The organism is Mesoflavibacter sp. CH_XMU1404-2 (assembly GCF_037029465.1).
GTDB lineage: Bacteria > Bacteroidota > Bacteroidia > Flavobacteriales > Flavobacteriaceae > Mesoflavibacter.
The window spans coordinates 57672-115342 of the sequence record NZ_JAYMEM010000001.1; the positions used below are offsets into that span (position 1 = coordinate 57672).

A 57671-nucleotide genomic window follows, 5' to 3' on the forward strand; every position below is an offset into this window, starting at 1 on the left:
TTCTCATGTCTTCTTCTTAAAGTTTTAAATTACTTCTTAGGGCGTTTTGCACCATACTTAGATCTACGTTGTGTTCTACCTGCAACACCTGCTGTGTCTAAGGCACCACGAACGATGTGATATCTAACTCCTGGTAAATCTTTTACCCTTCCACCTCTAACCAATACTATCGAGTGCTCTTGTAAGTTGTGACCTTCACCACCGATGTATGCGTTAACCTCGTTACCGTTTGTTAAACGAACCCTTGCTACCTTACGCATTGCTGAGTTAGGTTTTTTAGGTGTTGTTGTATAAACACGAGTACATACACCACGTCTTTGAGGACACGAATCTAAAGCAGCCGATTTACTCTTCTTAGTTATTTTGGCTCTTCCTTTTCGTACTAATTGTGAAATTGTTGGCATATAATTTATATATAATTTTTTCGTTACCTCTTCTTAGAGGGCTGCAAAGGTAGAAATTAAAATTAATAATTCAAATCTTAAACCATTAATTTTCAACAGAATTTACTTTTTTATAAAATTCAGTTATAATTGGTTAAGTTTTTAGGTTAGTTTTACCCATCAAACAAAACACCTTAATAATTTGCGTTTAAAAGTTATTTTCTTAATTATCACTTTTCTTGTGATTTCAAAAAATCACTCACAAGACAAACAACTCAATATTATTGGTGTTGATAGTATTGAAACTTCGATTATTAATAATATTGAATACAATAAAGATCATATTGATGTTATTTCAATAGAAAAAGAAATCTCTAATCTCAAAATCAAACTTATTAATGACGGTTATATCAACTTAAGGTTAATTGGCTTGGATTCTGTTTCTAATAATCTATTCGTTGCAAAATTTCATCTTAAAAATAAAATTGAAACTACTCATATATATATTGGTAGTCTTTTAAGTGAAAACTTAAAAAAAAGCTTAAAAGAAAAAATATCAAATGACACACTTACAATAAAATATAAAGACACAGAAAAAACATTAGAAATCCTAACAGAAAAATTATCCTCTGAAGGCTATCCGTTTTTATCGATAAGCCTTAATAATATTTCGCAACTAGAAAAAAATAGCTTAAAAGCAGATTTAGTAATAAGCAATAAAAACAACAAAAGATTATTAAATAAAATATTAGTTAAAGGCTATGATAAATTCCCCAAGTCCTATTTAAAACATTATTTAAAACTTAAAACTAATAAGGATTTTAACATCACAGAAATAAAGAAGAAAACTAAAGCTTTAAATAACCTTAGTTTTGCCAACCAAAGTAAAGAACCTGAAATTCTATTTAGTAAAGACTCTACTCAACTATATTTATATATTGAAAAAGTAAAAAGCAATACTTTTGATGGATTTATTGGCTTTACAACTAATGAAGAATCAAATAAGATCGAGTTTAATGGATACTTAGATATAAACTTGACCAATAATCTAAATTACGGTGAAAGCTTACTTATTAATTACAAAAGTGACGAGTCAGATCAAACCAACTTCAATATAGAAGCAAACCTTCCTTATTTATTCAAGTCGCCAGTAGGATTAAATACAGCATTAAGAATAGTTAGAGTTGACTCTACATTTTCAAACACATCCCAGAAAGCAAACATCACATATCAACTTAATAGTGAAAACTTATTTTTTGGCGGTATTGAAGCTAACACATCCACCAACCTTTCTTCTTCAAACAATTTATTAATTGAAAACTATAACTCAAGCTTTACAAATTTTGGCTACCAATATTTAAAAAGACAAGTTTCAAATGTATTGTTTCCAATAAAAACGAAAATTGATTTACAATTTGGATTTGGTTCCAGAGAAAATGAAAGCAAAACAAAGCAGAATAAAATAAGTTTAGATGCAAATCATATCTTCAACCTAAATCAAAGAAATAGCTTTTACATAAGAGGGAAAACCGAAATACTAACCTCAAGCACTTATTTAGATAATGAACTTTATAGGTTTGGCGGGATAAACACAGTAAGAGGCTTTTCAGAAAACAGTATAATTGCTTCAAATTATCTTCTTTTGAACACAGAATACAGATACAACCTTAGTCCTAGTATATATATAAAAAGTGTCATCGATTTTGCAACATTTAAAAATGAAGTTCTAAATCAAGATCAAAACCTATACGGATTTGGGTTTGGATTTGGGATATTAACTAAATCTGGTATATTAAGTTTTGTGTATGCAAATGGCAAAAATGAAGATTTACCATTTAAAATAAATAATTCGAAGATACACCTTAAATTATCCGCAATATTCTAATTGAATATTAAGATTTTGAGAAATATTTATAAAAAATTTAAAATTTTAACCCATAATTATTGTTTAATTAAGTTTTTATTATGATTTTTGGCGTAGACTAATTCAAATAAATTATAAAATGAAAACAAAGTTTAGTGGAATTTTAACGCTATTCCTAGCGTTTGTTGTGCAACTTTCTTTTGCACAAGACAAAACAGTTTCAGGAGTTGTTTCTGACGAAAATGGCTTGCCGTTACCATCGGCAACCGTAGCTGTCAAAGGAACGTCAAATGGAACAACAACAGATTTTGATGGTAATTACTCTATTAGCACAAGTGCTGGAGATGTATTAACATTTAGTTATGTTGGTTACAGTACTAAAGAAGTTACTGTTGGTGCTAGTAATAGCATAAATATTTCTTTAGTACCAGACAACACTCTTGATGAGGTTGTAATAACTGGTTTTGGCAGTAAAAGTAGAGATAAACTTACATCTGCTGTAACCACATTGTCTTCTGACGATATTAAAAAATTGTCTCCAACAACTAGTGTAGATAATATGTTACAAGGTAATGCTCCTGGTGTACAAGTTGTAGGTGGAAATGGTAAACCAGGTCAAACTGCATTTGTTAGAGTTCGTGGTGTAGGTTCTATTAATGCATCAAGTGCTCCTCTTTATGTTATAGATGGAGTTGTTGCTCCTAATCTTAACTCTATAAATCCAAATGACATAGAATCTATGTCTATCCTTAAAGATGCAGCAACAGCATCTCTTTATGGTTCTAGAGCTGCAAATGGTGTTATTGTAATAACAACTAAAAGTGGTAAAAAGGATAGAGATGCAAGAGTTACGATATCTTCTAGAGTAGGTTATGGACAGAGAATCAAAGATAACTTTGAAATGATGGATGCAGCTCAAAAAATACAATATGAAAGAGAATTGGCTTCTCTTGGCGTTTCTAATGCGCAATCATTACCTGGAGCTCAAATAACAAATCAAGATGAATATAATTTCTTAATAGCCAGAAACACAGATTGGATGGATGAATTACTTAGAAAAGCATATATCCAAAATAATTCAATCTCTGTTGATGGTGGTACTGAAAAGACTTCTTACTTTTTTGGACTAGGTCATGACAGAAACACAGGTATAATTCAAGAAGTTAACGGTTTTGAAAGACTTAATGGTAGAATGAACTTAAACTTTCAAGCTAAAGAATGGCTTAACATTTCAACTAACTTTAGTGTAACAACAACTAAAAGTGATGAGCCAAGAGATAGAAATAATGCTCAAAACCCTTTCAGAGCTATGTATGATTACAACCCATACGAAACTAAGTATATCTTAGATGATGATAATAATTTTGTTTTAGATGCAAACGGTGAACGACAATTTAACTTGACAAGAGCTGGATTTTCAATTACTGAGGCATTAATAAACAATCCAGAAATACAAAATACAACATTTTTAATCGGAGGTTTTAGTGCTAAAGCTGATATTACTGACCATATTTCAAATACATTCAGAATTGGTGCTACAAACACATCATATAGAAGAGAGTATTTCATAGCTCCTGGTTCTGTTCTTGATGGTTATGTTGGTGACGCCCAAAACCCTGGTATAAAAACAGATAATGGGTCTAATGAGTTAGATTACACTATTACTAATTTACTTTCTTACTCTAACACATTTGCAGAGAAGCATAATGTTAAGCTAACTGGTCTTTTTGAGTTCAACAAAAGAACATTAAGAAATTATAGTTTGTCTAGTAATGGATTTAGTAATGATTTCTTAAGTGTTCAAGCTGTAGCAACAGTACCTACTGCTGCTTCTACAAACTATTTTGAAAGAGCTTTACTTGCTTATGGTGCTTTTCTAGATTATGACTATGATGGTAAATACTTAGCGACTGCATCTATCAGAAGAGATGGATCTTCTACTTTTGGTCAAAATAACAGATATGGAGTTTTTTATTCTGGTAGTTTAGCTTGGAACATATCAAAAGAAAACTTTTTATCAGGTAACTCAACAATCAATGATCTTAAATTAAGAGCATCTGTAGGTACATCAGGTAACAGTAATGGTTTAGCTTCATATGGAGCTGTACCTACTCTTGGCTTTGGTAGTTTAAACGGTGCAGCTACAGCAATACCTACTGATAATGGTAATGCTGATTTAGGATTTGAGAAAAACTTTATATTTGATGTAGGGGTTGAATTCTCTTTACTAAACAGAAGATTAAGTGGTGTAATTGATTATTATGAAAGAACTACATCTGACTTATTATTAAATGCTCCTTTATCAAGCTTAGGCGGTGAACCTGATGGTGTAATATTTAGCAACATAGGAGAAATGGTTAATAAAGGGCTTGAAATCAAACTTACTGGCGATATTATTAGAGGAGATAATCCAGGTGATTTTAACCTTACGTTAGGAGGAAACATTGCGTTCTTAGATAATGAAGTTACTAAATTAGTATCAACACAAGAATCTCCTGATGGAGAAGATATTATAGTAGGTGATAACATTATACGTGTTGGAGAAGAAATTTACACATACAACTTAGTACGTTGGGCTGGTGTAAACCCTGCAAACGGAGAACCTCTTTGGTATGATGCAGATGGAAATATAACTAATCAATATAACGCTGATGACTTACAAGTATTAAGTGGTAAATCACCATTAGCTAAATTTGATGGTGGTGTTAACTTATTCATGAGTTATAAAGGTTTTGACTTAGCTGCAGATTTCTACTACAAAGTAGGTAATTACGTACAAAACTTCATGGAATCAAATATGTTAAGTGATGGGCAATCAGTTGATGCTAACCAAAGAGTAGACGCTTTTAATTATTGGAGAAACCCTGGTGATACGAATGTATTACCTAGTCCATTATATGGTAATGAAGCTCAAAATTCATCTGATAGATGGTTACAGAAAGGAGATTATGTTAGATTAAGAAACTTAACATTAGGGTATAACCTACCTACTAGTTTTACACAAAAAATGAAAATTGAAAGATTAAGACTATTTTTACAAGGTCAAAATTTATGGACTTATGCTCCTTATTTTAATGGAGATCCTGAAGTAGGTATTGGTTCTGGAGAAACAGCTAATGGTGTTGGTTTTGGTAACTACAATTTATACAGTTATCCTCAAGTTCAATCAATTCAAATGGGTGTAGAATTAACATTTTAAAAAAAAAATTATGAAAAATATATTTAAAACAGTAATACTAGTTTTTGGTGTACTACTTTTTAATTCGTGTGAAGATGAATTAGAAAAGTTACCTAATGACTCGGTAACACCTGAAACTTTTTATCAAACTCAAGCTGATTTTGAATCAGCTATGAGAGGTGTATATTCAGGGTTCCTAAACGGATCTTATTATGGGGGCTCTTTTTTAAGCTTACCAGATATTATGACAAGTAATGTTATAATATCTCCTCAAGGTAGATTAAGTAATCAAGTTTTCTTTGAGTGGAGGCATGCTCCAAATTTATCTTGGAATTTTATGTACCCTCCATATGTAGTTATTAATAGAAGTAATTTAATTTTAGAGAATATTAATAATCTGCCTGATGGTCCAGACAAGACAAACATTATTGGAGAAGCAAAAGCGGCTAGAGCTTTAGCTATGTTTGATTTAGTAAGAGTTTTTTCTGAGATACCTACACAGTCTTCTGGGGCTTCACAATCATTAGGTATGCCAATAATTACAACAACTGACCCAACCGTTCAAATACCTAGACCTAGTGTGGATGAGTGTTACACTTTCATTATCAATGAATTAGAAGAAGCGAAAGGACTTGTTAACTCAGATAACGGTAGTGGTAGAATAAATAAAAACACTGTAAGAGCACTTTTATCTAGAGCTTACTTATACAATGGTAATGACTTAGAGGCTATTAACGCTGCCAATGAAGTAACTGCTTCTATAGCTTCACTATCAACATTCCCTGGTGTTTGGACAGACTCAAGTGAAGATGGAGTAATATTTAAAATTAATCAAGATAGAATTTTAGACGGTGTTAGCATAGGTGTTCAATGGAGTCAATCTAATGCAGGTAATGTAGTACCTGAGTATGTTATGTCTTATGAGTTATTTAATTTATATGGTAATGACGATATAAGAAAGACATCAGGAGCTTACACACAAATTCAATCTGATCAAGCTGGTAACCTATACAATACTATAACAAAAATGTTTGGTGAACCAGGTCAAAACAACGGTGTTGTAGATGCTAAAATAATCAGAGCTGCAGAAGTTTATTTAAACAAAGCAGAAGCACATGCTAATAGAAGTGAGTGGGTTGAAGCATTACAAGCTTTAGATATGGTTAGAAGTAATCGTTATACTGGATTTGTTAGTGGAGGAGAAACTGGTCCTGCATTATTAGAAGCTATTAAATTAGAAAGAAGGTTAGAATTATTTGCTGAAGGTCATAGATTTTTTGATTTAAAAAGATGGAATGAACCTGTTGTTAGAAGTGCAACAGATGGTGATTTCTTTGATGGTAGTGGTACTCCAGCTCCAGCAAACTACTTAACATTACCTGCTGGTAATTACAAATTTCAGATGCCAATTCCACAATCTGAAATAAATGTATATCCAGGATTAGAACAAAACCCTGGTTATTAATCTAAAATTTTAAAAAAATGAAAAATAATTTAATTATATTAAGTCTATCTTTATTAGTATTCATTTTTTCATGTAGCGAAAAAGATATGGAATACAGTAACGTAGACTTTGACTCAGAAACATTTGTTGCGTTTACTAATGAGCAACTATCTGTTAACGAATTGGTAAATAATCCTATCGAAGTTGAGGCATTATATGCTGCTAGCAGAAGTAGTGCTATGAATATTTCAGTACCTTTTACAATATCTGGAGACGCTGTAGAAGGAGTAGATTATACAATAGTTGATAACAAATCATCTTATAATTTTTCACCAGATCAATTATCAGATTCTATATTCATAATGCCAATAGACAATTCTGAATCTGACGGAGATAAAGAAATAGTAATCACTTTAAATTCTAATGGTGTTTATTTAGGTTATCCAGGACCTGACAACAACAACAAAACTATTACAATTACAATAGTAGATGATGACTGTCCTTATACTTTAGAAGAGTTAGGAGCAGCTTCTTGGTCTGGATCAGATAACGCTGGAGGAAGCGAAGGACCAAACGATAGTCAAATAACTACAAGTTATGATGTTTCAAGCTCGACATTTACAATGGAAGGAATAGCTTATGGGTGGTTAACTAACACAAACTATTGGGATGAAGTTGTTGTAGATAGCTATCCTGTAGTAGTTGACTTTAATACAACTACTGGTGAATTAACTATTGCTACACAACCTTTATGTAATACTACATGGGTAGGAGCACCACAACCTGCTTACAGCATACAAGCTACAGGAACTTATGAATCTTGCTCAGAAACTATGACTATTAACTGGGATTTAATCCAAGGTGGTGGTATTTTAAGATCATATACAGAAACAATAACTAAAAACTAAAAAAATGAAATATTTTAAAAGTATATTTTATCTCTTAACAATTAGTTTGGCTCTTACGTCATGTGATAGAGATTTAATTGAAACAGATATAGATAGTATTCCTAACACTCTTTTCTTTTTAGATGATGGAGGAATTCTTCAAGTAGAAGAAGGTGAGCTTAATCAATTTGATATAGATATCAATGCAACTGCACTACCTAGTACAAATGTTCCTTATTCTATTACAATAGACGAAGACAATTCTACTGCTATTGAAGGTGTAGATTTTGATATTGTAACTAATAATCTTGTTTTACCTTCAGGTCAAATAGCTACTCAATATTCAATAGTAGGTGATTTTAACAATGCTTCTACAAATGGTAAAATGGTTGTTTTCAATCTTTCTAGCGCAGAAGCTAAAATTGGTAATACAAATCAATTTACTCTTCAGTTATTTAAATCTTGTCCTTTTGAAGGTTTAAATACAACTTCTTATGACGTAGATGTGTTTGCTTTTGACGATCAAGCGCCAAGCCATTCTGTTACATTAGTACCTGTAGCTGGCACAGATAATCAATGGACTGTAACATCAAGTTGGGGACCAGATTTTGTTGCTTGGGCTACGGGTGATCCAAGTTACAGTGGGGCGTTCCTTTATTCAGGCACTATTGTTCTAAATGATGATTATACTGTTGATTTTATCGGTAATGATGCATGGGCTACAGGTGGATCAGGTAATTATTCTCCTTGCACACAAGTATTTGATATAACGTTAACGCAGGGATTATTTACAACTTCATTTACTACTCAGGTTGTAATGAGTCCTAATTAAATAGAATTCATAAAATTTTAAAAAAGTCAGAGATTTAAATCTCTGACTTTTTTTTTATCTAATAGTTATAAATAATTATATTTGTAATAAAAAGTACACAATGAAAAAAATATTATTACCAATTATTTTTTTAGTAAACTTTAGCCTTTTTTCACAAACAGATTCTGAAAAAGATAAAATTATACAATCAAACGATGTTAAATCTTTGACTAATCTTAAGTTGATAATAGACAAAAGAAATAAAAAAATAAATCAAGAAATCAATGAGTTTATTAAAATAAATAACTCTATCAGTAAAAGTTTTAAAACTGAAACTAATTTTTTTAAAATAAAATACATAATTGATAATAAACCTGTATATATTTCAACAGAGAATGCCTCAGAAGCAATTGCAACAAGAACAAACTTTCTTCATAATGGTGGGGCTTTAGGATTAAATTTAGAAGGGCAAAATATGCATATAGCAATTTGGGATCAAGGTTCTGCTCTATCTTCTCACCAAGAATTTGCTGATGATAATGTAATACCTAACTCAAGAGTAAACACTCCTGATTATTCCCCTTCAAATTCTGAAAATTTCCATGCTACTCATGTAGCTGGTACAATTGTAGCAAAAGGAATAGTTTCTAATGCTAAAGGTATGGCTCCTCAAGCAACATTAACATCATACGATTGGGATTTTGATGATTCAGAAGCTCTAAATCAAGCTTCAAATAACGGACTTTTGATATCTAATCACTCTTACGGAGTTCCGGTTAGTGTTAATGGAACTCAAAATGCTCCTACTTGGATGATGGGTTGTTATAATACAGATGCTGCTATATGGGACAATGTAGCATACAATGCTCCTTATTATCTAATGGTTGCTTCAGCTGGAAATAATGGTTCTGATACATATAGTGGCGGATTAGCAAATAATTATGATAAACTAACTACTAATAAAAACAGTAAAAATAATTTGGTAGTAGCAAACGCAAATAATCCTCTTATAAACCCAGATGGTAGTGGTCAAATGTTAAATCTTTTTATTAATACTAGTAGTAGTCAGGGTCCATCTGATGATGGAAGGGTTAAACCTGATATCACTGGTGATGGCACAAATGTACTTTCTACCTTAGACTCTAACACCTCTGCTTATGGCAGTCTAACAGGAACTTCTATGTCTTCTCCAAACGTTGCTGGTTCACTTTTACTTTTACAACAATATTACAACCAACTATACGGTAATTACATGAGAGCTTCTACCCTAAAAGGATTAGTATGTCATACCGCAGATGATAATGGTTCTAGTCCTGGTCCTGATCCCATATTTGGATGGGGCTTACTTAATACTAAAGTAGCTGCAGAAACAATTCAAAAGTCAAGTAATTCTCAAGCTATAGTGCAAGAATTAGTGTTGAACAACAATGATATATTTTCATTTCAAATTAATGTGGACTCAGGAACTCCGCTAATTGCAACTTTATGTTGGACAGATCCTCCAGGTACTCCTCAAGACGGTCAGTTAAATAGTAGCACACCTGCACTAGTTAACGATTTAGATATAAGAATAATTGACGATTCTAACACTACATATTTTCCTTGGAAATTACAACTTAGTAACGTTGCAGGCCTAGCGGTTAAGGGAGATAATATTGTTGACAACGTGGAAAGAATAAACATAGATACCCCACAATCAGGTTCTTATACAGTAGTAATATCTCACAAGGGTAATCTTACAGATAATCTACAAAATTACTCACTTATAGTTACAGGATCAAATTTATCAAGTTCTTTAAGTGTTGAAGAAGTAAATAATAATGACTTTGTTGTATGGCCTAACCCGGCAACGAATAAAATTAACTATAAATTTAATAAACCAGCTAAAACTGAAATAACAATGTTTGACATGTTAGGAAGATCTGTTTATAATTCTTCTATTGATATTCAATCAAGTTTAAATAGTGGTCAAATAGATACTTCTAATCTTGAAAGAGGTGTTTATTTACTGAAGTTTATTCAAGGAAATAACGAAGTCACAAAAAGAATAATAATTGAATAAAAAATTAAAGCTACTTTTTTTAAGTAGCTTTTTTTATACCTTTACCCCATGCAAAACACTACTCAGATATTTGGTTTAAGAGCAATTATAGAAGCTATAAATGCGGGTAAAGATATAGACAAGGTCTTTTTACAAAAAGGATTAAAAGGTGAACTATTTAAAGAACTAGAATCTTTAATTAATCAAAACAGAATTAATGCCTCTTACGTTCCTGTTGAAAAACTAAATAGATTAACACAAAACAATCATCAAGGTGCAGTTGCTCAAATTTCGCCTATAAAGTTTTATGATATTGAAGAGTTGTATGAAAAAATTTTAGAAAAGACTTCTACTCCACTCTATTTACTTCTAGATCAATTAAGTGATGTACGTAATTTTGGCGCAATTATAAGAACAGCAGAATGTACAGGTGTAAATGGTATTATCATCCAATCTAAAGGATCTGCTCCTGTTAACGGAGATACTATTAAAACAAGTGCTGGAGCTGTATTTAAAGTTCCTATTTGTCGTGTTTCACATATTAAAGATGCTGTTTTCTTTTTACAAGCATCTGGAGTTAAAGTTATTGCTGCTACCGAAAAAACAGATGATACTCTTTACGATGTCGACTTTAAAGACGCTTGTGCTATAATTATGGGATCTGAAGGTAGAGGTATTAATCCTTCTGTCATCAAAGTTGCAGATTACAAAGCTAAATTACCTTTACTTGGTGAAATAGAATCGTTAAATGTTTCTGTTGCTTGTGGTGCCTTTTTGTATGAAGCTGTAAGACAAAGACGCTAATCCTTTTTATTTTCTTTAAAAGTATATTTTATTTCTATTGAATTTTGAACTGAAGGATCCTCTTCTACTTCAACGTCTTCTTCTTTAGTTTCAATAAAATTACCGTTTTCATCAAAGTGCTTTAAAAAATCATCATCTTCTTCATTGTAGTTAGGCTGTTCCCAAACGTATCTTTTTGGCTTTGCTATTTGCTTTCTAAAAATTAAAGCAAAAAACAAACCTGTTATTAATCCAGATAGATGTCCTTCCCAAGAAATACCTTCCTTTAATGGTAGCACATCCCAAACCATACTTCCGTAGAGAAAAACAACGAGCATAGATAAAGCTACTAGCCTATAATGTTTTGCAAAAACACCTTTAAAGAAGATAAAACTAGCTAAAACATAAATTAATCCGCTGGCGCCAATATGATATGACGGACGACCAATACACCATGTTAAAAAACCCGAAAGTAATATACCGTATCCTAAAACTTTAAATGCTATCGGTCTGTAAAAATAGAATAAAGCTGCTGAAAGAATAAATAACGGTATTGTGTTATGGTACAAATGACTAATCCCGCCATGTATAAAAGGACTAAACAAAATACCTTTTAAACCTGAAAGTTTTTGAGGATAAATACCTAATTTATTTAAACTGAAACCAAAACGAATTTCGATAGCAAAAATAAGCCAAATTAGCATTACAAATCCTAACGGATAAAGTAATACTTCTGGACTGTATTTAAATTGTTCTTTTTGTTTCATTATAGTGAATATAGCAAATAGTTAACCAACTTTGAAGTGTTGTAAAATTGTCAGCTAGTAAGTGCGTGAGGGATTAAGCAATTGTTGGAGCACATCTTTGATTGCGACTTGCGAAAGCCCGACTTTTTTTGAACTTTTCTCAAAAAAAGGCACGCCATAACAAAGTTAATAAGTTGTTTGATTGTAATTATTGTTTTAAAAAAGTTTGATTTAATTTTACAAGATGAACACGCCTTTAGCCGAAAGATTAAGACCACAAACGTTGGATGATTACATTAGTCAGCAACATTTAGTGGGCAAAAACGGAACGTTAACCAAACACATCCAACAAGGGTTAATCCCATCGATGATACTTTGGGGACCACCAGGAATTGGAAAAACTACATTGGCAAACATCATTGCTAACACGTCTAATCGTCCGTTTTATCAATTAAGCGCCATTGCTTCTGGAGTGAAAGACGTTAGAGATGTTATTAATAAAGCAAAGGAAAGCGGCGGATTATTTACGGCTAAAAACCCAATTTTGTTTATTGATGAGATTCATCGTTTTAGCAAATCGCAACAAGATAGTTTACTACAAGCGGTAGAAAAAGGTTGGGTAACTTTAATTGGTGCTACTACAGAAAACCCAAGTTTTGAAGTTATCTCGGCATTATTGTCACGTTGTCAGGTTTATATTTTAAAAGAATTTGAAAAAACCGATTTAGAGGCGCTTTTAAACCGTGCAATTGAAAAAGATGAGATCTTATCCAGAAAAAACATAAAACTTAAAGAAACTAGTGCTTTATTACGTCTTTCTGGCGGTGATGCTAGAAAATTACTTAACATTTTTGAACTTATCATTAACGCAGAAGATAGCGACAAGATTGTTGTTACCGATAAAATGGTGATGGATAAAGTAGAAAGTAATACCGTACGATACGATAAAACTGGCGAGCAGCATTATGATATTATTTCTGCATTTATAAAATCTATACGTGGTAGTGATCCCAATGCTGCTGTTTACTATTTAGCACGTATGGTTGAAGGCGGCGAAGATGTAAAATTTATAGCAAGACGTATGTTAATTTTAGCTAGTGAAGATATTGGTAATGCCAATCCAACTGCTTTGGTTATTGCCAATAGTACATTTCAAGCAGTATCAACAATTGGTTATCCAGAATCTAGGATTATTCTTAGCCAATGTGCTACTTATTTAGCGTGTTCGCCAAAAAGTAATGCGGCGTATATGGCAATAAATAATGCGCAACAATTAGTCAAACAAACCGGAGATTTAAGTATACCTCTTAACATACGTAATGCGCCAACAAAACTAATGAAAGACATTGGTTATGGCGAAGACTACAAATACAGTCACAATTACGCTAATAATTTTGCTGCACAAGAGTTTTTACCCAAAGAAATTGCAAATACACCATTATACCAACCTAGTAATAATGCTAGAGAAAATGCGCAACGTGAATTTTTAAAACAGCGCTGGAAAGATAAATATGGGTATTAAAATGTTTTGGGCGTTACCCACTTTTGCTTTTTATAGCAAAAGTGCGTCGGGCTTTCGGTAGTCGCAATCAAAGATGTGCTCCAACAATACCTTAATCCCTAACGCGAAATAAACTAAGTAATAATCAATTAAAAGATTAATACATTAAAACTTAATATCAATAGATTTAATCTGTAAAGTACCATTGTCGTTGGTTGCAATAACCCAGCTACCATTTATTTTATAAATAACAGCATCTTTACCTTTTACAATATAAAAGTCTTCTTTACCAGAATATAATATAGTGTATACCGTTTGACCTTGACTATTTTTTAATTTATAATTAATGACTCCAAATGCTTCGGCGGTAAGCGTATTATTAGAAATGTTTTGACCTACTTCTTCTACGGGTACTTCAATTTCTTCATCTAGTTCTTTTTCATCAACTTCTTCAATCATTGGTGCTTCTGTTACTTTAGGTAATGGAGTAACAATAACTTCTTCTACTTCATTTTCAGTTTCTTTTACTTCATGCTTATGAGTGAAATTAGATAAACTACTAAAAGCTTCTCTTACAGCTTCATTGTATGCAACTATATATTTTTTCTCCCTAGATTCGCCTTCTTCTGTGGTATAAACCACTTTACCTTGACAATCTTTAAACTGAAATTTTATTTTAGTTTTAAACATAGAAGAATCGTCTATTGCTGTAGTTTTTAAAACTAAACAGTTATTTTGTATCGCATCTTCTGGTAAGGTATCTTCTTCTAATAAAACAGTAAAATTTTGTTTTTCTAACAAAAACTTAGTTAAACCATTTACACGGTATTGACCTGGTTCTTTTTGAAATTTAAACTGATTTGGAACAACAATATATTTAAAGTTATTTAATTGGTCTTGGGCTGATAATGAGATGCTAAATAGCACTGCGAAAATGAATAATATTTTTGAAAATTTCATCTTTATAAATATTTTTTAATGTCTAATAAATGGTCAATAATTTTTATATCTGGCGCTATAGTTTCTTTATGATAATTAAAGCAAATAGCATCTAAACCAATATTTAATGCGCCTAAAATATCAGCTTCATAATTATCGCCAATCATAATGCTGTTTTTAGTCGTTGCATTAGCTAAGCCTAAAGCATGGTTAAATATTTTAGGGTTTGGTTTTTTTACGCCAACCATTTCTGAATTTGTTATGGTTTGAAAATAATGAAAAATGTTTGATTTTTTCATTTTATGATGTTGCACTTCTTCAAAACCATTAGTAATAATATGTAATTGGTATTTTGGTTTGAGGTAATCTAAAATTTCAAAAGTACCGTCAAACACATGATTTTGATTAGACAAGTTATTTATGTAATCATCAGATAGTTGATTAATTACTTCTGCTTCAACTTCTATATTCAAAGCATCAAATGTGTCTTTTAATCTATAAAATCTTAAATATTCTTTGTTTACTTTTTCTTCTCTATAAAGCTTCCAATATTGCATGTTTAAAGGCTCGTAAACTTCTAAAAATTGTGGCAAATTAACCTGTAAATCATTCTTCTTAAAAATGAAATCAAAAGTTAATGCCGAGTTCTTATCAAAATCCCAAAGTGTGTGATCTAAATCAAAAAAAATATGCTCTATATTATTGTTCATCTACTGAGTCTAAAATTGTATTAAATAGTGTTTTAAAATGTTGCCAACGTGGTATATTACTAAATGTATAATTATGAAAAACAGGTACAAAAGTACCATTAACTATTTTAACTTGCTGCATTAATTTTTGCAAAGCTTCTTGTTTATCTAATAACGAATTATACTTTAAAAACGCAAAGTCTAAAGCATGATAAGGTACAATTTTTAGTGGTGTTTGTACCTCGTAATCTAAATCATAAAACAAAAATGGTGTACATGTTCCTGCTCTAAATCCTAAATGATTGACATATCCCATGGTGTAATCTTCTGGTATTTCTAACTCCACCAAATTACGATAAGATTCGGGTAAATTTACTTTAGAAAAAGACTGTCTAGAACCTGCTATATTGGTATTAATAATAGCTTCCATCCTACTCTTTTCTACTTTTAATAGTTCGATATCATTAAGAGCAAAAAATGAAGATTTTATACCAACTTGACAATAATCTGCAACGTGCTTAATTAAAGACACAAACTTTTGCTTTTGACTGTTTATGTTTTTATCGTAGGTAGAAAAATCGCCAACCAAAAAGAAAAACATAAATTTAAAATTTCGTTTTTTCTGTCGGTTAATGATGTATTTATACGTGTCATAAGGATCTTTTCTTGCGCCTAATAACACGCCAAAACGCTCATAAACATCTTTAAACCTAAACGCAAAAAAATCTTTAATTGTTCCTCCAAACGTACGCATAACACCTACTAATTTATATTTGTAAGCTGTTGGCACATCTATAATTGGTGTAACGCTATAGGTTTTTTTAGGAAAATCAAAATCTGGAAACTGCTCTTGTAAAACAGCCTTAAACTTATATGCCCAAATATCTACTACGGGTTGCGTTAAAAACTGATTGTTGTAAGCTAAACTTTCTTCAGCTGGAAAACGTCCATAATTATCTTTTACGTGTGGTAAATACTCTTCGTATCTACTAATTAAGTAAAACGTTGCTGCAAAAATATCGTAAGGTAAAGCACTTTTTTCTCCAGCAAGGAAAAAACATTTAGTGTCTTCCCAATCGTAAATATTTATATCTATATCTGATAAACCTTGCTCAAATAACAAATCGTTAGACCTGATAAAAACCTCGCTACTTAAAGGTTGTTTTGTATAAGACATTTTAAGGCTATCGTGTGCAATAAAATCTTCAATAGTAGTTGTAAATTCTACAGGAATCCCGAGTATTCTAGTACACACTTGCTTAAAAGTGTATTTAACGCGTGGCGTAATTTTGTGTGTGTAAACTAGTAACATTAACGATTAAATTATAAGGTTTAAAAGTACCAAATTCCTGATTTAAAAAAGCATTATTTTAACATCAGTTTTAAAGAAATTAACATCAAATTACAGCAAAGCTTCGTCTGCAAAACTAAAATATGCACGTTCTGTTATTATCAAATGATCCAAAACTCTTATATCCAAACTTTGGGCTGCAACCTTTAGTTTTTGGGTAATATCTTTATCGGCTTGACTTGGTTTTAATGTTCCGGAAGGATGATTATGCGCCATAATTATAGCAACTGCACCAACTTGTAGCGCTTGTTTTAAGACCAAACGCGTGTCTACTAAAGTGCCTGTAATTCCGCCTTTACTAAGCTGTAATTTATCAATTACTTTGTTAGAATTATTAAGATAAATAATCCAAAATTCTTCATGAGGTAACTCACCAATCATGGGTTGCATTAACTCAAAAACCGATTTACTAGATGTAATTTTAAATTGCTGTAAGGCTTCTTCAGCTCGTCTGCGTCTTCCTAATTCTAATGCAGCTGCAATGCTTATGGCTTTAGCTTCGCCAATACCTTTAAATTGCATTAACTGTTTGATGCTTAATTTTCCTAACTGGTTTAAATTATTGTCTACGCTAGATAAGATGCGTTTACACAAATCTACAGCGCTTTCCTCTCGGTTTCCAGACCCAATTAAAATGGCGACTAATTCGGCGTCACTTAAGGCTGCTTTTCCTTTTTTTAGAAGCTTTTCGCGTGGTTGATCATCTTCCGACCAGTTTTTTATTGAAAAAGATGGCTTTTTTTCAGACATTTGATAAAACTACACAATATTTTGTAATTTTTAAACTCCAAAAAACCAACTAATTATCTAAATATGAAATCTATTTTTGAAACCGAAGCTAAAGCTGAACTATTAAACCGTTTAGAAAATCTTGATGCTGAATCGTCGGCTAAATGGGGAAAAATGAACGTTAACCAAATGCTGGTACACTGTACAAAACCTATTGAATTAGCTTTGGGCGAAAGCACTATTAAAAAACCAAATTTTTTAATGGGTATGATGATGAAACTTGTTGCGCCAAGCCTTTACAACGACAAACCTTGGAAAGAAGGTTTACCAACTGCTAAAGAATTTATTATAGTTAACACTGAAGCTTTTAGTACCGAAAAAGATAAATTAAAGTCTAAAATTGAAACCATGAGTACATCTAAAGACTATTTTGAACCTAAAAAGAAACATCCTTATTTTGGAACGTTTACCGCAGACCAATGGGGAAAAAGTGCTTATAAACATTTAGATCATCACTTTAGACAATTTGATGTGTAGCTTCGACTACGCTCAGCTACCAAATAGACTTCGCTTAACTACCAAACGTGTTTTATTAGCTTAAAAACTTTAAATATATTTCACCTTAAATACTTTCAACTTAAAATTGTATCCACCAAAAAAACATCAAGATAATAACCAGCTTCATCATATTGAAGTGATAAAAACGTATCCGTTAGCTACATTAATTTCGGTAAAAGACAATCAACCTTTGATAACGCATTTGCCTTTAATTTATAGAGAAACCGATGGTAAACTTATTGGTCATATAGATATTTACAATCCGCAAACGGACTTGCTTCAGCATGAAAATGAAGTGACCATAATATTTTCTGGTCCTCAATGTTACATATCACCAAGTATTTATACCACAACACAATTACCAACGTGGAATTACATTAAAGTACACCTTACCGGAACTGTTACCAGAATTGAAGACAAAGCTGCTTTAAAACAGTCTTTAATTACGATGACCGAGTTTTTAGAAGCGCCAGAACACAACTACGTTTTAGAGCCTGACAACCCAAGATTAGATAAAAATTTAGACTATATTAAACTGTTTGAAATAGATATTAAAACTTGGGAAGGCAAGTTTAAACTCTCTCAAGATAAACTACCAAAAGACATAGAAAACGCCAGACAACAATTAATTAAAAGCAGTCAAGATAGTATTAAAGCGTTTTTAGATAAAGTATTTAATTAGTCTTGCTGAGATCGTCGAAGCATAAATACACTTCGACAAGTTCAGCGTGACAAAACACAATAATTATAAATATAATAACCAACATTATCATAGCCATAGTAGCGTTGCTACATCTTTATTTTTTATATTTTGAAATGTTTGCTTGGGAAACCAAAGGACCAAAAATTTTTAGACAATTTCCTAAAAATTTATTTACACCAACCAAAGCATTAGCGGCAAACCAAGGATTATATAATGGGTTTTTAGCTGCTGGATTAATTTGGACGTTTTTTATCACTAACCCAACGTGGAAATCTAACATTGCGTTATTTTTTTTAGGTTGCGTAGCTGTTGCTGGTATTTATGGTGCACTAACAGCATCTAAAAAGATATTTTTTGTACAAGCCTTACCGGCTTTGATTGGGATTTTGCTGGTTTTAATCTAATGATATAATTTGATATTATTTGGTCTTTATTCTAAATTGATTAAAAAATTATTTTAAATTAAAAATTTTTACTGTGAACAAAAATTAAAATATATGGGAAGACATAAAATGACTAAAGGAATTTGTCATCTATGTGGAAAAAACACAAATTTGTCATTCGAACATGTTCCTCCAAAAGTTGCTTTTAACAAAAACACAAAATATGTTTCAGTTGAATTTGAAGATTATATAAAATCAAGAAATTTATTAAAAGATATTCCTAAAGGAAAAACAAAACAAGGTGGAATTGGTTATAATTCGTTTTGTGAAAATTGCAATAATTTTTTAGGTGCTAATTATGTCAATCCATATATGAAATGGGTAAACGCTGGTATAAAACTATTGGCTGACACAGAATTCGCAGCGTGTTATTTCAAAATAAATGAAATTCAACCACTACCTATATTAAAACAGATAGTTTCTATGTTTCTAGCAATAAATGATAACTTATTTCTTGATTCTTTTCCAGAATTATCAGAATTCGTCTTAAACAAAAAACAAAATAAACTACCTGAAAAATTTCAAATTTACACTTACCTTACAAGAGCTGAAAGATTAAGATATATGCACTATAATGTATACGGTAATTTAAAAACTAATAATATCATTCAATGCTCAGAGTTGGCGTATCCTCCGTTTGGATATATCTTGACCTTTGATAGCCATTTAAATCGTAGTTATTTAAGAAACATTACTTCATTTAAAGATTATAATTTAAATGACTTTCAAAGTTTCAAAATGACTTTAGCACAATTACCAACTTACACAATATTTCCATTAGACTATCGAGGTAAGGAAAAATTAAACAATAATATTGAAGAAGCAAATGCTTTAATGGATAAAATAGAAAAATACAAAAAGATGGAATGTTAATAATGAACACCAAAGTTCTAACTAGATATCTATAAATAATTTATCTTAACCTAATACTAATAAAATGGCTCAAATTAATCCATACATTCATTTTAACGGTAACGCAGAAGAAGCCTTTCATTTTTATAAATCGGTTTTTGGTGGCGAGTTTGCTAAGGTTATACGTTTTGATGTTTAAAACAACATATCAAATAATTAATTTGGGCACTTAATTTTATTCTTAGACCTTTGTGTTTTCATTTTACCTAAAATGAAATTTTAAAACACAAAAAACGTTTTGAGGAAACACAAAGCCCTAAGATTTTTTATGATTATTACAGTGTTATTTATTAAAATGACACTATTAACCCTTATTATACGGTCTCACTTAGATTCTAACCTTACCTTTGTATTTACTGCCGTTATCATTATTTTAATAATGGCTTTTGGCTACAAGCATATTGATTTGCATCATGAAGATATTGCATACGAAAGACCTGCTTATGTGCTTTGGGTTCCTATTGGAGCTGTATTATGCTACTTTTTAAATGTAAATTTAGGATTAGGCAGCATACTTGCTCTTGGTATTGTTGGTACTACAGCTTCTTTTATGCCTTCAATAAATGAAGAATCTCAATACTTAAAACAAATACCTGTTAGTATATATTGTGGTGCTTTTGTTGGTATGTCTAGTGTAGACACTTCGCCTTCTATCCTATTTGTTTTTGCTGCAGGATGTGTTGCAGGCTTATTACTTATGGTTACTAAAAACTTGTATTTAGGTGTTGGTGGTAAACTTGGCACAATAGCTTTTGGTGGTGTTATTTTATCGTCTTTAATGTATTGGTTATTTATATGAATTATTTAATAATTATAATTACCGGTATTACAGGCGCTATATTAACATTTTACCTTAGTGAAAACAAAAAGCAAGGTCCTGTTAGAGCCTCTGCTATATTATCCTTAATTGTAGGACTATTCTTTTATTGTTTTCCTGAGGTACTTAATCCTTATTTAACCAAACACATACCTATTGTTTTTGTTGGTACATCGTTTATTGGTATGGTATCCTCAAAAACCGTAGCTAACAAAAAAACTATAGCATTGGCTGGTGTCTTATTTTCTATTATCTACATCAATAAAAATCACACTTTTGAAGGTTATGGCGGTAGTCTAGGTACTATTGCGTTTATTGCTTTACTTACTAGTATGGGATTTGTCGTATTAGTATCTAAAACCAATACTATAAAACACCAAATAGTTGAAATGATTAAAACAATTTTTAATAAAAAGTAAGCTTACAACTAGATAATAAAAGCAAATTGTTGTTATATAATTTTCTTAACCTCATCAAAATCCAATCCGCCATAATTACCACTACTCATTAACAATAAAGCTTTATTATCAAAATTTTGAGAGAACAGATAATTTTTAAAATCGTCTGGATTGGTATAAATTATTAAATCGTCACGCTCAAACGCATTGGCTATTTGGTCTTTGGTGACTTCGTCTAATTTTTTGATTTCTACTGCATGCGGACTGTAAAATACAATTGCAACATCTGCTGCATCTAATGCGCCTTTATATTCTTTTAAAAACTCAGCATTTAAACTGCTATAAGTATGCAACTCTAAACACGCAACCAAAATACGATCTGCGTATTGTTCTTTAACGGCTTTTGTTGTTGCACTTACTTTACTTGGCGAATGTGCAAAATCTTTATAAGCAACGCTATTATTGGTTTCGGTAATTTTTTCTAAACGTTTACTTGCACCTTTAAATGTTGAAATAGCTTCGTAAAAATCATCCTCGTCAATTCCCATGTGTTGGCAAATCCATTTTGCACCAGCCAAATTATTTAAGTTATGCTTACCAAACACTTCTATTGGCATTGGTCCTTCTGGAGTTTCTAACAGTGTTTCACCATCTTCTACGGTGTATTCTGGTGTGTGATATGGGATTTTACGTATTGGGTTTTCGCTAGCTTCTACAATGCGTTTAACTGCTTCGTCTTCTTCGTTATAATTTATACTTCCGCCACGTACAATACTATCTACAAAGATTTTAAACTGCTCTTCATAATTTTCATAAGTCGGAAACACATTAATATGATCCCAAGCAATACCACTTAACAACGCTATATTAGGTTTATAGAGATGAAATTTTGGTCTTCTGTCTATCGGACTGCTTAAATACTCATCACCTTCTAAAACGATAAAATCGTTATCCTCGGTTAATTTTACCATCACATCAAAACCTTCTAATTGCGCGCCAACCATAAAATCTACATCGCGATCATGGTAATGCATGACGTGTAAAATCATAGATGTTATTGTGGTTTTACCATGACTACCGCCAATTACAACTCTAGTTTTGTCTTTAGATTGTTCGTATAAAAACTCTGGATAACTGTATATTTTTAAGCCTAATTCTTGAGCTTTTAATAACTCTGGATTATCTGCTTTAGCGTGCATACCTAAAACTATAGCATCTAAACTTTCGGTAATTTTCTCAGGAAACCATCCAAATTGTTCTGGCAATAATCCTTTAGCTTCAAGACGTGATTTTGAAGGTTCAAAAATCGTATCGTCACTTCCTGTTACTTGATATCCTTTATTATGTAATGCTAATGCAAGGTTGTGCATTGCGCTTCCGCCAATAGCTATAAAATGTACGTTCATGGTTTATTTTTGAAGATGTTTCAAAGATAGTTGTTTGTCTTTAAAATCGCTAATTAACTGTTATTTGTTATAAAGAAATCAGTATAAATTCAAAAATACAATTAGCTTATTCTAACTCATCTTTAAATTCTTTAAACACCTCAATTTTCGGCAACTCTTTTAAAGCTAATTCAATATATTCTAAAGCTTTTTCGGTATTATTTTTATGCTTGTAGATTTGAGCTAAACGGTAATTTGCCCAAGCTTTTGGCACACCATCTTTAGCTGAATAATTCTTAATGTAAACCTTTAGGCAATATTCACCTTTATCTAATTGCACGTTATAATCTGCGCACACTTTTCCTATTTGATAGTGTAACGCATTTCTTTTATGTTTTACCTGTGATGCTTCAATATTACTTATGGCTTTTTCTGGTAGGTTTTCCTTTTCGTATAAAGCTGTAAGCTTGTCGTAGCAAGTAATTGAGCCACCAACTTCAATAGCTTTTAAGTAGTAATCTTCGGCAAGTTCTGGCTCGTCATCATATTCATAAATGTAACCTTTTGCTAAATAACCGTCAACTTTAGAGAGTTTTTCTAACTCGTTGGCATATTTTAAAGATTTGCTTTTACTACCGCCAACAATACCTGGTAATTGCATGTATAATTCTACTAAAGCCCAACGTGTATCTATATGATTTGGATCTAATTCGGCTGCTTTTAAAAATGCTGCTTTAACGTCGTCTATAATGGTTAAAGCCCTTAGTTTACTTACAGATAAGGCTTTCATGCCTAAAGCGCCACCGTATTTGTAATGGTAATTAGCTTCGGTAGGTTCGGCTTCCGTTAGCTTTTTATATTGCTTTGCCGCATCATCCCATTTTTTTTGATGTCCGTAAGCATCGCCTAATAATTCTATGGCTTCTAAATCATTTTCATTATTATCAACAAAAGGTTTTAGCTCTGCTTCTGCTTTGCTAAACAATTTTTGTTGAATAAAGGCTTTTCCTTTTTCAACTGAGGTTTGCCCCATTAAAAAAAGCGGAAAGCAACATATAAAAATGATTAATCGCATATTTGGTTTTTTCAATTTATACAAAAATAACATTCTGTTGGTATTGTTTTTGATTCTGTTGCGTTAATAATTGTTAACTTTAAATTTCTATCGTTTTACTCATTAAAAAGGTAGACTCACGCATTTATAGTTTTAAGTCAAAATGTCTAAACTTATCTTGCTATTAAAATAATTTTATGAAACAGATTTCAACCTTAATAATGATTTTACTTTTTGCTACAACTTACGCTCAAGATGACTATTCCAAACTTTGGAAGCAAGTCGAAACTCATGAAAAAGATGGCTTACCAAAAAGCGCTTTTGATGTTGTACAACAGATTGAAACATTGGCCAAAAAAGAGCAAAACAGTCCACAAATTATTAAAACGCTAATTTTTAAAAGTAAGTATGCGCTAACCTTAGAAGAAGATGCACAGTTGAGTATTATCAATGATTTTAAAACTGAAATAAATAACAGCCAATCGCCTACCAAAAATGTACTACAGAACTTGTTGGCTGACTTGTACTGGCAGTATTTTAATCAGAATAGATATAAATTTTACAATCGTACAAAAACTGAAAGTAAAGTTGATCAAGTAGATTTTAGAACTTGGGATTTAGACACTTTATTTACCGAAATACAAACGCTTTTTAATCAATCTTTAGAAAATGAAAGTGTCCTAAAATCGACAAAAATCCATCAATTTGATGCGATAATTAATAAGGCTGAAAACTCAGAAACATACAGACCAACGTTATTTGATATTTTAAGTCATAACGCTTTAGACTTTTTTAAAACTAGCGAAAACAGCATTACAAAACCAGCTTATAAATTTGAGATTGATAACGAAAATTATTTAAGTGCTTCGTCTCAATTTTCTACTATAAAACTTGAAGCTAAAGATAGTACTTCTTTACAACTGCACGCTTTAAAAGTGTTTCAAAAACTGATTCAATTTCATCAAAAAAACAAAGATTTTAAGGCGCTAACAGATGTAAACATTCAGCGTTTAGATTATGTCTTACAACATGCTACTTTTAGTAACAAAGATGAAATTCACCTTCAAACGCTAAAAGATGAAATTTTCAATTTAAAATCTAACGAAATTGCTGCGCTTTACGAGTTTGAAATTGCAGAAAAAACCTACCAAAACGGTTTACAATACGACTCTAAAACCAATACCGAAAACCGTTGGTTAACACAAGAAGCATTAGCGATTGCAGAAAATATTATTAAACGTTTTCCTGAAAGTAAAGCTGCTGAAAAAAGTAAAATTTTAAAGCAAAAAATAGTACATAAAGAATTACAACTTACTACCGAAACGTATATACCGATTCAGCAAAATAGCCGATTTCTTGTACGTTATAAAAATGTAGAAAACCTTGAATTCACAATATACAATTTATCAAAAAATCAGTTAGAAACATACAACAAAACCTATCGTGAAGACGAGCGTTTAACCTTTATTAAATCTTTAAAACAACATAATAATTGGAGTAGTAACTTAAAAAATGAAAACGATTATCAATCACACACTACAGAAGTTGTTGTCCCTAAACTATCTAATGGTATTTACTTAGTTGTAGCAAGAGCCAATAGCGATTTATACGCTATACAAACCTTACAAATTACCGATTTTGCACTAACCGAAATAGAAACCAACAAAGAAGTTGTTTTTCAATTAATAGACAGAAATAACGGTCAACCTATTCAAAATGCAACTTTAGATATTACGTATCGTAAAAATTACAAAAACAACTATCACAGCAGTACCTTAACAACCGATGTGTTTGGCAAAGCCGTATTTAAAAAAACATCAACCTATCTTTCAGACGTTAATATAGAAGTTAAACACAACAACCAAACTGCTTATTTTGGTAATTATTACGTTGGCAGAAACTACGACAATAACTACAAAGAAGAAACGAGTTACAACGCGTTTGTATTTACAGACAGAAGTATTTATAGACCTAGCCAAACCGTTTATTTTAAAGCAATTGCCATTAAAACACTTGAAGAAAAATCTGAAGTGTTACAAAACGAAATAGTTTACGCCATTCTTTATAATGTGAATAACGAAGAAGTTGGTCGTTTAGAATTAAAAACCAATGATTTTGGATCGGTTGCTGGCGAGTTTATTTTACCAAATTCTGGTCTAAACGGACAATACAGAATTCAAATTTTAGGAAAAAATAACACCTTTGATAATGGAAGACATTATTTTTCTGTTGAAGAATATAAACGTCCAAAATTTGAAGCTAATTTTAATCCAATTACAGAAACATTCAAAATTAAAGATAGCATCACCGTAGAAGGTAATGCAAAAGCCTACGCAGGTAGTAATATTAGCGATGCTAAAGTCACTTACACCGTAAAACGTAAAGTACAATATCCAACTTGGTGGTACTGGCGTAGACCGTATTTTAATAGCGAGTCTCAAGAAATTACACACGGTGAAACCACAACAAATAATAAAGGTGAATTTGACATTACCTTTAAAGCCATACCAGACCAAAGTGTTGATCAAAAATCACAACCTGTTTTTAATTACGAAGTCACTGCAGACGTCACCGATATTAATGGTGAAACCAGAAGCACAACAACTATCGTCAACGTTGGCTATCATGCTTTAACAGTAACTATGTCTGTAAAAAGCGAATTAGATAAAAGCAGTAAAGACCATACAATTCAAATCGATACTAAAAATTTAAATGGTGAATTTGTTCCTGCAAAAGGCTCCATTAAAATATATAAACTTAAAGCGCCAAACAAAGTATTAAGACATCGTCCTTGGAATGCTCCAGATTATCATAATTTAAGTGAAACTGAATTTAAAACCCTATTTCCTCATGATGCTTACAACAATGAAGATGATAGTCAATTTTGGGATAAAGGTGAACTAGTGTTTACCAAAGAATTTAATACTGAAAACCATAAAGACGTTAAACTTGGTAATATCAAAAAATGGGAATCTGGTAAATACCTTATCATTTTAGAAAGCAAGGATAAGTTTGGACAATTAGTGAAAGATGAAACTAGAACAACACTTTACAGTGAAAAAGATAACACTGTTTCAGACAACCAATTGTTTACCATTACCACAAATAAAGACAGTTACCAACCTAACGAAACTGTCGAAATCACATTTGGTAGTTCAGCAACAAACCTTACTGTTTTTATTGATGTAGAAAAAGATAAGCGTATTATCAATAGTAATAAATACGTAATAGATAACGAGAAAAAAACCATACGCATACCTATTACTAATAAAGATGTTGGCGGTTTTGCTGTACATTATAGCTTTGCCGCTTTTAATAGTTATACCGCTAACACCTTAGCTATTTCGGTGCCTTATCCTAAAACCGAGTTAGAGATTGAAACCACAACCTTTAGAGACAAAATACAACCAGGAACAGATGAGACTTGGAGCTTTAAAATTAAAGGTCCAAAAGGTGAAAAAATCTCAGCCGAATTACTAGCCAGCATGTACGATGCATCTTTAGACCAATTTAAATTGCATAATTGGGAATTTAATCCGTTGTACCAACCTATTTACAATCCAAAACGAAACAAAAATAAAGGAAACAGTTTTGGACAACGTGGATTTAGAGTCATCAATAACAACAATAATTACTATAGCTATCCAACACAACAATACGACCAAATTAATTGGTTTGGGTTGAGTTTTGGCAATTATAGTAAATATTTAAGAGGAAGAGCTGCAGGCGTATCTGTTCCTGCTCCAGAATCTATTGAAGTTGTTGAAGATGAAGAAGAAGTTGAAGAGGCATATTCTATTAGTAATAAAGAAAAAATTAGCCCTTCAAAAAAAGTGAAATTAGGAACATCTGAAATGTATACTGAATCTGACAATATCGATAACCCTGAGTATTACTTCTTAATGAGAAAAGGGAAAATTATTGAAAAACAAGAAACAGATTTTAGCACGGTTACAATTCGTAAAAACCTACAAGAAACCGCTTTTTTCTTTCCGCAGTTACAAACAGATAAAGATGGTAACGTCAGTTTCAATTTTACAACACCAGAAGCATTAACCAAATGGAAACTACAATTATTAGCGCATACAAAAACTCTGGAAAGTAAAGTTTCAACTTTAGAAACGGTAACACAAAAAGAGCTTATGGTCATACCAAACGCACCACGTTTTTTACGTCAAGGTGACCAAATAACTATTAGCTCTAAAATTGCCAACTTATCTAATAAAAATTTATCAGGACAAGCCAAATTGATATTGACTGATGCGGTTTCTGGTGAAGATATTACATCTTTACTTGTCAGCTCAAGCACAGTAGAAAATTTCACAGTAAACAAAGACAACAACACACAAGTCGCTTGGCAACTATCTATTCCAGATACGGTAAATGTTGTTCAATATAAAATTATAGCAAAAGCAGGAGATTTTAGTGATGGCGAACAAAGTGCGTTACCAGTTTTAACCAACAGAATGTTAGTTACCGAAACCTTACCAATGTGGATTAGAAGTAACCAAACTAGAACATTTACACTAGATAAGCTTAAAAACACCTCATCAAGCACTTTAAAACATCATAAATTAACGTTAGAAATGACTAGCAATCCTGCTTGGTATGCAGTACAAGCCTTACCATATCTAATGGAATATCCTTACGATTGCAACGAGCAAACCTTTAGTAAATATTACGCTAATGCGCTGGCTAGTCATATTGCAAATAGCAATCCGCGTATTCAAGAGGTATTTAATCAATGGAAAAACACCGATGCGTTGATTAGTAATTTAGAGAAAAACCAAGAACTAAAATCTATTTTAATTCAAGAAACACCTTGGTTACGAGATGCGCAAAGCGAAACAGAACAGAAAAAACGTATTGCATTGCTTTTCGATTTAAATAAAATGAATAACGAATTGCAAAACGCCAAAAACAAACTAAAACAAAACCAAATGTCTAATGGTTCTTGGGCTTGGTTTAATGGCGGACGAGCAAACCGTTTTATAACGCAACACATTGTCACTGGTTTTGGACATCTTAAAAAATTAAATGTCATTCAGAGCGACAGCGAAGAATCTATGATCAAAAAAGCAATCCAGTATTTAGATTCAGAATTTGTAGAAGAATACAACAACTTAACTAAATACAATAAAAATATAGATTTAAGTAAAGACCATTTAAGCCATATGCAAATTCATTATTTGTACATGCGTAGTTTTTTCCCAGAAATAAAAATATCTAAAGAATTAAAAACTATAATGGATTATTATCAGTCACAAATTCAAAATTATTGGTTAAGCAGAAGTCTGTATAACAAAGGATTGATGGCTTTAATTTCTTATAGAAATAATGACACTAATACCACATCTAAAATTTTAAATTCATTAAAAGAAACTAGTATTACTAGTGAGGAATTAGGTATGTACTGGAAATCTAACGAAAACTCTTGGTATTGGTATCAAGCTCCAATTGAAACACAAGCGTTACTAATTGAAACGTTTTCTGAAGCTGGACTTGTCATTCAGAGCGAAGCGAAGAATCTAGAAACCATAGATAATCTTAAAATCTGGTTACTTAAAAACAAGCAAACCAACCGTTGGAAAACGACCAAAGCTACTACCGAAGCTGTGTACGCATTATTACTTCAAGGTAGCGATTGGTTAAGTGTAACCGATATGGTAAACATTGTTTTAGGTGATCAAAAAATAGATCCAAACACTATAGAAGACGTTAAAGTTGAAGCTGGTACTGGCTATTTTAAAACGTCTTGGTCTGCTAACGAAATTTCGCCTAAAATGGCAGAAGTAAAAATCTCTAAAAAAGGAGAAGGAATTGCTTGGGGAAGTTTATACTGGCAATATTTTGAAGATTTAGATAAAATTACCTCTGCGGAAACGCCACTTCAACTAAAGAAAAAATTATTCTTAAAAACTAATACAGATACTGGTGAAACACTTACCGAAATTACTAAAGAAACCAAACTTAAAGTTGGCGATTTAGTAACCGTAAGAATCGAATTAAGAAGCGACAGAAACATGGAATTTATCCACATGAAAGATATGCGTGCAGCAGGTTTAGAGCCAACCAATGTGATTAGTCAATACAAATGGCAAGACGGTTTAGGCTATTATCAAAGCACAAAAGACGCAAGTACAAACTTCTTTTTTGATTACTTACCAAAAGGCGTTTATGTGTTTGAATATGATTTACGTGTTAACAATGCTGGTAATATGAGTAATGGTATAACTACTATACAAAGCATGTATGCACCAGAATTTAGTAGTCACAGTGAAGGCGTAAGAATTGATGTTGAATAATAATGTAATTATTCAATACAAAAAAGGCTTCCAAATTTGGAAGCCTTTTTTGTATCTATAGTTATTTACTTGGCGGCGTTGTTGGTCGTACTTCAATTTTACTTGGTAATGTACGTGGATGCATTTTTAATAAATCGACCACTAACTCGCCAATATCTTCAATTTGTATTTTCCATGCGCCTTCATCGTTTGGCTCGTTTCCGTTAAAGTAAGTCGAAACAGATCCTGGCATAATAGTACTAACCTTTATGCCGTATTTACGCAAATCTAACATTACCGCTTGGGTAAATCCGGTAACACCAAATTTACTAGCGTTATACGCAGATCCGCCAGCAAAAAAGTTGGTACCTGCTAAACTTGAAATAGTAATGTAATACCCTTTACTTGCTTTAAGTGCATCTACACTTGCTTTAATCGAATTAAAAACACCTGTTAGATTGGTATCTATAACTTCATTCCATTGTGTTGTAGTTAAATCTTCTATACTACCAAAATGTCCTAAACCTGCATTAGCAATGACAATGTCTAACTGTCCAAAGGTATCTACAGTTGTTTTAACAGCTTGTTGCTGACTTTCTAATTGTCTTACATCTGCTTCTAGTCCGATTGCTTTTGCAGAAGACACTTCTGCATTAAGTTGTTCTGCTGCTTTTTCTGCAGATGCTACACTTCTACTGGTTATAGCTACGTTAACACCTTGTTGCATTAATGCATAGGCTATACCATATCCAATGCCTTTTGATCCGCCTGTTATTAAAGCGACTTTATTATTTAAATTGCTCATAGAATTTTATTTTTTTGGTTGAAACCCAAAGTTACAAAACCTACAACGCAAGTCGAATTTTAAAATGTTAGGATATTTATAAAATTGAAATAATCTCTGACTTGAACACTAGGACAGCAAACATACCCGCGTTAAGGATTGAATGGCATGTTTGAGCTCTCCCAACTTTTTAGTTGGGAAGCGAGTAATGAAAGCCTGACCCTTTTAGGGTAACGCCAAAATAAAATTAATTAAGCATGTCCCATAATTTATCTTTAAGCGTTGTAATGCCTTGTTGAGCTACACTTGAGATAAATTGATATGGAATTGGTAAGGTTTTGTCTAACTCTTGTTTTAGTTCGGCTTTAAGCTCGTCATCCAACATATCACATTTTGAGATGGCTATCATACGGTCTTTATCCAACATTTCTGGATTGTAACGTCTAAGCTCGTCTAACAAAATCTCGTATTGTTTGTTAATATCTGGTGCATCTGCTGGAATTAAAAATAGTAATACCGAATTACGCTCTATGTGACGCAAGAAATAATAGCCTAAGCCTTTACCTTCGGCAGCTCCTTCAATAATTCCTGGGATATCTGCCATGACAAAGGTTTGGTAGTCACGATATTTTACAATACCTAAGTTAGGCTTTAAAGTGGTGAACTCGTAATCTGCAATTTTGGGTTTTGCAGCGGTCATTACAGATAGTAAAGTAGATTTTCCTGCGTTAGGAAAACCTACTAAACCTACATCTGCTAAGACTTTAAGCTCTAATGTTATGTCTTTTTCTTCTAACGGAATACCTGGTTGCGCATAACGTGGTGTTTGGTTAGTACTGCTTTTAAAGTGCCAGTTTCCTAATCCACCTTTTCCTCCTTCGGCAACAATTTTTTCTTCACCTTGTTCGGTAATCTCAAAAAGGATATCGTTAGTTTCTGTATCTCTTACTACGGTTCCTAATGGGACTTCGATAATGTAATCTTCTCCATCTGATCCTGTACTACGATTACTACTACCATCGCCACCATGACCTGCACGGATATGACGTTGAAATTTTAAGTGTAGTAACGTCCAAAGGTTTTCGTTTCCTCTAATAATTACGTGTCCGCCACGTCCACCATCGCCACCATCGGGTCCGCCTTTTGCATTATATTTTTCGCGATTAAGGTGTGCAGATCCTTTTCCTCCTTTTCCGGAAGAGACGTGCATTTTTACGTAATCTACAAAGTTACCTTCGGTCATTTACTTAGTTTATTTATTAATTTGTGAATTCGTTTTATGAAAACTCTAAGCGTTTCAGATTAACATATAAACGAAAAAACTCATTTTAAAGTTTATCGATTACAGTACAAAGACGTTCTGTAATCTCTTCGATACTACCAACACCATCTACTCCAAAGTATTTATCTTGAGCTGAGTAGTAATCTTTTAAGATAGCGGTTTTGTTGTAATATTCTTTAATTCTATTTCTAATAATAGATTCGTCAGCATCATCTGCTCTACCACTAGATTTACCACGTTCTAAAAGACGTTGTACTAAAACTTCGTCGTCTACTTCTAAAGCGATCATTGCATTAATTTGAGAATCTTTAGTATCCATTAATTTATCTAAAGCTTCTGCTTGTGCGTTAGTACGCGGAAAACCATCAAATATAAATCCGTTAGCGTCTGCATTTTTTTCAACTTCTGCATTTAGCATGTCAATAGTTACTTGGTCTGGTACAAGCTCGCCTTTATCCATGTATGACTTAGCCAACATACCTAAAGCGGTTTCGTTTTTGATGTTGAATCTAAATACATCACCAGTAGAGATGTGAACTAAGTTATACTTTTCTTTTAAAAAATTAGCTTGTGTGCCTTTACCTGCTCCAGGAGGACCAAATAATACTAAATTAGTCATGTGTTGTGTTGTTTTGAGTTGATATACTGCTGGTAAATCTCTACCTAATCCATCGTAGTCTAAGCCATAGCCTACAATAAATTTATTTGGTATTTCTATTCCAACATAATGAAGTTTAAAATCTTTTTTATATGCTTCTGGTTTGTAAAACAACGTTGCTATGACTAACTGTTTTACATTTTCGTTTTTGAAAATACGATGAATTTCGTTTAAGGTATTACCGGTATCAATAATATCTTCTAAAATTACAACCGTTCTTCCTGTTAAGTCTTGTGTTAACCCAATTAATCTTTGGATATCTTCTGTGGATTTAACACCTTCATAAGACGCCAATTTTATAAAAGTGACCTCACAAGGTTTTGGATATTTTTTTACAAAGTCACTTACTACCATAAATGATCCATTTAAAATACCAACAAAAACAGGTACTTCATCTCCTAAATTCTTAGCTACATCTTGTGCCATTTTTGTAATAGCTGCATCTATTTGTTGTTCAGAAATAAAAGGCTTAAATTCTTTGTCGTGAAGCTTTATGGTATTCATTGTAAAAAATTAAAGAGCAAATATAAGGATTTGTAACAGCTTATCCGAGATTTGATTTCGATTTTTAAAGGCTATTTTACATTTAAAATGTATTTTTGTTGCACACAACTAATATGATTAATGAATTATTTTTCTTCAAACTTTAAATTAGGAATTCTTGGTGGCGGACAATTAGGCAAAATGCTACTGTACAACACCAGAAAATTTGATATCCAAACCTACGTTTTAGACAACAGCAACGAAGCACCAAGCAAAATTGCTTGTGATAAATTTGTAAAAGGCGATTTATTAGATTTTGATACCGTTTACAACTTTGGAAAACAAGTAGATGTTTTAACTATCGAAATTGAAAACGTAAACGTCGACGCATTAGAAAAACTAGAAAACGAAAACATAAAAGTTTACCCGTCTTCTAAAACATTACGTCAAATACAAAATAAAGCCAAGCAAAAATTATTCTACGTAGATCACAATTTGCCAACTGCGCCTTTTAGCAGATTTGCTTATTTATCTGAAATAGAAGATGCTATTAATAATGGCGGTTTAGAATTACCTTTTGTATGGAAAGCAGCTAGATTTGGTTACGATGGTAACGGCGTAAAAATTGTAAGACAATTAAGCGATTTAGAAGGTTTGCCTGCTGGCGAATGTATTGCAGAACAAATCATTCCGTTTAAAAACGAATTAGCTGTAATTGTAGCAAGAAATGTCTCAGGAGACATTAAAACGTATCCTGTTGTTGAAATGGAATTTCATCCTGAAGCTAACCAAGTTGAATATGTAATATGTCCTGCACGTATTTCTGACGACGTCGCAAAAAAGGCACAAGAAGTAGCTTTAAAAACATCTGAAGCTTTTAACCATGTTGGATTATTAGCTGTAGAAATGTTTCAAACACAAGACGATCAAATTTTAATTAATGAAGTAGCGCCAAGACCACACAATTCTGGCCATCAAACTATTGAAGCTAGTTTTACTAGTCAATTTGAACAACATTTACGCGCTATTTTAGATTTACCGTTAGGTGAAACTAAAAGCAAAGTTGGCGGCATTATGGTAAATCTTGTCGGTGCAGAAGGTCATACTGGAAATGTGCTATATAAAAACATAGAAACCATCATGACTTTTGAAGGTGTTACACCACATATTTATGGTAAAAAACAAACGCGTCCGTTTAGAAAAATGGGACACGTTACCATAGTTAACGAAGATTTAAACAAAGCAAGACAAATTGCCGAAAAAGTAAAAAATACAATACAAGTAATAAGCGAATAATATGAGTAAAGTTGCAATAGTAATGGGAAGCAATAGCGATATGCCAGTAATGCAAGACGCTATTGATATTTTAAAAGGATTTGATATAGAAATTGAAGTAGATATTGTTTCTGCCCATCGTACACCAGAAAAACTATTTGATTTTAGCAATAACGCACATAAAAGAGGTATTAATGTAATTATAGCTGGTGCTGGTGGCGCAGCTCATTTACCTGGTATGGTTGCTTCTATGAGTCCATTACCAGTAATTGGTGTTCCTGTAAAAAGTAGTAACTCTATAGATGGTTGGGACTCAGTTTTATCTATTTTACAAATGCCAGGTGGCGTACCTGTTGCTACTGTAGCTTTAAACGGAGCTAAAAACGCGGGTATATTGGCTGCACAAATTATTGGCGCTTCAGACCAATGCGTTTTGGATAAGATCATTGCTTATAAAGAAGGCTTAAAACTAAAAGTAGAACAAGCCGCTAAAGACATAAAAAAGTAGCATAAAAAAAGCCTTGACTTTGGTCAAGGCTTTACATCGCTATTAATCTTTCTATATGAGTTATACTCACATCAAAAAAACTGACGCAAAATTCTGAGTTTTATGACGAAAGAAAGAATTGAGGTAAAGAAATTTAGTTTTTTAGATAAAAGACAATTTTTATCGTTAAAAAGCTGATTTACTGAATTTAATGTAGAAAAAAAGCCTCAAAACTTAATTTGAGGCTTTTTATCGCTATTAATCAATAATTTTTATGTGAGTAACCAGCTCACGGGAAAAAATCGAGACAAAAATAATACAAATAACTATTTCTGAAAAAAAAACAATTATTTTTTATATAAATTTTAAACTTAAACGTTTTCGGTATGAATATACTTCTCAATAAATTTGATACAAAATACAACTCAGCACCATTTCAATCAATTGAAAACAAACACTTTAAACCTGCAATAGAGACTTTGATTAAAGAAACGAAAGCAGAAATTGAAACAATTGCTAATTCAGAGAAAATTCCTACTTTTAGTAATACTATTGAAGCTTTAGAATATGCTGGACAACAATTAGATAGAGCTACAAGTGTATTTTTCAACTTAAATTCGGCAGAGACTAATGAAGAAATTCAAAAAATAGCTCAAGACATTTCTCCACTTTTATCAGAGTTTAGTAACGATATTACTTTAAACGAAAAACTCTTTGCGCGTATAAAGGAAGTTTATAATCAAAAAGAGCAACTTGATCTAACCGAAGAACAAAAAACCTTATTAGATAAAAAATATAAAAGCTTTGCAAGAAATGGTGCAAACCTTTCTGAAGAGAAAAAAGAACAATTAAGAGCAATTGATAAAAAATTAGCGTCTCTTAAATTAAAATTTGGCGAAAATGTATTAGCAGAAACTAATGCTTTTGAAATGCATATCACCAACCAAACCGACCTAGAAGGTTTACCAGAAGGCGCTATTGAAGCCGCACAACAATTAGCCGAAAGTAAAGGTAAAGATGGCTGGTTAATCACTTTAGACTACCCAAGCTACATTCCTTTTATGACCTATGCAAAAAACAGAGCATTACGCAAAAAACTGTCGATTGCTTTTGGAAGTAAAGGGTTTAATAACAATAAATTAGACAATCAAAATAATGTTTTAGAAATTGCTAAACTAAGACACCAACGTGCCAATTTATTAGGCTATAAAACACATGCACATTTTGTTTTAGAAGAACGCATGGCAGAAACACCAGCAAAAGTAGAAAGCTTTTTAAATGATTTATTAGACAAAGCAAAACCTGCTGCGGAACGCGAGTTTGCCAACCTTCAAAATTTCGCAAAAGAATTAGATGATATTGATCACCTTGAAAAATGGGATGGAGCTTATTATAGCGAAAAACTTAAACAAAAGCTTTTCAATTTAGATGACGAAAAACTAAAACCATACTTCCAATTAGAAAACGTTATTGATGGTGCTTTTAAAGTAGCCAACAAATTATTTGGATTAACTTTTAAAGAAATTGATACTATTGACAAGTATCATCCAGATGTTTTGACTTACGAAGTTTTAGATGAAAATAGTGACTTAGTTTCGATATTTTATGCCGACTTTTTCCCGCGTTCAGGAAAACGCAACGGAGCTTGGATGACGTCTTACAAACCTCAATTTGTACAAAACGGTATTAATGAAAGACCACATGTTTCTATCGTTTGTAACTTTACAAAACCTACCAAAAGCAAACCATCTTTATTAACATTTAATGAGGTAACCACGCTGTTTCATGAGTTTGGTCATGCATTACACGGTATGCTAGCAAATACTACTTACCCTAGCCTATCTGGTACAAGCGTGTATTGGGATTTTGTAGAATTACCAAGTCAAGTTTTAGAAAATTGGTGTTACGAAAAAGAAGCGTTAGAGTTATTTGCAACACATTATGAAACCGGAGAACTTATCCCAATGGATTTAGTAGAAAAAATTAAAGAAAGTGCAACTTTTAATGAAGGTATGCAAACCTTACGTCAAATTAGTTTTGGCTTATTAGATATGCATTGGCATGGTATTGACCCAACAGAAGTCACAGATGTAAAAGCACACGAAAACGAAGCTTTTAAAGACACGCAATTATATCCTGATGTGGCAGAAAATTGCATGAGTACAGCATTTTCTCATATTTTTCAAGGCGGCTATTCTTCTGGGTATTATAGTTATAAATGGGCAGAAGTTTTAGATGCAGATGCATTTGATTATTTTAAACAAAACGGCATTTTTAATCGTGATATTGCTTTAAAATTTAAAGACAATGTACTTACAAAAGGCGGTACTGAAAATCCACTAATTTTATATAAACGCTTTAGAGGTCAAGACCCAAAACCAGAAGCTTTATTAAAACGTGCTGGATTGATTAAGTAATATTTTATGTCATTCTGAAGGTAGTGATTAATTAAAACATTAGTTATTCTACTTCTTCAGAATGACATTTTTTAATTAAACTTTCAAAGATTATTGAAAGTTTGAAAATTATTTATATATTTGTGTCATGGAATATCAAGAAGCAAAAGATAAATTTATAAGTACTTGGGGAAGTTTAGGTACACTTTGGGGCATTAACAAAGCGATGGCTCAAATACAAGCATTGCTTTTTATTTCGACAAAACCTTTATCTATGGAAGAAATCATGGAAGAACTTCAGATTTCTAGAGGTAATACAAGCATGAATTTAAGACAATTAATGGATTGGGGAATTGTAACCAAAGAACTTATTCCTGGTGAAAGAAAAGACTTTTTCACTACTGAAAAAGACGTTGAAGAATTAGCTAGAATTGTAGCTAAAGAACGTAGCCGAAGAGAAATAAAACCAGTTATTAAAGTATTAAGCGATGTCTCTTCTATAAAAGATGATGGCACAGAAAAAACTAAAGAATTAATTAAACAAACAAAAGCCTTAAAAGAACTTACTGATAATTTAGACGTTTTAATGAACAAACTTGTAGACCAAAAACAAAACTGGATTACTAAGTCTTTATTAAAATTAATTAAATAAAAAAATTTAAACAATACTTTCAATATTTTCTGAAAGTTTCAAAATAATAAAATTATGAAAAACAAATTTAATAAAATTCTATTTCTAATAAATCTAGTATTCTATCTCATCGTATTAATTATACCGTTTTATGAAAACAATATTCTTAGCGGTCTATACTATCAATTTTACTTAGGCATATTTCAATTAATTTTAGGTGTATACTTTTTAACAATTAAAACTCCTACTAGTATATCTAACAATTTAGGCTACTATTGGACTACTACAATTTTATATTTTATTTCTCTACCAATTTTTTCTTCATTATTAAACAATGAAAAAAACTTCCTAAATGTATGTTTAGTGATTATTCCAATGAGTATAGGGCTATATCATATTTATATAAACTACCTAATCCAAAAGACATGAACTTAAACATCATCACATACACCATTTACCTACCAATAATTGTATTTATAACAGTAAGAATTGGATGGTTATGCTATAAAAATGGAGAGTTGTTTTTATTTACCTTATTTGAAGATAAATCGTTAGTTAAATCTATCAACAATCTATTACTTATAGGATATTATCTAACTAACATAGGCTATGCAATAATTACCATTTCTTACTGGGAAACCATACATAATGTAGTCGAGGTAATAAACAGCCTAACCTTTACTTTAGGAAAAATCATACTGATTCTTGCAGTATTACATTACAACAATATTTTTTGGCTTCAATTAACACATAAACATAAATTTTTAAAACAATAAATTATGGAACATTCAAAAATCATTATCGGTTACTTTATTTACTTACCAATTGTTATTGCTCTAACCATATTTGTTTCTAAAATGCTTTTTAAAAACGGAAAGCTTTTTATGATAGATATTTTTAAAGGAAAAGAGGATATTGCTTTAGCTACCAACAAACTATTTGAGATAGGTTTTTACCTCATCAATATTGGTTTTGCTCTTTTTACAATGAAGATTTTTTACTACGGAAGTGATCCTATGAGCTCACAAACGCTAATAGAAATTTTAAGTAAAAAATTAGGCGGATTTACCATCTATTTAGGCGTCATGCTATTCTTTAATTTATTTTTATTTTTTAGAGGAAGAAAAAAATCGAGAACAATTACTAAAACGGTTTACAACCCACAAATAAATAGTTAATTATGAAAAAAATAATTATTGCAGGAGGAAGTGGTTTTTTAGGAGAAATCTTAAAAAACCACTTTAAAAAAGAAAAATATGAAGTGTATATTTTAACTAGAAATCCAAAACATAAAAATGATATTTATTGGAACGGAAAAGAAATTGACAAATGGTCTAATCATCTAGAAAACACAGACGCTATAATCAATTTAGCCGGAAAATCTGTAGACTGTAGATACACTAAAAAAAATAAAAAGGATATTTATGATTCTAGAATTGAATCAACTAAAGTTTTAGGATTAGCTATAAATAAATGTGAGAATCCGCCAAAATTTTGGATAAATTCATCTACTGCTACAATTTATGATAATAGTTTTGAGAGAATCAACACCGAAGATAACGGAATAATTGGAGATGATTTTTCAATGAACATTGCAAAATCATGGGAACTTGCTTTCAATGAAATCAACACTCCTAAAACCAAAAAAATCATACTTCGTACATCAATTGTTTTAGGTAAAAAAGGTGGTGCAATTATTCCATTAAAAAAAATCATAAAGTTATTTTTAGGAGGAAAACAGGCTTCAGGAAAACAAAAGGTGAGTTGGATACATGAAGAGGACTTTGCAAATGCCATTCAATTTTTAATTGATAATAATAAACAAGGCGTTTTTAATTTATGCGTACCAAAACCAACAGACAATAAAACTTTAATGAAATCTTTGAGAAAAGCATTAAATATTCCTTTTGGAATACCACAACCAAAATGGTTAATAAAAGCTGGAGCTTTTTTAATAGGCACAGAACCAGAACTAGTAACAAAAAGTAGAAATGTATTCCCAGAAAAACTTTTAAATAATGGTTTCCTATTTAAATACACTAACATAGAAAATGCTTTGAAAGATATTTTGCATTAAGTAAACTCTTATCATAGTGTTAAATAAGCCAAAACCCACAGTTTTTTAGTTATTTTTGAAAAAAGAAAAAGAAAAAACCAACTAATGCCAAAACACACTTTAAATCCAAATAATTGGATAGATCTTTACAGTGACTACCTGTTTAATTACACAATAACGCGTGTAAACGACCGTGTTATTGCTCAAGATTTAGTGTCCGAAACTTTTTTGGCTGGGTTAAACGCTATGAAAAACTTTAAAGGTGAAGCAGCCGAACGTACTTGGCTTATTTCAATTTTAAAGCGAAAAATTATTGATTATTACCGTAAAATTAATTCTAATAAAGGTAAAGCCGAAGTTAGAATGACTTACAACGATTCTGATTCTGAAGGGGATTGGTTAGAAGAACGTATTGCAGACCCTTTTAATAAAACTGCTGAAGATACGATTGAAAACGAAGAGTTAGCCGAAGCAATTCAAAATTGCTTATCTAAACTTCCTAAAAAACAAGCCGAAGTTTTTAAAAAGAAAACCATCTTAAACCAAGAAACCGAAACCATTAGTAAGGAATTAAATATTACAGCGTCTAACCTATGGGTAATTGTTCACAGAGCTAGAGTTGCTCTTGCAAGTTGCCTTGAAAAAAATTGGTTTTAATCATGGGATTATTTTTTATTAAATGCGAAGAAGCAGGTCATGTTTGTGATAAACATCAATATGAAGAAGCTTCGATTACCGAAAAAATAAAGCTAAATATTCATTTATTTTATTGTTCTGCTTGCAGAAAACACTCAGCTACCAATAAAAAATTAACTTCCCTATTAAAAAATATTTCACTTCAATTTTTATCTTCTGAAGAAAAAGAACAACTTAAAAAAGCTTTTGAAAAAGAACTACAAAAGCATCAACATTAGCCAAAAAATAGGCAATGCCTCTACCCAAAAAGATGTATAATATTTATTTCGCTTTTTAGAAGAAAACAAAACAAATAACATTAAAATAAAAGTCATAATTACTTCTTTGTAAAGAAAGTGAGTTATGATTTCTTCTTTAAAAAAATTCAACCCTAAAAAAATTAAAAGCAACAAAACACCAAGTATTTTGGTCTTTTTTACACCAATTTGCTGCGGAATTGTAGCCAGTTTTATACTATCAAATTTAAGATCTCTTATTTCAAAAGGAATCATTAAAGCCAATACAAAAACAAAATTTTGTAATACAGTAATCCAGACTTTAGTTGTTAATTCATGATAATTGTTTAGTATTGGCAAAACAACCGTTGTAAACGCCCAAACTGCTGCTATAATATGCACTTTTAATCCGCTAATTTGTCTTAAGTTTTGTTGCTCGTCTAAATACATTCGTTTAGGTAAAAAAGGGATAGCATATAAAAAAGTAACTACACCTAATCCAGCTAGAATAAATAGCACTTTAGCTTCTAACTTAAAAGCATAAAAAACCATTAACATAAAACTAAAAAAAGAAAATACTTGAATCACTTTTAGCCATCTTGCCAAACTACGATGGTGCCATTTAGCAATTCCAAAATATTTCACAAAATTGTAACCTGTAATTGTAGCATAAAAATTAAAATACAGGATATTTTCATCATAAGGTAAATCAAAAATTAGAAGTGTAATCCAACTTAAAGCATACACAGATAAAGCAACGTGTATACTGCTATTTATATAAAAACCTAAAAGCTGTTTGGCTATCTTCATTAAACAAAAATAATCAATCTGTTAATAAAGCACTTAAATGGTTAAAAACTTTCAAATTTTAACTAAAAAATGCTCTAAGATTTCATTAATTTTGCAATCGCATAAAAACGCGTTTTTTAACGCTAAAATAATTTGTCATTCTCATGAAAATGAGAGCTTAACAACACAACACTAATGAATACAAACGCTTTTGCTTTGCGCCACATTGGACCTAGAGAAAATGACATTAAAGAAATGTTACAAACTGTTGGTGCAGAAAGTATTGAACAATTAATTTACGAAACTATTCCTTCTAACATTCGTCTTGAAAAAGATTTAGATTTAGACGACGCTATGACGGAATACGAGTATTCTACACACATTAACAACTTATCTAAACTAAATAAAACTTATAAAACTTATATTGGTTTAGGGTATCATCCAACAATTTTACCTGCGGTTATTCAGCGTAATATTTTAGAAAATCCAGGTTGGTACACTGCTTACACACCTTACCAAGCAGAGATTGCTCAAGGTCGTTTAGAGGCTTTATTAAATTTCCAAACCATGATTACCGATCTTACCGGTATGGAACTTGCAAACGCATCACTTCTTGACGAAAGTACTGCTGCTGCAGAAGCTATGAGTCTTTTATTTGCTGTTAGAGAAAGAGCTCAAAAAAAAGAAAATGTAAATAAGTTTTTTGTTTCAGATGCAGTTTTACCTCAAACTATCTCAGTTTTAAAAACTCGTGCACTTCCTATTGGGATTGATTTAGTTATTGGAGACGAAAGTACATTTGATTTTTCTTCAGAATACTTTGGTGCTATTGTTCAATATCCAGGTAAAAACGGACAAATTACAGACATTAAAACATTCATTGCTAAAGCAAATGAAAACAATATAAAAGTTGCAGTAGCAGCAGATATTTTAAGCTTAATCAAGCTTGAAGCTCCAGGACAATTTGGAGCTGATGTTGTTGTTGGTACAACCCAACGTTTTGGTATACCAATGGGTTATGGCGGTCCACACGCAGCTTATTTTGCAACAAAAGAAGCTTACAAGCGTGATATTCCTGGTCGTATTATTGGTGTTACCAAAGATGCTAGTGATAACCGTGCGTTACGTATGGCGCTTCAAACAAGAGAACAACACATAAAGCGTGATAAAGCAACATCTAACATCTGTACAGCTCAAGTTTTATTGGCTGTTATGGCTGGTATGTATGCAGTGTATCACGGACCAAAAGGCTTAAAATTTATAGCTAACAAAGTACATAATAGTGCGTCAACGTTGGCTTCTACCCTTTCAAAAATGGGATTAGAGCAAGTCAACACGTCGTATTTTGACACATTACAAGTTAAAGCCAACACCACTAAAGTAAAAGAAGTTGCAGAAACTAATGAAGTTAACTTCTTTTACGAAGATGCCAACACGGTTTTAATCTCTATAAACGAAACAACTTCTATTTCAGATTTAAATGAAATTGTTAAGATTTTCGCTGAAGCGGAAAACAAAAAAGCAATAGAAATAACTGAATTAGCTGACACAAACAATATAGATACTGACTTAAATAGAACAAGCGACTTTTTAACGCTTGACGTATTTAACAGCTACCATTCTGAAACCGAATTAATGCGTTACATCAAAAAATTAGAGCGCAAAGATTTAGCATTAAACCATTCTATGATTTCTTTAGGATCTTGTACAATGAAATTAAATGCAGCTTCAGAAATGTTGCCTTTAAGTCAAACAAATTGGGGAAGCATTCACCCATTTGCTCCAGTAAATCAAACTGAAGGTTACCAAAAAGTATTAAAAGCATTAGAAGATCAATTAACAGAAATCACTGGTTTTGCAGCAACATCTTTACAACCTAACTCTGGTGCACAAGGTGAATACGCTGGATTAATGGTGATTAAAGCATATCATGAATCTCGTGGCGATCATCACCGTAACATCTGTTTAATTCCTAGTTCTGCTCACGGAACAAACCCTGCAAGTGCTGTAATGGCAGGTATGAAAGTGGTAGTAACAAAAGCAGACGATAACGGAAATATTGATGTAGAAGATTTACGCGAAAAAGCCGAATTACACGCAGAAAACCTTTCTGCTTTAATGGTAACTTACCCATCAACTCACGGTGTATACGAGTCAGCAATTAAAGACATTACAAAAATCATCCATGATAATGGCGGACAAGTGTACATGGATGGAGCAAACATGAATGCCCAAGTAGGATTAACAAATCCTGGAAATATTGGCGCAGATGTCTGTCACTTAAACTTACATAAAACATTTGCTATTCCTCATGGTGGTGGCGGACCTGGTGTTGGACCAATTTGTGTTGCCAAACAATTAGCTCTGTTTTTACCTGGTAACCCAGTAATAAAAACTGGTGGAGATAATGCTATTACAGCAATTTCTGCAGCTCCTTTTGGTAGCGCTTTAGTTTGCTTAATTTCTTACGGATATATAAAAATGTTAGGCGCTGAAGGATTAAGAGCTTCAACAGAAATAGCAATCTTAAACGCTAACTATATTAAACACCGTTTACAAGGTGCTTTTGAAACGTTATATTCTGGTGAAAGAGGTCGCGCAGCTCACGAAATGATTATAGACTGCAGACCATTTAAAGCTAACGGAATTGAAGTAACAGACATTGCTAAACGTTTAATGGATTATGGCTTCCACTCGCCTACTGTATCATTCCCAGTTGCAGGAACAATGATGATTGAGCCAACAGAAAGTGAAAGTAAAGCTGAAATGGATCGTTTTTGTGATGCTATGATTTCTATTAGAAAAGAAATTGATGCTGTAACTAAAGAAGACGAAAACAATCCATTAAAAAATGCACCACATACTTTAGATATGCTAACTAATGACGAATGGTTACTTCCTTATTCTCGTGAGAAAGCAGCATATCCATTAGAATATGTAAAAGAAAACAAATTTTGGCCTTCTGTGCGTCGTGTAAATGATGCTTATGGAGACCGTAATTTAATTTGTACTTGTGCACCAATAGAAGAATATATGGAAGCATAGATGTTTTTGAACATCGTAAACTAAAAAAGTAATAAGACTGCCTTTAATTAAGTTACTCGTATATTTGTATATTAGTAAAAATTAAAGGCAATCTTTTTTTATGAATATAAAAATCACTGGTTCTGGTAGTTTTATTCCAGAAAATATTGAAAAGAACGAAGACTTTCATCAACATGAGTTTTTAAATGTAGACGGTTCTGAAATTAATTCACCAAACGAAATAATTGTAGAAAAATTTAAAGACATTACTGGTATTGTTGAACGTCGTTATGCAGATGATAAATTAACCGCATCAGACTTGGGTTATTTAGCTGCCGAAAAAGCTATTGAAGACGCCAATATTGACCGAGAAGAATTAGATTACATTATTGTTGCCCATAACTTTGGAGACGTAAAAAAAGACGCTATCCAAAGTGATATTCTTCCTTGTCTTGCTACTAGAGTTAAACATAGTTTACGTATAAAAAATCCAAAATGTGTCGCTTATGACATTTTATTTGGTTGTCCTGGTTGGGTTGAAGGTACCATCCAAGCGCAAGCGTTTATAAAAGCAGGAATGGCAAAAAAATGTTTAGTTATTGGTGCCGAAACATTATCTAGAGTGGTAGACAAACACGACCGCGATAGCATGATTTACAGTGATGGCGCTGGCGCAACAATTATTGAAGCTACAGATGAAGAAGGAGGTATTTTAGCACACAACACTGCAAGTTTTACTTTTGATGAAGCTTACTATTTATTCTTCGGAAATTCTAACAATCCAGAATTAGACAAAGACACAAGATATATAAAAATGCACGGTCGTAAGATTTATGAATTTGCTTTAAACAACGTGCCTTTAGCAATGAAAGAATGCTTAGACGAAAGCGGTGTTGACATTAAAGACGTTAAAAAAGTACTGATTCATCAAGCTAACGAAAAAATGGACGAAGCCATCATAAAACGCTTCTATAGACTCTATAAAACACCTGTTCCAGAAGGTGTAATGCCAATGAGCATTCACAAACTAGGAAACAGCTCGGTTGCAACCGTACCAACACTTTTTGACTTAATTAGAAATAATAAATTAGAAAATCAGCATATAGAAAAAGGAGATGTTATTATATTTGCTAGCGTTGGTGCAGGAATGCACATAAACGCTATTGTTTATAAATATTAATCCGCTTTCGCGGAAAATAACCGATGTACGAAAACACATTTCCGCATAAAAGATATAAGCTTACTTTTCAATTTTTAGAAAAACATATTTCTAAATCCGAAACCATTTTGGATTTAGGTGTAGAAAATCCGTTTACCAAAATACTAAAGGCTAACGGATTTTCTGTTGAAAACACTAAAGGTGAAGACTTAGATTTAGATACTTCCACTATAGAAAATTCAGATGCTACAGTAGTCACAGCTTTTGAAATTTTTGAACATTTATTGTCACCTTTTACCGTTTTAAAAAGTATAAAAGCAAACAAACTAGTCATTAGCGTACCGCTACGCTTATGGTTTTCTGCTGCATACCGAAGTAAAACTGATATGTGGGATAGACATTATCATGAGTTTGAAGATTGGCAATTAGACTGGCTTCTTGAAAAAACAGGTTGGAAAATTATTGACCGCCAAAAATGGACAAATCCAACCAAAAAATTAGGTGTTAGACCAATTTTAAGATGGTTTACACTAAGATATTATATTGTTTATGCAGAACGAATTTCAAAATAATTTAAACATGAAATTCTGCATTATCATACCAGCTCATAACGAAGAAGATTCTATTGGATTAACATTAGATTCTTTAGTTAAGCAATCCTTACTTCCGCAGGAAATTATTGTGGTAAATGATAATTCTACAGATAAAACCAAAGAGATTGTTGAAGGTTTTCAGCAACAATATAACTTTATAAAACTGGTAAATAACACCTCATCAAATCTACATTTGCCTGGCACAAAAATTATCAATGCTTTTTACAAAGGTTATGAGATTGCAAATAAAGATTTTGATGTGATTTGTAAGTTTGATGCCGACCTAATTTTTCCTCTTAATTATTTAGAACAATTAGCTTTTCATTTTAAAAAAGATGAAACTATAGGAATGGTTGCAGGATATTGTTATATCGAAAAAAACAACCAATGGATTTTAGAAAATTTAACAAGAGATGATCATATTAGAGGTGCTTTAAAAGCTTACACTAAATCATGTTTTCAAGCTATTGGTAAACTAAAAAAATCAATGGGTTGGGATACTACCGATGAACTTTTAGCTAAGTTTTACAACTATAAGATTTTATTAGACAAAAGCTTACATGTTAAACATTTAAAACCTACAGGCATTAGCTATAATAAGTCTGCAAAACACCTTCAGGGAGAAGCTATGTACAAGATGCGGTATGGATTCTTACTTACATTATTGACAGCTTTTAAAATGGGTTTAAAAAAGAAAAGCTTTACATATTTTTATAATTTTATAATTGGCTATATCAAAGCATTCTTAAACAAACCTGAACAGTTAGTAAGCCAAGAACAAGGAAAATTTATTAGAAATTTACGCTGGAAAGGCATTAAAGAAAAACTTTTTTAATCTTTTAAGCTCCAAATTTTATAATCACTTAAAGCTTCTATTTTATTTTCTACCTCATCATCTAATTCTGGAAAAAAATCTATACCTGTTAATGCTTCAACATGATCAACTGAAGTCACGAACTTATATAATGGCTGATTGGATTCTTGATGAGGCAATAAAAAAGCTATAACTTTTGTTTTTCCGTTATTATTATCTAAAATAATTTTATAAAACTGGTTTGGCACTGCAACGTCTTCTTCTCCAATAGTTTTAAGATTTCCTTTCAAAACTCCGCCAGTCACTACAAAGACACCATTATATTTTTTTGCCCAATAGCGTATTTTTTGCTCTAAACGATTCCAGATACCAGCATTAAAATCGTGATTTTGTGGTGAAATATTACTAGTTAAAAAAGTTTCATCATGCGCTTCTTTACTGTATCTTCTATCTCCCGCAGGACATAAATGACCGCGATCATAACCCGATTGCTTATAATTACGCCAATGCGCAGCACCTGTTTTTACCGCTTTATCTATTTCAAAGTACGGACGCTCAAAATCGGTGTAGCTTAAATGAGATTTTTTAAGCTCATAAGCAACCCATTCGGCTTGTTCATGTGGTTCACTATAACTTAAACTGTAACCATTATGATGAATTAATTGACCTGTTGTACTGGTTGGTAAGAAGTATTCATTTGTGTTGGTTTTGATTTCTTTTCCAGCTTCTACTTTGGCTTCCTTTTCCTGATGTTCAAAATAGAAATTATATGAGTATAAAGCTATTAAAACTACTGCTGTTAGTAATGAAACTTTGGTTTTATTAGTCATAAATTATAATTTTCCAAAAATAAAAACCTCACTTGGTTTAAACCAAGTGAGGCTTAATTTTTATTATTTAAAACTTTATTTATTTAAGGTTTTCTAAACTTGCCTTCAACGTTTCTATCTTAGCTAACGCATCTGCTTCTTTCTTTTTCTCGCTAGCTACTACTTGTTCTGGCGCATTGTTTACAAAACGCTCGTTAGATAGTTTTTTCTGTACAGATTTTAAGAAACCTTCGGTATAATTTAACTCTTCAGTTAATTTTTTTATTTCGGCTTCAACATCTATAGCTCCAACCATTGGTACAAAATATTCGTTAGATTTTACTCTAAAGGTTAAAGCACCTTCAACAGGTTCAGACACATATTCTATGGTTTCAAGATTACCCATTTTTTCAATGATTGCATCAAAAGTTGGGTTAATCTTTTCATTGTTTATTACTGAAAAACCTATCGCGTCTTTAAAAGCAATATTCTTTTCTTTTCTGATAGTTCTTATTCCTGAAATTACTTCAGAAGCAAAATCAAACTCAGTTATTAAAGCCTCATTTATTGGTTTAGCTTCTGGCCAAGTCGAAACTATTAAAGCGTCTTCTGGCGTTCTTTCTTTTATTGCTTGCCAAATTTCTTCTGTAATAAATGGCATAAATGGATGCATAAGCTTTAAATTCTCTTCAAAAATTGAGATAATGGCTTGGTATGTTTTTGCATCTATTGGTTGTTGATAAGCTGGTTTTACCATTTCTAATAACCAACCACAAAAATCGTCATAAATTAACTTGTAAATAGCCATTAACGCATCGCTTAAACGGTATTTACTAAAGTGATCTTCTATTTCGATTAATGCTTTTTGGAATTTAGATTCGTACCAAGCTATCGCTGTCTTACTTGCTTCTGGTTGCTCAATATCTTCAGAAACTTCCCATAAAGTGGTTAAGTAAAATGCACTCCAGATTTTGTTACCAAAACCTTTACCTTGTTGGCATAAAGCTTCATCAAATAATAAATCGTTACCTGCTGCGCTACTTAATAATAATCCAACACGCACACCATCTGCACTGTATTCTTCAATAAGTTTTAATGCGTCTGGTGAGTTCCCTAAAGATTTACTCATTTTACGACGTTGCTTATCACGAACTAAACCTGTTAAATACACATTATTAAATGGTTTTTGCCCTTTATACTCGTAACCTGCGATAATCATACGTGCTACCCAAAAGAATAAAATATCTGGACCAGTCACCAAATCGTTTGTTGGGTAATAGTATTTGATATCTTCATTTTCTGGATGACGAATGCCGTCAAACACAGACATTGGCCATAACCAAGATGAAAACCAAGTATCTAATGCGTCTGTTTCTTGTTTTAAGTCTGAAGTTTGAAGCTCGAAGTTTGAAGTTTTTTCCTTAGCCAACTCTAGTGCTTCATTGATGTTTTCTGCAACTACAAAATCTTCTTTTCCGTCACCATAATAGTATGCCGGAATTTGTTGTCCCCAAAGTAGTTGACGAGAAATATTCCAATCACGAATATTTTCCATCCAATGGCGATACGTATTCTCAAACTTTTTAGGGAATAATTTTATATCCGCATCCTCACCTAAAACAGCTTCTATTGCTGGTTTTACCAACTCTTCCATTTTTAAGAACCATTGGTCGCTTAATCTTGGTTCGATAACTGCTTTTGTGCGCTCTGACGTTCCTACTTTATTAATATGAGTTTCGGTTTTTAATAAAATGCCTTTTTCTTCCAATTCTTTAGCAATAGCCTTACGCACCACAAAACGATCTTGACCTTCATAGTGTAAACCGTAGCTGTTTAAAGTCGCATCTTCATTAAAAATATCTACTACTTCAAGATTGTGCTTATCGCCTAACATCTTATCATTTTCGTCGTGTGCTGGCGTTACTTTTAAGCAACCTGTACCAAATTCTACATCAACATATTCATCTTCAATAATTGGAATAACACGGTTACAAATTGGCACAATCGCTTTCTTTCCACGTAAGTGTGCAAAACGTTCATCATTTGGATTGATACAAATTGCGGTATCACCAAAAATGGTTTCTGGTCTTGTTGTAGCAATGGTTAATGTATCTTCACTACCTTCAATTTTATAATTTAAGTAGTATAAGTTTCCTTGTTTTTCTTCGTAAATTACCTCTTCATCAGACAAAGTTGTTTTTGCTTCTGGATCCCAATTTACCATACGATAACCGCGATAAATTAAGCCTTTATTGTATAAATCTACAAACACTTTTATTACGGATTCGCTCATATCATCGTCCATAGTAAACTTGGTTCTATCCCAATCACAAGAACAACCTAGTTTTTTTAATTGGTCTAGGATGACGCCTCCATATTCGTTAGTCCAATCCCATGCGTGTTTTAAAAACTCGTCTCTAGTTAAATCATTTTTATCTATTCCTTGTGCTTTTAATTTTGCTACTACTTTTGCTTCTGTAGCAATAGATGCGTGATCTGTACCTGGTACCCAACAGGCGTTTTTACCTTGTAAACGCGCACGACGTATTAATACATCTTGAATGGTATTATTCAACATATGTCCCATATGTAATACTCCTGTTACGTTTGGAGGCGGAATAACTATGGTATATGGTTCTCTTTCGTCAGGTTCTGAATGAAAATAATTATGTTTCATCCAGTAGTCATACCACTTATTTTCTACGGATTTTGCATCATATTTTGATGGGATACTCATCTTTGGAATAGTTTTTGAATTATAGTTGGCAAAAATACTTATTATTCTGTTTTTGTGAAATTATATAGCAGATTAATGCACCGTTAAATTATTCAAAAGTATTTGTTTGAGTGTATTACATCTAATATTTTTGCTAGAGGAGTAAAAAGTAATTAAATTTACAAATCATTAAAATTTATATACAATGAAAAAATTAATGACATTATTATTTGTTGGCTTGATTAGTTTAACAGTTAATGCTCAAGAAAAAGTAGCAAAAATTGAATTTAAAGAAACTACAATAGACTATGGTACAATAGAAAAAGGAGCTAATGGTTTAAGAACTTTTGAATTTACTAATACAGGTGATGCACCATTAGTAATATCTGATGTTCACTCTAGCTGTGGATGTACAGTTCCTAAAAAACCTAAAGAACCAATTATGCCAGGTGAAACTGGAGAAATTGAAGTTAAATATGATACCAATAGAGTGATGCCAATCAGGAAAACAATTACCGTTTTATCTAATGCCGATACACCTTCTGTATCTTTAAAAATTAAAGGAAACGTTATTGATCCTTCAAAAACAAGCGTTTTGACTAAGAAAGAAAAAAGCGTAATGGAGCAATAATACTTTTTAAAATATTAAAAAAGCCGAAACAGTTGTTTCGGCTTTTTTTATTATTCTAATGGAGATTTTAAAATAAGTCTAAACTTACGCTCTACTCCATTTCTATTCACTATAATTTTTAATTCTTCTCCAGAATCGTCATAAAAATAACCTATCAAATTTTCTAAAGTGATATCTTGGGTATTTCTATTGTTTATAAAAGTAATTTCGTCACCTTTCATTAAACCTGATTTTTCAGCAGGTGAATTAGGTAAAATTTGATAAATAGTATAAACAGGCTTAAGGTTATATTTGTAATTAGGTTTTATAACTCCGTTAATGCTTACTGAATTTCTTCCACTAAAACTCACTGCAGAGTTTTGATCTCCACTAAGTTCCATAACCATTCTTACTCCACTATTTTCAACTAAAATTCCGCTTTTATTATAACTGAATTCTTCTTTAAAATAACTGTTAGGTTTGAGCATTAGTTTTGAATTAGAATAATCAAACACACAATTAAATCGTTTTAATATTTCGCCTCCAATTGAACCATTTCTATCTTCAAAAGATTTCATAGCAGCAATTGCCAATGTATCTGGAAACGCCACTTTAGGACTTTGTACATCAAATTTACCAAGTGCTAGTTTTTTAATTTTTGAACGTTTGCCATAAACACTTCCGCTTAATCCAGCTCCTAAATAATCAATAAATGATTTTTGAGAAATTTGTATATCATTTTCTTCATCTTCAAACAACCAAAGTGCATCACTATTACCTGAATCTAATAGTAAATTAACTGGTATATTTTTATTTGCACCAATATCTACATAAGACAAAACATAGGGTCTATTATTTTCTAAGTTTAATTCTAATACTTGGCACCTTCTGCATATTCTTAATTTGTATTCTGATGGTTTTTTAATTTTAATAAACTTTCGATTATAATTAATTTCTACAATAAAATCTTTGAAAAAATCATAACCAATAATACCATCTATAGGTATTCCTATTTTTGGCGCAAAATTTAGTTCTGGATCAAAAACGGCATAAAAAGCTTGGTCGATATTTACTGCTTCACCAATTTTAAAAGTATTATGACTAGAGCGTAAAGCTTCTAAATCATTTCCGTTACCTAATCCTCTTACTTTTATTTTTTCTGCATTTAAAATTTGTAAAGAATCTGCAGCTTTTAAAAAATTAAAAACTATAGGTTTACTAACACCTGTATCTAATAAAAAAGTTAATTCTAAGCCATTAACTTCAACAGGAATCAATATGACATTATTTATTAATTCAAACCTGATTTTATCTGAAGTTTCACCTTCCGGAAGCATATATATACTCTGCGAATAAAGACCCTGAAAAGCTGTAAAAATTAAAAAAAATATGATTTTACTAGGGTGCATTCATCAATTCTAAAAATTATGTCCTTTTAAATTTACAAATCTTTAATTACTTAATACTTTTTAGTTGGTATTATTTGAATTATTCTCTAATAATTTTCGCAAATTTGCAGTACAAATATTAATTAGTATGCCAGTAATTTCAAAAAAGGGGCAATCAATGCCTCAATCACCTATAAGAAAGTTAGTTCCTTACGCAGAACAAGCCTATAAAGAAGGAAAAACTGTTTACCATTTAAACATAGGACAACCTGATATAAAAACTCCACAAGTTGCTTTAGACGCTGTGAAAGTTCACTCTTTAGATATTTTAGCTTACACAAGATCTGAAGGCTCTGAAGAATACCGCAAAAAAATAGCAGATTATTATGCAAAAAACGATATACACGTAAAGCATGATGATATTATTGTAACTACTGGTGGTAGCGAAGCATTATTGTTTGCTTTTGGTAGTATTATGGATGTTGATGACGAAGTTATAATACCAGAACCTTTTTATGCTAATTACAACGGATTTTCTACTGCTTCTGGCGTAAAAGTTGTACCTGTAATTTCAAAAATTGAAGACAGCTTTGCTTTACCTGCAATAGAAGAATTTGAAAAACTAATCACGCCAAAAACAAAAGCAATATTAATTTGCAATCCAGGTAATCCAACGGGTTATTTATATTCTAAAGAAGAAATTAAAAAGCTAGCCGAAATCGTAAAAAAACACGATCTATTTTTAATAGCTGATGAAGTGTATCGCGAGTTTGCTTACGATGGAGCAAAACACTACTCTATCTTACAAGAAAAAGGTTTAGAAGACTACGCTATAGTTATAGATTCTGTATCAAAAAGATATAGCATGTGTGGCGCACGTATTGGATGCTTAGTTTCTAAAAGCAAAGAAGTTATAGCTACAGCATTAAAATTTGCACAAGCACGATTAAGTCCGCCAACATTAGCGCAAATTGCAAGCGAAGCCGCTTTACAAACACCACAAAGTTATTTTGATGAAGTAAATAAAGAATATGTAGAACGTCGAAACGTTTTAATAGAAGAATTAAGTAAAATTGAAGGTGTAAAAGTAGCAAAACCAAAAGGTGCTTTTTATTGTATTGCTGAGTTACCAGTTAAAAATGCAGATAAATTTGCGCAGTGGTTATTAGAATCTTTTGATGTTAATAAAGAAACCATTATGGTTGCTCCTGCTGCTGGTTTTTATAGCTCACCAAACGTAGGTCTAAACCAAATAAGAATTGCCTACGTATTAAATAAAGAAAGTTTGGTAAAAGCCGTAAACATTTTAAAAGAAGCGCTTAAAGTTTACAAAGATTAGTGCAGGTACAGCATAACATATCATTAAAACCTTACAATACTTTTGGTATTGATGTTAAGGCAAAGCAATTTGTTTCAGTTGAAAATATAGACGATTTAAGAGCTATATTTTCTACTGAAGAATTTCCTAATAAATTTATTATTGGCGGCGGTAGCAATATGCTATTAACTAAAGATGTTGATGCGCTTGTCATTCATTTAAACCTAAAAGGAAAAACTATAGTTTCTGAAAACGATAATCACGTTTTTATCAAAGCTAAAGCTGGAGAAAACTGGCACGATTTTGTACTTTGGACATTAGTCCAAAACTATGGCGGGTTAGAGAACATGTCTTTAATACCTGGTAATGTTGGTACATCTCCAATACAAAATATTGGTGCTTACGGTGTAGAGCTTAAAGATGTTTTTGAGTCTTGCGAAGTCTTAAACTTAGACACTTTAACTATTGAAACTTTAACCAACAAAGACTGTAATTTTGACTACCGTAATTCAATTTTTAAAAATGAGGCTAAAGGCAAATACATTATTTTAAATGTTACTTTTAAGCTAACAAAAAACAACCATAATTTACACACTAATTATGGCGCAATAATTTCTCAATTAGAAACAATGAATGTTACAAATCCAACCATTCAAGATGTTTCTAAAGCTGTAATTGCTATAAGACAAAGTAAATTACCAGATCCAAAAGAGATTGGTAATTCTGGTAGTTTTTTTAAAAATCCAGTTATTTCAACTGAACAATTTAAAGAGCTACAACGTAATTTTCCTGATGCACCTCATTATGTGATTTCAGAAACTGAGGTTAAAGTACCTGCTGGTTGGCTAATAGAAACCGCTGGTTTTAAAGGAAAAACTTTTGACAATTACGGTGTGCACAAAAAACAAGCTTTGGTTTTGGTTAATTATGGTGGCGCAAAAGGCGAAGATATTCTTCAGCTTTCAAAATTGATACAAAAAACAATTTATCGTATATTTAATATTTCTATTGAAGCCGAAGTAAATATTTTTTAAAAATCACTTCAAAAAGATAAAACTAACTAACTCTTAAAACTGCATATTTGGACTTTTCAATTGAAGACAGCATTATTGAGCACCTAAAAAATGGCGATAAAAAAGCCATTAATCTTCTGTATGAAAATTATGCAGATGCACTTTTTGGGGTCATTAAAAAGGTAATTAGTGACGACGATTTAGCTCAAGACGTCCTACAAATAACCTTAATTAAAGTCTGGAAAAAAGGCAAAAGCTATGACCCAGAAAAAGCCAAATTATTTACGTGGTTATATCGTATTGCATACAACTCTGCAATAGACAAAGTTAGATCTGTAAATAATAAAGCAACTAAGGAAATCCAAATCGAAAATTCAAACGTATATAGACTGACAACCAAAAGTTTAAATGAAGATGTGATGGATATAAAAAAACACCTTCACACTTTAGAATTTAAATATCAGGAAGTCATTAACGCACTGTTTTTTGAAGGTATGACTCAACAAGAAGCAAGCGAAGAATTAAATATACCTTTGGGAACGATAAAATCTAGATTGAAAATTGCGTTACGTGAATTGAAAAAAATTTACAACCCTTAATTGTAAAATGTGATGAATGTAAATGAACAAATAACTACTTTTTTAAACTCTAATTTATTAGATAAATACTTGATAGGTCAAACTACAACTTCAGAATCTGTAGAAGTAGAACACTACATAAACACCTATCCAGAAGTTAAAAAAGTTTACGAACAACTACAGGATAAGTTAGAGCTTTCTGCTCAAATTAATGCTGTAAAAGCACCTGAAAATGCATTAGATAATATATTAAATGCATTAGAAGAAGAAACGCCTGTTATACCAATGCAACCTAAAAAACCAAGAAAGAAATGGTTTAGCTTAGCAATTGCTGCTAGTGTTGCTGCACTACTTTTTGCTAGTAGTTCTGCATATTTATATGTGCAAAACTCAAATCTTTCTAGCGAGAATCAAGTAATTGTAGACGAGATTTTTGACCTTAGAAGTGATATTGCAAAAAACAACAATCGTTTAAATGACATTTTAGAACAGTTTAAGCAACTTAACAATCCTGAGACTGAAAAGTATGTGTTACAAGGTAACCGTAGCGCAAAAGATTTAAAAACTGTAGCCTACATCAATCCAAAAGAAAAAAAATCTATGATAGATGTAGTGTCTTTACCTCAATTACCAGATGATCAAGTCTATCAAATCTGGGCAGATATACAAGGTAAAATGGTTAGCTTAGGTATTTTAACAGAAGCAGATAGAAAACTTCAAGAGATACCTTACACAGAAGATGCTTTAGGTTTAAGTATTTCTGTTGAACCAAAAGGCGGAAGCTTAGAGCGATCTAACGACACACCTGTTGCAGAAATCTCTTTAAAGCTTAATGAATAAAACATTTCAAACTAACAATAAACAAAAAGCCATACTAAAAAGTATGGCTTTTTGTTTGGTTTAAATTGTATTAAAATTAATATCTTTGCAACAACAAAAAAAGACACTTTATTTTGAAACTTTTATTAATAACATTATTACTTCTAGGATTAGGTATTGCTGGTATTGCTATAAAAATTTGGGCAAAAAAAGACGGTAAATTTGCAGGTACTTGTGCTAGTCAAAACCCAATGCTAAATAAAGATGGTGATGCTTGTGGTTTTTGCGGAAAAACTCCAGATCAATTCGATTCGTGTAACGAGCCTCAACATTCTTAATAAAACATGATTTTACTTGATATACTGTTCTACAGTTTTATAATTGTAGTTATCATTCAAGTATTATACTATGCTGTACTTTTTGGCAGTTTTGCTTTTTCTAAAACAGCATCAAAATCTACTAAAAGCAATTTACCTATTTCGGTCATTATTTGTGCTAAAAATGAAGCCGAAAACATCAAACGTTTTTTACCTTCAATTTTAAATCAAGATTATCCAAACTTTGAAGTTGTTTTAATTAACGACGCTTCTATTGATGACACTTTAGATGTTTTTGAAGCTTTCGCTGAAAAGCATAAAAATATAAAAATTGTAAACGTAGAAAACAACGAAGCGTTTTGGGCTAACAAAAAATACGCGCTTACTTTGGGTATAAAAGCTGCAAAACACAAACATTTACTGTTTACAGACGCAGATTGTACACCTGTTTCTGACCAATGGATTACTAAAATGGCTTCGCATTACAGCGAACAAAAAACTATTGTTCTAGGTTATGGCGCTTACCAAAAAGTTAAAAACTCATTTTTAAATAAACTTATTAGATACGAAACCTTACTTACTGCAACACAATATTTTTCTTTTGCCAAAATAGGCATACCATATATGGGCGTTGGCAGAAATCTTGCTTATCATAGTGAAGAATTTTTTAACACTAACGGTTTTATAAATCACATAAAAATAAGATCTGGTGACGACGATTTATTTATTAACGAAGTCGCTACAGAGAAGAATACAACCATCTGCACTCTTCCAGAAAGTTTTACCACTTCTATACCTAAAACTACTTTTAAAAGTTGGTTTAGACAAAAACGCAGACACGTCTCTACTGCTAAGCTATAC

General features: G+C 31.9%; 51 protein-coding genes and 1 pseudogene (2 of these 52 cut by a window edge). 36 read left to right on the top strand and 16 right to left on the bottom strand.

Features of this window, described 5'->3' with window-relative positions:
* Both rpsG and rpsL read right to left on the bottom strand, forming a co-directional pair.
* Nucleotides 1-7 carry the 5' portion of a 30S ribosomal protein S7 gene (gene rpsG / locus WA327_RS00325; RefSeq protein ID WP_027880215.1) on the bottom strand. It extends 470 nt beyond the left edge of the window, so the window shows 7 of its 477 coding nt (coding positions 1-7); it begins with the start codon at nt 5-7; the stop codon falls past the left edge of the window.
* Nucleotides 8-29: 22 nt separating this feature from the next.
* Complete coding sequence (rpsL, locus tag WA327_RS00330; RefSeq protein ID WP_008269190.1) at nt 30-404, bottom strand: 30S ribosomal protein S12; 375 nt, start codon at nt 402-404, stop codon at nt 30-32.
* 220 nt (nt 405-624) lie between these two features.
* On the opposite strand from rpsL, the gene WA327_RS00335 reads away from it, so the two are divergent.
* The 7 genes from WA327_RS00335 (at nt 625) to rlmB (ending at nt 11412) form a co-directional block, all read left to right on the top strand.
* Nucleotides 625-2268: a hypothetical protein gene (locus WA327_RS00335; protein ID WP_336065166.1), complete on the top strand. Its 1644-nt coding sequence runs from the start codon at nt 625-627 to the stop codon at nt 2266-2268.
* Nucleotides 2269-2386: 118 nt separating this feature from the next.
* Nucleotides 2387-5446 (top strand): TonB-dependent receptor, encoded by a 3060-nt coding sequence (locus WA327_RS00340; RefSeq protein WP_336065168.1) that lies wholly within the window; start codon nt 2387-2389, stop codon nt 5444-5446.
* A gap of 10 nt (nt 5447-5456) precedes the next feature.
* Nucleotides 5457-6890 (top strand): RagB/SusD family nutrient uptake outer membrane protein, encoded by a 1434-nt coding sequence (locus WA327_RS00345; protein WP_336065170.1) that lies wholly within the window; start codon nt 5457-5459, stop codon nt 6888-6890.
* 17 nt (nt 6891-6907) lie between these two features.
* A complete protein-coding gene (locus WA327_RS00350; protein ID WP_336065171.1) occupies nt 6908-7777 on the top strand; it encodes a Calx-beta domain-containing protein in 870 nt (289 codons plus the stop codon).
* 4 nt (nt 7778-7781) lie between these two features.
* The gene (locus WA327_RS00355) at nt 7782-8588 is read left to right on the top strand and encodes a hypothetical protein (RefSeq protein WP_336065172.1); all 807 of its coding nucleotides are present in this window, start codon (nt 7782-7784) and stop codon (nt 8586-8588) included.
* A 205-nt stretch (nt 8589-8793) separates the two neighbouring features.
* Nucleotides 8794-10629 (top strand): S8 family serine peptidase, encoded by a 1836-nt coding sequence (locus WA327_RS00360; RefSeq protein ID WP_336065173.1) that lies wholly within the window; start codon nt 8794-8796, stop codon nt 10627-10629.
* A gap of 48 nt (nt 10630-10677) precedes the next feature.
* Nucleotides 10678-11412, top strand: coding sequence for a 23S rRNA (guanosine(2251)-2'-O)-methyltransferase RlmB (rlmB, locus tag WA327_RS00365; protein ID WP_336065174.1), 735 nt, complete (start codon nt 10678-10680; stop codon nt 11410-11412).
* Here rlmB and WA327_RS00370 read toward each other — a convergent pair.
* Nucleotides 11409-12158 carry a rhomboid family intramembrane serine protease gene (locus WA327_RS00370; protein ID WP_336065175.1) on the bottom strand — a complete coding sequence of 250 codons (750 nt, stop codon included), beginning with the start codon at nt 12156-12158 and terminating at the stop codon, nt 11409-11411. The two genes, rlmB and WA327_RS00370, sit on opposite strands and share 4 nt — an antisense overlap.
* 223 nt (nt 12159-12381) lie before the next feature.
* Between WA327_RS00370 and WA327_RS00375 the strand changes: the two genes are divergently transcribed.
* Nucleotides 12382-13659: a replication-associated recombination protein A gene (locus WA327_RS00375; RefSeq protein WP_336065178.1), complete on the top strand. Its 1278-nt coding sequence runs from the start codon at nt 12382-12384 to the stop codon at nt 13657-13659.
* A 144-nt stretch (nt 13660-13803) separates the two neighbouring features.
* Here WA327_RS00375 and WA327_RS00380 read toward each other — a convergent pair whose 3' ends face one another.
* The 4 genes from WA327_RS00380 to radC form a co-directional block, all read right to left on the bottom strand.
* Nucleotides 13804-14598 (bottom strand): hypothetical protein, encoded by a 795-nt coding sequence (locus WA327_RS00380; RefSeq protein WP_336065181.1) that lies wholly within the window; start codon nt 14596-14598, stop codon nt 13804-13806.
* A gap of 2 nt (nt 14599-14600) precedes the next feature.
* The gene (locus WA327_RS00385; RefSeq protein ID WP_336065183.1) at nt 14601-15287 is read right to left on the bottom strand and encodes a YjjG family noncanonical pyrimidine nucleotidase; all 687 of its coding nucleotides are present in this window, start codon (nt 15285-15287) and stop codon (nt 14601-14603) included.
* Nucleotides 15277-16578: a polysaccharide deacetylase family protein gene (locus WA327_RS00390; RefSeq protein ID WP_336065186.1), complete on the bottom strand. Its 1302-nt coding sequence runs from the start codon at nt 16576-16578 to the stop codon at nt 15277-15279. The genes WA327_RS00385 and WA327_RS00390 overlap by 11 nt, the downstream gene beginning before the upstream one ends.
* A 90-nt stretch (nt 16579-16668) precedes the next feature.
* The gene (gene radC / locus WA327_RS00395) at nt 16669-17367 is read right to left on the bottom strand and encodes a DNA repair protein RadC (protein ID WP_336065187.1); all 699 of its coding nucleotides are present in this window, start codon (nt 17365-17367) and stop codon (nt 16669-16671) included.
* Between the two features lie 63 nt (nt 17368-17430).
* On the opposite strand from radC, the gene WA327_RS00400 reads away from it, so the two are divergent.
* The 7 genes and pseudogenes from WA327_RS00400 to WA327_RS00430 all read left to right on the top strand — a co-directional run bounded on the left by WA327_RS00400 (nt 17431) and on the right by WA327_RS00430 (nt 21198).
* Entirely contained in the window at nt 17431-17883 is a 453-nt protein-coding gene (locus tag WA327_RS00400) for a DUF1569 domain-containing protein (RefSeq protein WP_336065189.1), read from the top strand.
* Between the two features lie 106 nt (nt 17884-17989).
* Nucleotides 17990-18586, top strand: coding sequence for an FMN-binding negative transcriptional regulator (locus tag WA327_RS00405; protein WP_336065192.1), 597 nt, complete (start codon nt 17990-17992; stop codon nt 18584-18586).
* 65 nt (nt 18587-18651) lie between these two features.
* Nucleotides 18652-19011: a DUF1304 domain-containing protein gene (locus WA327_RS00410; RefSeq protein WP_336065537.1), complete on the top strand. Its 360-nt coding sequence runs from the start codon at nt 18652-18654 to the stop codon at nt 19009-19011.
* 93 nt (nt 19012-19104) lie between these two features.
* Nucleotides 19105-19923, top strand: a complete 819-nt coding sequence (locus tag WA327_RS00415; protein WP_336065194.1) for a hypothetical protein — start codon at nt 19105-19107, stop codon at nt 19921-19923.
* A 64-nt stretch (nt 19924-19987) separates the two neighbouring features.
* Nucleotides 19988-20092: pseudogene (locus WA327_RS00420) on the top strand (VOC family protein); the annotation flags it as partial.
* Between the two features lie 165 nt (nt 20093-20257).
* Complete coding sequence (locus tag WA327_RS00425; protein ID WP_336065196.1) at nt 20258-20761, top strand: hypothetical protein; 504 nt, start codon at nt 20258-20260, stop codon at nt 20759-20761.
* On the top strand, nt 20758-21198 hold the full coding sequence (locus WA327_RS00430; protein WP_336065198.1) for a hypothetical protein: 441 nt from the start codon (nt 20758-20760) through the stop codon (nt 21196-21198). The genes WA327_RS00425 and WA327_RS00430 overlap by 4 nt, the downstream gene beginning before the upstream one ends.
* A gap of 32 nt (nt 21199-21230) precedes the next feature.
* Here the strand turns inward: WA327_RS00430 and murC are convergent, their stop codons facing one another.
* Nucleotides 21231-22583, bottom strand: coding sequence for a Mur ligase family protein (gene murC, locus WA327_RS00435; protein WP_336065200.1), 1353 nt, complete (start codon nt 22581-22583; stop codon nt 21231-21233).
* Between the two features lie 106 nt (nt 22584-22689).
* On the bottom strand, nt 22690-23637 hold the full coding sequence (locus tag WA327_RS00440; RefSeq protein ID WP_336065202.1) for a hypothetical protein: 948 nt from the start codon (nt 23635-23637) through the stop codon (nt 22690-22692).
* A gap of 176 nt (nt 23638-23813) precedes the next feature.
* On the opposite strand from WA327_RS00440, the gene WA327_RS00445 reads away from it, so the two are divergent.
* Entirely contained in the window at nt 23814-29921 is a 6108-nt protein-coding gene (locus tag WA327_RS00445) for an MG2 domain-containing protein (RefSeq protein WP_336065204.1), read from the top strand.
* 61 nt (nt 29922-29982) lie between these two features.
* Here the strand turns inward: WA327_RS00445 and WA327_RS00450 are convergent, their stop codons facing one another.
* From WA327_RS00450 to WA327_RS00460, 3 genes are all read right to left on the bottom strand, one after another.
* On the bottom strand, nt 29983-30705 hold the full coding sequence (locus tag WA327_RS00450; protein ID WP_336065206.1) for an SDR family oxidoreductase: 723 nt from the start codon (nt 30703-30705) through the stop codon (nt 29983-29985).
* Between the two features lie 226 nt (nt 30706-30931).
* On the bottom strand, nt 30932-31927 hold the full coding sequence (gene obgE / locus WA327_RS00455; RefSeq protein ID WP_027880234.1) for a GTPase ObgE: 996 nt from the start codon (nt 31925-31927) through the stop codon (nt 30932-30934).
* Nucleotides 31928-32012: 85 nt separating this feature from the next.
* Nucleotides 32013-33128, bottom strand: a complete 1116-nt coding sequence (locus WA327_RS00460) for an adenylate kinase (protein WP_336065209.1) — start codon at nt 33126-33128, stop codon at nt 32013-32015.
* Nucleotides 33129-33248: 120 nt separating this feature from the next.
* Between WA327_RS00460 and WA327_RS00465 the strand changes: the two genes are divergently transcribed.
* From WA327_RS00465 to WA327_RS00505, 9 genes are all read left to right on the top strand, one after another.
* On the top strand, nt 33249-34403 hold the full coding sequence (locus tag WA327_RS00465) for a 5-(carboxyamino)imidazole ribonucleotide synthase (RefSeq protein ID WP_336065211.1): 1155 nt from the start codon (nt 33249-33251) through the stop codon (nt 34401-34403).
* Nucleotide 34404: 1 nt separating this feature from the next.
* A complete protein-coding gene (purE, locus tag WA327_RS00470) occupies nt 34405-34890 on the top strand; it encodes a 5-(carboxyamino)imidazole ribonucleotide mutase (protein WP_336065213.1) in 486 nt (161 codons plus the stop codon).
* A gap of 365 nt (nt 34891-35255) precedes the next feature.
* Nucleotides 35256-37286: a M3 family metallopeptidase gene (locus WA327_RS00475; RefSeq protein WP_336065215.1), complete on the top strand. Its 2031-nt coding sequence runs from the start codon at nt 35256-35258 to the stop codon at nt 37284-37286.
* A gap of 127 nt (nt 37287-37413) precedes the next feature.
* A complete protein-coding gene (locus WA327_RS00480; RefSeq protein WP_336065216.1) occupies nt 37414-37917 on the top strand; it encodes a MarR family transcriptional regulator in 504 nt (167 codons plus the stop codon).
* Nucleotides 37918-38252: 335 nt separating this feature from the next.
* Nucleotides 38253-38672 (top strand): hypothetical protein, encoded by a 420-nt coding sequence (locus WA327_RS00485; RefSeq protein WP_336065217.1) that lies wholly within the window; start codon nt 38253-38255, stop codon nt 38670-38672.
* Nucleotides 38673-38675: 3 nt separating this feature from the next.
* Nucleotides 38676-39074: a hypothetical protein gene (locus WA327_RS00490; protein WP_336065219.1), complete on the top strand. Its 399-nt coding sequence runs from the start codon at nt 38676-38678 to the stop codon at nt 39072-39074.
* A 2-nt stretch (nt 39075-39076) separates the two neighbouring features.
* A complete protein-coding gene (locus WA327_RS00495; protein WP_336065221.1) occupies nt 39077-39973 on the top strand; it encodes a TIGR01777 family oxidoreductase in 897 nt (298 codons plus the stop codon).
* 84 nt (nt 39974-40057) lie between these two features.
* Nucleotides 40058-40609 (top strand): sigma-70 family RNA polymerase sigma factor, encoded by a 552-nt coding sequence (locus WA327_RS00500; RefSeq protein ID WP_336065222.1) that lies wholly within the window; start codon nt 40058-40060, stop codon nt 40607-40609.
* A 2-nt stretch (nt 40610-40611) separates the two neighbouring features.
* Complete coding sequence (locus tag WA327_RS00505; protein ID WP_336065225.1) at nt 40612-40866, top strand: hypothetical protein; 255 nt, start codon at nt 40612-40614, stop codon at nt 40864-40866.
* Here the strand turns inward: WA327_RS00505 and WA327_RS00510 are convergent.
* Nucleotides 40846-41673 carry a hypothetical protein gene (locus WA327_RS00510; RefSeq protein WP_336065228.1) on the bottom strand — a complete coding sequence of 276 codons (828 nt, stop codon included), beginning with the start codon at nt 41671-41673 and terminating at the stop codon, nt 40846-40848. The genes WA327_RS00505 and WA327_RS00510 overlap by 21 nt on opposite strands.
* 174 nt (nt 41674-41847) lie before the next feature.
* Here WA327_RS00510 and gcvP point away from each other — a divergent pair, with 174 nt between their 5' ends.
* From gcvP to WA327_RS00530, 4 genes are all read left to right on the top strand, one after another.
* On the top strand, nt 41848-44697 hold the full coding sequence (gene gcvP, locus WA327_RS00515) for an aminomethyl-transferring glycine dehydrogenase (protein WP_336065231.1): 2850 nt from the start codon (nt 41848-41850) through the stop codon (nt 44695-44697).
* A gap of 100 nt (nt 44698-44797) precedes the next feature.
* Entirely contained in the window at nt 44798-45856 is a 1059-nt protein-coding gene (locus WA327_RS00520; protein WP_336065233.1) for a ketoacyl-ACP synthase III, read from the top strand.
* A 23-nt stretch (nt 45857-45879) separates the two neighbouring features.
* Nucleotides 45880-46407 carry a methyltransferase gene (locus WA327_RS00525; protein WP_336065235.1) on the top strand — a complete coding sequence of 176 codons (528 nt, stop codon included), beginning with the start codon at nt 45880-45882 and terminating at the stop codon, nt 46405-46407.
* A 7-nt stretch (nt 46408-46414) separates the two neighbouring features.
* Complete coding sequence (locus WA327_RS00530; protein WP_336065238.1) at nt 46415-47263, top strand: glycosyltransferase family 2 protein; 849 nt, start codon at nt 46415-46417, stop codon at nt 47261-47263.
* On the opposite strand, the gene WA327_RS00535 is transcribed toward WA327_RS00530, so the two are convergent.
* On the bottom strand, nt 47260-48072 hold the full coding sequence (locus WA327_RS00535; protein ID WP_336065240.1) for a DNA/RNA non-specific endonuclease: 813 nt from the start codon (nt 48070-48072) through the stop codon (nt 47260-47262). The two genes, WA327_RS00530 and WA327_RS00535, sit on opposite strands and share 4 nt — an antisense overlap.
* Nucleotides 48073-48151: 79 nt before the next feature.
* Nucleotides 48152-50788, bottom strand: coding sequence for a valine--tRNA ligase (locus WA327_RS00540; RefSeq protein ID WP_336065243.1), 2637 nt, complete (start codon nt 50786-50788; stop codon nt 48152-48154).
* A gap of 184 nt (nt 50789-50972) precedes the next feature.
* Here WA327_RS00540 and WA327_RS00545 point away from each other — a divergent pair, with 184 nt between their 5' ends.
* Complete coding sequence (locus tag WA327_RS00545) at nt 50973-51398, top strand: DUF1573 domain-containing protein (RefSeq protein ID WP_336065245.1); 426 nt, start codon at nt 50973-50975, stop codon at nt 51396-51398.
* Between the two features lie 50 nt (nt 51399-51448).
* Here the strand turns inward: WA327_RS00545 and WA327_RS00550 are convergent, their stop codons facing one another.
* Nucleotides 51449-52714, bottom strand: a complete 1266-nt coding sequence (locus WA327_RS00550; RefSeq protein ID WP_336065247.1) for an aspartyl protease family protein — start codon at nt 52712-52714, stop codon at nt 51449-51451.
* Nucleotides 52715-52913: 199 nt separating this feature from the next.
* Here WA327_RS00550 and WA327_RS00555 point away from each other — a divergent pair, with 199 nt between their 5' ends.
* From WA327_RS00555 to WA327_RS00580, 6 genes are all read left to right on the top strand, one after another.
* Nucleotides 52914-54104 carry a pyridoxal phosphate-dependent aminotransferase gene (locus WA327_RS00555; RefSeq protein WP_336065249.1) on the top strand — a complete coding sequence of 397 codons (1191 nt, stop codon included), beginning with the start codon at nt 52914-52916 and terminating at the stop codon, nt 54102-54104.
* A complete protein-coding gene (gene murB / locus WA327_RS00560) occupies nt 54104-55117 on the top strand; it encodes a UDP-N-acetylmuramate dehydrogenase (protein WP_336065252.1) in 1014 nt (337 codons plus the stop codon). The genes WA327_RS00555 and murB overlap by 1 nt, the downstream gene beginning before the upstream one ends.
* A gap of 47 nt (nt 55118-55164) precedes the next feature.
* Nucleotides 55165-55695, top strand: coding sequence for a sigma-70 family RNA polymerase sigma factor (locus WA327_RS00565; RefSeq protein WP_336065254.1), 531 nt, complete (start codon nt 55165-55167; stop codon nt 55693-55695).
* 12 nt (nt 55696-55707) lie between these two features.
* Nucleotides 55708-56514: an anti-sigma factor gene (locus tag WA327_RS00570; protein ID WP_336065256.1), complete on the top strand. Its 807-nt coding sequence runs from the start codon at nt 55708-55710 to the stop codon at nt 56512-56514.
* 113 nt (nt 56515-56627) lie between these two features.
* The gene (locus WA327_RS00575) at nt 56628-56831 is read left to right on the top strand and encodes a hypothetical protein (RefSeq protein WP_027880259.1); all 204 of its coding nucleotides are present in this window, start codon (nt 56628-56630) and stop codon (nt 56829-56831) included.
* A gap of 6 nt (nt 56832-56837) precedes the next feature.
* On the top strand, nt 56838-57671 hold the 5' portion of the coding sequence (locus WA327_RS00580) for a glycosyltransferase (RefSeq protein WP_336065259.1). 282 nt of this gene lie beyond the right edge of the window; 834 of the gene's 1116 nt are visible here — the first part of the coding sequence; the start codon lies at nt 56838-56840; its stop codon lies off the right edge, out of view.

Bases quoted from the DNA above. Each gene is read 5' to 3' on its own strand.
- rpsL (WP_008269190.1), bottom strand. From the start codon at position 404: ATGCCAACAATTTCACAATTAGTACGAAAAGGAAGAGCCAAAATAACT.
- WA327_RS00340 (WP_336065168.1), top strand. From the start codon at position 2,387: ATGAAAACAAAGTTTAGTGGAATTTTAACGCTATTCCTAGCGTTTGTT.
- WA327_RS00345 (WP_336065170.1), top strand. From the start codon at position 5,457: ATGAAAAATATATTTAAAACAGTAATACTAGTTTTTGGTGTACTACTT.
- WA327_RS00350 (WP_336065171.1), top strand. From the start codon at position 6,908: ATGAAAAATAATTTAATTATATTAAGTCTATCTTTATTAGTATTCATT.
- WA327_RS00355 (WP_336065172.1), top strand. From the start codon at position 7,782: ATGAAATATTTTAAAAGTATATTTTATCTCTTAACAATTAGTTTGGCT.
- rlmB (WP_336065174.1), top strand. From the start codon at position 10,678: ATGCAAAACACTACTCAGATATTTGGTTTAAGAGCAATTATAGAAGCT.
- WA327_RS00370 (WP_336065175.1), bottom strand. From the start codon at position 12,158: ATGAAACAAAAAGAACAATTTAAATACAGTCCAGAAGTATTACTTTAT.
- WA327_RS00375 (WP_336065178.1), top strand. From the start codon at position 12,382: ATGAACACGCCTTTAGCCGAAAGATTAAGACCACAAACGTTGGATGAT.
- WA327_RS00380 (WP_336065181.1), bottom strand. From the start codon at position 14,598: ATGAAATTTTCAAAAATATTATTCATTTTCGCAGTGCTATTTAGCATC.
- WA327_RS00385 (WP_336065183.1), bottom strand. From the start codon at position 15,287: ATGAACAATAATATAGAGCATATTTTTTTTGATTTAGATCACACACTT.
- WA327_RS00390 (WP_336065186.1), bottom strand. From the start codon at position 16,578: ATGTTACTAGTTTACACACACAAAATTACGCCACGCGTTAAATACACT.
- radC (WP_336065187.1), bottom strand. From the start codon at position 17,367: ATGTCTGAAAAAAAGCCATCTTTTTCAATAAAAAACTGGTCGGAAGAT.
- WA327_RS00400 (WP_336065189.1), top strand. From the start codon at position 17,431: ATGAAATCTATTTTTGAAACCGAAGCTAAAGCTGAACTATTAAACCGT.
- WA327_RS00415 (WP_336065194.1), top strand. From the start codon at position 19,105: ATGGGAAGACATAAAATGACTAAAGGAATTTGTCATCTATGTGGAAAA.
- WA327_RS00425 (WP_336065196.1), top strand. From the start codon at position 20,258: ATGACACTATTAACCCTTATTATACGGTCTCACTTAGATTCTAACCTT.
- WA327_RS00430 (WP_336065198.1), top strand. From the start codon at position 20,758: ATGAATTATTTAATAATTATAATTACCGGTATTACAGGCGCTATATTA.
- murC (WP_336065200.1), bottom strand. From the start codon at position 22,583: ATGAACGTACATTTTATAGCTATTGGCGGAAGCGCAATGCACAACCTT.
- WA327_RS00440 (WP_336065202.1), bottom strand. From the start codon at position 23,637: ATGCGATTAATCATTTTTATATGTTGCTTTCCGCTTTTTTTAATGGGG.
- WA327_RS00445 (WP_336065204.1), top strand. From the start codon at position 23,814: ATGAAACAGATTTCAACCTTAATAATGATTTTACTTTTTGCTACAACT.
- WA327_RS00450 (WP_336065206.1), bottom strand. From the start codon at position 30,705: ATGAGCAATTTAAATAATAAAGTCGCTTTAATAACAGGCGGATCAAAA.
- obgE (WP_027880234.1), bottom strand. From the start codon at position 31,927: ATGACCGAAGGTAACTTTGTAGATTACGTAAAAATGCACGTCTCTTCC.
- WA327_RS00460 (WP_336065209.1), bottom strand. From the start codon at position 33,128: ATGAATACCATAAAGCTTCACGACAAAGAATTTAAGCCTTTTATTTCT.
- WA327_RS00465 (WP_336065211.1), top strand. From the start codon at position 33,249: ATGAATTATTTTTCTTCAAACTTTAAATTAGGAATTCTTGGTGGCGGA.
- purE (WP_336065213.1), top strand. From the start codon at position 34,405: ATGAGTAAAGTTGCAATAGTAATGGGAAGCAATAGCGATATGCCAGTA.
- WA327_RS00475 (WP_336065215.1), top strand. From the start codon at position 35,256: ATGAATATACTTCTCAATAAATTTGATACAAAATACAACTCAGCACCA.
- WA327_RS00480 (WP_336065216.1), top strand. From the start codon at position 37,414: ATGGAATATCAAGAAGCAAAAGATAAATTTATAAGTACTTGGGGAAGT.
- WA327_RS00485 (WP_336065217.1), top strand. From the start codon at position 38,253: ATGTTTAGTGATTATTCCAATGAGTATAGGGCTATATCATATTTATAT.
- WA327_RS00490 (WP_336065219.1), top strand. From the start codon at position 38,676: ATGGAACATTCAAAAATCATTATCGGTTACTTTATTTACTTACCAATT.
- WA327_RS00495 (WP_336065221.1), top strand. From the start codon at position 39,077: ATGAAAAAAATAATTATTGCAGGAGGAAGTGGTTTTTTAGGAGAAATC.
- WA327_RS00500 (WP_336065222.1), top strand. From the start codon at position 40,058: ATGCCAAAACACACTTTAAATCCAAATAATTGGATAGATCTTTACAGT.
- WA327_RS00505 (WP_336065225.1), top strand. From the start codon at position 40,612: ATGGGATTATTTTTTATTAAATGCGAAGAAGCAGGTCATGTTTGTGAT.
- WA327_RS00510 (WP_336065228.1), bottom strand. From the start codon at position 41,673: ATGAAGATAGCCAAACAGCTTTTAGGTTTTTATATAAATAGCAGTATA.
- gcvP (WP_336065231.1), top strand. From the start codon at position 41,848: ATGAATACAAACGCTTTTGCTTTGCGCCACATTGGACCTAGAGAAAAT.
- WA327_RS00520 (WP_336065233.1), top strand. From the start codon at position 44,798: ATGAATATAAAAATCACTGGTTCTGGTAGTTTTATTCCAGAAAATATT.
- WA327_RS00525 (WP_336065235.1), top strand. From the start codon at position 45,880: ATGTACGAAAACACATTTCCGCATAAAAGATATAAGCTTACTTTTCAA.
- WA327_RS00530 (WP_336065238.1), top strand. From the start codon at position 46,415: ATGAAATTCTGCATTATCATACCAGCTCATAACGAAGAAGATTCTATT.
- WA327_RS00535 (WP_336065240.1), bottom strand. From the start codon at position 48,072: ATGACTAATAAAACCAAAGTTTCATTACTAACAGCAGTAGTTTTAATA.
- WA327_RS00540 (WP_336065243.1), bottom strand. From the start codon at position 50,788: ATGAGTATCCCATCAAAATATGATGCAAAATCCGTAGAAAATAAGTGG.
- WA327_RS00545 (WP_336065245.1), top strand. From the start codon at position 50,973: ATGAAAAAATTAATGACATTATTATTTGTTGGCTTGATTAGTTTAACA.
- WA327_RS00550 (WP_336065247.1), bottom strand. From the start codon at position 52,714: ATGCTTCCGGAAGGTGAAACTTCAGATAAAATCAGGTTTGAATTAATA.
- WA327_RS00555 (WP_336065249.1), top strand. From the start codon at position 52,914: ATGCCAGTAATTTCAAAAAAGGGGCAATCAATGCCTCAATCACCTATA.
- WA327_RS00570 (WP_336065256.1), top strand. From the start codon at position 55,708: ATGAATGTAAATGAACAAATAACTACTTTTTTAAACTCTAATTTATTA.